At 40.9% G+C, this 57671-nt stretch carries 62 protein-coding genes and 1 riboswitch (2 of these 63 only partly in view); all 62 genes read left to right on the top strand.

Annotated features, from left to right (window positions below; genetic code table 11):
- Positions 1-250, top strand: partial view of a flagellar basal body-associated FliL family protein gene (locus tag BLR65_RS01540; protein ID WP_245692283.1) — the 3' portion only. 230 nt of this gene lie to the left of the window's left edge; the window shows 250 of its 480 coding nt (coding positions 231-480); its start codon lies beyond the left edge, outside the window; it ends in the stop codon at positions 248-250.
- A gap of 81 nt (positions 251-331) precedes the next feature.
- On the top strand, positions 332-1336 hold the full coding sequence (gene fliM / locus BLR65_RS01535; RefSeq protein WP_093791743.1) for a flagellar motor switch protein FliM: 1005 nt from the start codon (positions 332-334) through the stop codon (positions 1334-1336).
- The gene (gene fliY, locus BLR65_RS01530; RefSeq protein ID WP_093791741.1) at positions 1329-2444 is read left to right on the top strand and encodes a flagellar motor switch phosphatase FliY; all 1116 of its coding nucleotides are present in this window, start codon (positions 1329-1331) and stop codon (positions 2442-2444) included. Before fliM ends, fliY begins: the two co-directional genes overlap by 8 nt.
- A 40-nt stretch (positions 2445-2484) precedes the next feature.
- Positions 2485-2847, top strand: coding sequence for a response regulator (locus BLR65_RS01525; RefSeq protein ID WP_093791739.1), 363 nt, complete (start codon positions 2485-2487; stop codon positions 2845-2847).
- Between the two features lie 17 nt (positions 2848-2864).
- Positions 2865-3431: a flagellar biosynthetic protein FliO gene (gene fliO / locus BLR65_RS01520; RefSeq protein ID WP_093791737.1), complete on the top strand. Its 567-nt coding sequence runs from the start codon at positions 2865-2867 to the stop codon at positions 3429-3431.
- A 38-nt stretch (positions 3432-3469) separates the two neighbouring features.
- Entirely contained in the window at positions 3470-4213 is a 744-nt protein-coding gene (gene fliP / locus BLR65_RS01515; RefSeq protein WP_176772667.1) for a flagellar type III secretion system pore protein FliP, read from the top strand.
- 15 nt (positions 4214-4228) lie between these two features.
- Positions 4229-4498: a flagellar biosynthesis protein FliQ gene (gene fliQ, locus BLR65_RS01510; RefSeq protein WP_093791735.1), complete on the top strand. Its 270-nt coding sequence runs from the start codon at positions 4229-4231 to the stop codon at positions 4496-4498.
- Between the two features lie 43 nt (positions 4499-4541).
- The gene (fliR, locus tag BLR65_RS01505) at positions 4542-5327 is read left to right on the top strand and encodes a flagellar biosynthetic protein FliR (RefSeq protein ID WP_093791733.1); all 786 of its coding nucleotides are present in this window, start codon (positions 4542-4544) and stop codon (positions 5325-5327) included.
- A complete protein-coding gene (gene flhB, locus BLR65_RS01500) occupies positions 5314-6420 on the top strand; it encodes a flagellar biosynthesis protein FlhB (protein WP_211285140.1) in 1107 nt (368 codons plus the stop codon). Before fliR ends, flhB begins: the two co-directional genes overlap by 14 nt.
- 21 nt (positions 6421-6441) lie before the next feature.
- On the top strand, positions 6442-8511 hold the full coding sequence (gene flhA, locus BLR65_RS01495) for a flagellar biosynthesis protein FlhA (RefSeq protein ID WP_169716858.1): 2070 nt from the start codon (positions 6442-6444) through the stop codon (positions 8509-8511).
- A gap of 1 nt (position 8512) precedes the next feature.
- On the top strand, positions 8513-9610 hold the full coding sequence (gene flhF, locus BLR65_RS01490; protein WP_093791729.1) for a flagellar biosynthesis GTPase FlhF: 1098 nt from the start codon (positions 8513-8515) through the stop codon (positions 9608-9610).
- Between the two features lies 1 nt (position 9611).
- Positions 9612-10496 (top strand): MinD/ParA family protein, encoded by an 885-nt coding sequence (locus BLR65_RS01485; protein WP_093791727.1) that lies wholly within the window; start codon positions 9612-9614, stop codon positions 10494-10496.
- Positions 10475-11185: a flagellar brake protein gene (locus tag BLR65_RS01480; protein ID WP_342741360.1), complete on the top strand. Its 711-nt coding sequence runs from the start codon at positions 10475-10477 to the stop codon at positions 11183-11185. The genes BLR65_RS01485 and BLR65_RS01480 overlap by 22 nt, the downstream gene beginning before the upstream one ends.
- 24 nt (positions 11186-11209) lie before the next feature.
- On the top strand, positions 11210-12259 hold the full coding sequence (locus BLR65_RS01475; RefSeq protein ID WP_093791723.1) for a protein-glutamate methylesterase/protein-glutamine glutaminase: 1050 nt from the start codon (positions 11210-11212) through the stop codon (positions 12257-12259).
- A 29-nt stretch (positions 12260-12288) separates the two neighbouring features.
- A complete protein-coding gene (locus BLR65_RS01470; RefSeq protein ID WP_093791721.1) occupies positions 12289-14349 on the top strand; it encodes a chemotaxis protein CheA in 2061 nt (686 codons plus the stop codon).
- An 18-nt stretch (positions 14350-14367) separates the two neighbouring features.
- Positions 14368-14832: a chemotaxis protein CheW gene (locus tag BLR65_RS01465; RefSeq protein ID WP_093791719.1), complete on the top strand. Its 465-nt coding sequence runs from the start codon at positions 14368-14370 to the stop codon at positions 14830-14832.
- Positions 14833-14867: 35 nt separating this feature from the next.
- Complete coding sequence (locus tag BLR65_RS01460; RefSeq protein WP_093791717.1) at positions 14868-15488, top strand: chemotaxis protein CheC; 621 nt, start codon at positions 14868-14870, stop codon at positions 15486-15488.
- Positions 15488-15973, top strand: coding sequence for a chemotaxis protein CheD (locus BLR65_RS01455; protein WP_093791715.1), 486 nt, complete (start codon positions 15488-15490; stop codon positions 15971-15973). The genes BLR65_RS01460 and BLR65_RS01455 overlap by 1 nt, the downstream gene beginning before the upstream one ends.
- Positions 15974-15992: 19 nt before the next feature.
- The gene (locus tag BLR65_RS01450) at positions 15993-16316 is read left to right on the top strand and encodes a hypothetical protein (protein ID WP_093791714.1); all 324 of its coding nucleotides are present in this window, start codon (positions 15993-15995) and stop codon (positions 16314-16316) included.
- Positions 16317-16336: 20 nt separating this feature from the next.
- Positions 16337-17098: a FliA/WhiG family RNA polymerase sigma factor gene (locus BLR65_RS01445; RefSeq protein ID WP_093791712.1), complete on the top strand. Its 762-nt coding sequence runs from the start codon at positions 16337-16339 to the stop codon at positions 17096-17098.
- A 46-nt stretch (positions 17099-17144) separates the two neighbouring features.
- On the top strand, positions 17145-18767 hold the full coding sequence (locus BLR65_RS01440) for a flagellar assembly protein A (RefSeq protein WP_093791710.1): 1623 nt from the start codon (positions 17145-17147) through the stop codon (positions 18765-18767).
- A gap of 28 nt (positions 18768-18795) precedes the next feature.
- Positions 18796-19158 carry a hypothetical protein gene (locus tag BLR65_RS01435; RefSeq protein WP_176772661.1) on the top strand — a complete coding sequence of 121 codons (363 nt, stop codon included), beginning with the start codon at positions 18796-18798 and terminating at the stop codon, positions 19156-19158.
- Positions 19159-19177: 19 nt separating this feature from the next.
- Positions 19178-19759, top strand: a complete 582-nt coding sequence (locus tag BLR65_RS01430) for a DUF6115 domain-containing protein (protein WP_093791706.1) — start codon at positions 19178-19180, stop codon at positions 19757-19759.
- A 186-nt stretch (positions 19760-19945) separates the two neighbouring features.
- Positions 19946-20644: a 30S ribosomal protein S2 gene (gene rpsB / locus BLR65_RS01425; protein ID WP_093791704.1), complete on the top strand. Its 699-nt coding sequence runs from the start codon at positions 19946-19948 to the stop codon at positions 20642-20644.
- A 72-nt stretch (positions 20645-20716) separates the two neighbouring features.
- On the top strand, positions 20717-21364 hold the full coding sequence (tsf, locus tag BLR65_RS01420) for a translation elongation factor Ts (protein ID WP_093791702.1): 648 nt from the start codon (positions 20717-20719) through the stop codon (positions 21362-21364).
- A 98-nt stretch (positions 21365-21462) separates the two neighbouring features.
- On the top strand, positions 21463-22191 hold the full coding sequence (gene pyrH / locus BLR65_RS01415; protein ID WP_093791700.1) for a UMP kinase: 729 nt from the start codon (positions 21463-21465) through the stop codon (positions 22189-22191).
- Positions 22188-22748: a ribosome recycling factor gene (frr, locus tag BLR65_RS01410; RefSeq protein WP_093791698.1), complete on the top strand. Its 561-nt coding sequence runs from the start codon at positions 22188-22190 to the stop codon at positions 22746-22748. The genes pyrH and frr overlap by 4 nt, the downstream gene beginning before the upstream one ends.
- Positions 22749-22752: 4 nt before the next feature.
- The gene (locus tag BLR65_RS01405; RefSeq protein ID WP_093791696.1) at positions 22753-22953 is read left to right on the top strand and encodes a hypothetical protein; all 201 of its coding nucleotides are present in this window, start codon (positions 22753-22755) and stop codon (positions 22951-22953) included.
- Between the two features lie 3 nt (positions 22954-22956).
- The gene (locus tag BLR65_RS01400) at positions 22957-23130 is read left to right on the top strand and encodes a DUF362 domain-containing protein (RefSeq protein WP_093791694.1); all 174 of its coding nucleotides are present in this window, start codon (positions 22957-22959) and stop codon (positions 23128-23130) included.
- Between the two features lie 126 nt (positions 23131-23256).
- Positions 23257-24039 carry an undecaprenyl pyrophosphate synthase gene (locus BLR65_RS01395; protein WP_093791692.1) on the top strand — a complete coding sequence of 261 codons (783 nt, stop codon included), beginning with the start codon at positions 23257-23259 and terminating at the stop codon, positions 24037-24039.
- A gap of 18 nt (positions 24040-24057) precedes the next feature.
- The gene (locus BLR65_RS01390; protein WP_245692281.1) at positions 24058-24879 is read left to right on the top strand and encodes a phosphatidate cytidylyltransferase; all 822 of its coding nucleotides are present in this window, start codon (positions 24058-24060) and stop codon (positions 24877-24879) included.
- Between the two features lie 23 nt (positions 24880-24902).
- Positions 24903-26060 (top strand): 1-deoxy-D-xylulose-5-phosphate reductoisomerase, encoded by a 1158-nt coding sequence (locus BLR65_RS01385; protein WP_093791690.1) that lies wholly within the window; start codon positions 24903-24905, stop codon positions 26058-26060.
- Positions 26012-27109, top strand: a complete 1098-nt coding sequence (gene rseP, locus BLR65_RS01380; RefSeq protein ID WP_093791688.1) for an RIP metalloprotease RseP — start codon at positions 26012-26014, stop codon at positions 27107-27109. Before BLR65_RS01385 ends, rseP begins: the two co-directional genes overlap by 49 nt.
- A gap of 15 nt (positions 27110-27124) precedes the next feature.
- On the top strand, positions 27125-28195 hold the full coding sequence (gene ispG / locus BLR65_RS01375) for a flavodoxin-dependent (E)-4-hydroxy-3-methylbut-2-enyl-diphosphate synthase (RefSeq protein WP_093791686.1): 1071 nt from the start codon (positions 27125-27127) through the stop codon (positions 28193-28195).
- A 160-nt stretch (positions 28196-28355) separates the two neighbouring features.
- Positions 28356-29024, top strand: a complete 669-nt coding sequence (locus tag BLR65_RS01370; protein WP_093791684.1) for an MgtC/SapB family protein — start codon at positions 28356-28358, stop codon at positions 29022-29024.
- Positions 29025-29058: 34 nt separating this feature from the next.
- On the top strand, positions 29059-32751 hold the full coding sequence (locus BLR65_RS01365) for a PolC-type DNA polymerase III (RefSeq protein ID WP_093791682.1): 3693 nt from the start codon (positions 29059-29061) through the stop codon (positions 32749-32751).
- Positions 32752-32981: 230 nt separating this feature from the next.
- Complete coding sequence (locus tag BLR65_RS01360; RefSeq protein WP_093791680.1) at positions 32982-33440, top strand: ribosome maturation factor RimP; 459 nt, start codon at positions 32982-32984, stop codon at positions 33438-33440.
- Between the two features lie 29 nt (positions 33441-33469).
- Positions 33470-34549 (top strand): transcription termination factor NusA, encoded by a 1080-nt coding sequence (gene nusA, locus BLR65_RS01355; RefSeq protein ID WP_093791678.1) that lies wholly within the window; start codon positions 33470-33472, stop codon positions 34547-34549.
- Positions 34546-34809: an RNase P modulator RnpM gene (gene rnpM, locus BLR65_RS01350; protein ID WP_169716859.1), complete on the top strand. Its 264-nt coding sequence runs from the start codon at positions 34546-34548 to the stop codon at positions 34807-34809. The genes nusA and rnpM overlap by 4 nt, the downstream gene beginning before the upstream one ends.
- Positions 34806-35111, top strand: a complete 306-nt coding sequence (locus BLR65_RS01345; protein WP_093791676.1) for a L7Ae/L30e/S12e/Gadd45 family ribosomal protein — start codon at positions 34806-34808, stop codon at positions 35109-35111. Before rnpM ends, BLR65_RS01345 begins: the two co-directional genes overlap by 4 nt.
- Before the next feature lie 37 nt (positions 35112-35148).
- Positions 35149-37737 (top strand): translation initiation factor IF-2, encoded by a 2589-nt coding sequence (gene infB / locus BLR65_RS01340; RefSeq protein WP_093791674.1) that lies wholly within the window; start codon positions 35149-35151, stop codon positions 37735-37737.
- 30 nt (positions 37738-37767) lie between these two features.
- Positions 37768-38124 (top strand): 30S ribosome-binding factor RbfA, encoded by a 357-nt coding sequence (gene rbfA / locus BLR65_RS01335; RefSeq protein WP_093791672.1) that lies wholly within the window; start codon positions 37768-37770, stop codon positions 38122-38124.
- 4 nt (positions 38125-38128) lie between these two features.
- A complete protein-coding gene (locus tag BLR65_RS01330) occupies positions 38129-39091 on the top strand; it encodes a DHH family phosphoesterase (RefSeq protein WP_093791670.1) in 963 nt (320 codons plus the stop codon).
- A 6-nt stretch (positions 39092-39097) separates the two neighbouring features.
- Positions 39098-39982, top strand: a complete 885-nt coding sequence (gene truB, locus BLR65_RS01325) for a tRNA pseudouridine(55) synthase TruB (protein WP_249030679.1) — start codon at positions 39098-39100, stop codon at positions 39980-39982.
- Positions 39983-40027: 45 nt separating this feature from the next.
- On the top strand, positions 40028-40948 hold the full coding sequence (locus BLR65_RS01320; RefSeq protein ID WP_093791666.1) for a bifunctional riboflavin kinase/FAD synthetase: 921 nt from the start codon (positions 40028-40030) through the stop codon (positions 40946-40948).
- 140 nt (positions 40949-41088) lie between these two features.
- The gene (gene rpsO, locus BLR65_RS01315; protein ID WP_093791664.1) at positions 41089-41355 is read left to right on the top strand and encodes a 30S ribosomal protein S15; all 267 of its coding nucleotides are present in this window, start codon (positions 41089-41091) and stop codon (positions 41353-41355) included.
- Between the two features lie 135 nt (positions 41356-41490).
- Positions 41491-43605 (top strand): polyribonucleotide nucleotidyltransferase, encoded by a 2115-nt coding sequence (locus tag BLR65_RS01310; protein WP_093791662.1) that lies wholly within the window; start codon positions 41491-41493, stop codon positions 43603-43605.
- Between the two features lie 103 nt (positions 43606-43708).
- Positions 43709-44431 carry a polysaccharide deacetylase family protein gene (locus BLR65_RS01305; RefSeq protein WP_093791660.1) on the top strand — a complete coding sequence of 241 codons (723 nt, stop codon included), beginning with the start codon at positions 43709-43711 and terminating at the stop codon, positions 44429-44431.
- Between the two features lie 293 nt (positions 44432-44724).
- Complete coding sequence (locus BLR65_RS01300) at positions 44725-45951, top strand: glycosyl hydrolase family 18 protein (RefSeq protein WP_093791658.1); 1227 nt, start codon at positions 44725-44727, stop codon at positions 45949-45951.
- A gap of 29 nt (positions 45952-45980) precedes the next feature.
- A complete protein-coding gene (locus tag BLR65_RS01295; protein WP_093791656.1) occupies positions 45981-46859 on the top strand; it encodes an N-acetylmuramoyl-L-alanine amidase family protein in 879 nt (292 codons plus the stop codon).
- A gap of 175 nt (positions 46860-47034) precedes the next feature.
- Positions 47035-48288 carry a M16 family metallopeptidase gene (locus tag BLR65_RS01290; protein ID WP_093791654.1) on the top strand — a complete coding sequence of 418 codons (1254 nt, stop codon included), beginning with the start codon at positions 47035-47037 and terminating at the stop codon, positions 48286-48288.
- Between the two features lie 9 nt (positions 48289-48297).
- Complete coding sequence (dut, locus tag BLR65_RS01285) at positions 48298-48744, top strand: dUTP diphosphatase (protein WP_093791653.1); 447 nt, start codon at positions 48298-48300, stop codon at positions 48742-48744.
- 80 nt (positions 48745-48824) lie between these two features.
- Positions 48825-49151: a hypothetical protein gene (locus tag BLR65_RS01280; RefSeq protein WP_093791651.1), complete on the top strand. Its 327-nt coding sequence runs from the start codon at positions 48825-48827 to the stop codon at positions 49149-49151.
- A gap of 4 nt (positions 49152-49155) precedes the next feature.
- Entirely contained in the window at positions 49156-49419 is a 264-nt protein-coding gene (locus BLR65_RS01275) for a YlmC/YmxH family sporulation protein (protein WP_093791649.1), read from the top strand.
- Between the two features lie 200 nt (positions 49420-49619).
- Positions 49620-50294, top strand: coding sequence for a general stress protein (locus BLR65_RS01270; protein WP_093791647.1), 675 nt, complete (start codon positions 49620-49622; stop codon positions 50292-50294).
- A 113-nt stretch (positions 50295-50407) separates the two neighbouring features.
- A riboswitch (Lysine riboswitch) is annotated at positions 50408-50578 on the top strand.
- 119 nt (positions 50579-50697) lie between these two features.
- Positions 50698-51492 (top strand): 4-hydroxy-tetrahydrodipicolinate reductase, encoded by a 795-nt coding sequence (dapB, locus tag BLR65_RS01260; protein WP_093791643.1) that lies wholly within the window; start codon positions 50698-50700, stop codon positions 51490-51492.
- A gap of 51 nt (positions 51493-51543) precedes the next feature.
- The gene (locus BLR65_RS01255) at positions 51544-52575 is read left to right on the top strand and encodes an aspartate-semialdehyde dehydrogenase (protein ID WP_093791641.1); all 1032 of its coding nucleotides are present in this window, start codon (positions 51544-51546) and stop codon (positions 52573-52575) included.
- A 10-nt stretch (positions 52576-52585) separates the two neighbouring features.
- Complete coding sequence (dapG, locus tag BLR65_RS01250) at positions 52586-53806, top strand: aspartate kinase (protein WP_093791639.1); 1221 nt, start codon at positions 52586-52588, stop codon at positions 53804-53806.
- Positions 53807-53821: 15 nt separating this feature from the next.
- On the top strand, positions 53822-54703 hold the full coding sequence (gene dapA / locus BLR65_RS01245; RefSeq protein ID WP_093791637.1) for a 4-hydroxy-tetrahydrodipicolinate synthase: 882 nt from the start codon (positions 53822-53824) through the stop codon (positions 54701-54703).
- 277 nt (positions 54704-54980) lie between these two features.
- The gene (locus BLR65_RS01240; protein ID WP_245692315.1) at positions 54981-56597 is read left to right on the top strand and encodes a ribonuclease J; all 1617 of its coding nucleotides are present in this window, start codon (positions 54981-54983) and stop codon (positions 56595-56597) included.
- Positions 56598-56740: 143 nt separating this feature from the next.
- Positions 56741-57532 carry a ClpP family protease gene (locus BLR65_RS01235; RefSeq protein ID WP_093791633.1) on the top strand — a complete coding sequence of 264 codons (792 nt, stop codon included), beginning with the start codon at positions 56741-56743 and terminating at the stop codon, positions 57530-57532.
- A protein-coding gene (locus BLR65_RS01230) for a YlzJ-like family protein (protein ID WP_169716860.1) crosses the window boundary here: on the top strand, positions 57532-57671 show its 5' portion. 94 nt of this gene lie beyond the right edge of the window; 140 of the gene's 234 nt are visible here — the first part of the coding sequence; it begins with the start codon at positions 57532-57534; its stop codon lies beyond the right edge, outside the window. The genes BLR65_RS01235 and BLR65_RS01230 overlap by 1 nt, the downstream gene beginning before the upstream one ends.

Below are 57671 nucleotides of genomic sequence, written 5' to 3'. Positions count from 1 at the left end.
TCTTAAAATCGGTGTTATTGTAGAATTAAAACCAAGTAATAATTCACCGGCAAAAGAAGGAAAAATGCCGTCTCCTGAGGAAATAAAGATACTAGATACTGCTGTTTATGTTTTGCGCTCGCAGAAGATTGAAGATTTTGATCCAGTCAAGCAAGATCAGTTAAAAGAACTACTTAAAAATGAAATTAATAATACGCTTGGCGAAGACCGTGTTTATGATATCTATATTACTAATTTCGTTTTACAGTAGATTCGCGTAAGTAGTTTAGTAAATGTATAACATTAGTTCGCCAGGTATTATTATTTTCTCTGTGTGAAAGGAGGGGGAGGATTGGCAGGACCCGATGTTTTATCACAATCTGAAATTGATGAACTGTTGTCAGCTTTGTCAACCGGTGTTGTTACCGCCGAAGAAATAAAAACCGAAGAAAAGCAGAAAAAAATCAAAATATATGATTTCAAGCGTCCTGATAAATTTTCTAAGGATCAAATCCGTACAATTTATATGCTGCATGAGAACTTTGCCCGTATGTTTAACACATACCTGTCAGCCCATCTTCGGACCCTTATTCATATTGATGTTGCTTCTGTTGATCAACTGACATATGAAGAATTTATCCGGTCAATGCCAAACCCCAGTGTCATCAGTATTTTTCAAATGCGCCCGCTAAAAGGCAATGCAATATTAGAAATAAATCCTAATATTGTACTGGCGATTATTGATCGATTATTTGGTGGTCCGGGTTTGCCACCGGCAAAATCACGTTCATTGACCGATATTGAGGAAGTGATTATCAGAAAAGTTATTAATAAAGCCATGGAGAACATGCAGGAGGCCTGGAAACAGGTTGTGGCAATTGAGCCACGCATGGAGGCGTTAGAAACAAATCCTCAGTTTACACAAATTGTTCCCCCTAATGATATGGTCGTACTCATTACTCTGCAAGCGAAAATTGGTCAGGCAGAAGGTTTAATGAATATTTGTATTCCCTATCTGGTACTTGAACCAATCATGTCAAAATTAACAACGACTTTTTGGGTTGCTTCTGCGGCTGCGAAACAGGCTTCTACGGAAACCATGAATGTATTACAACGAAAGCTGGAGAGAACTCTTATCCCAGTTATTGTTGAACTGGGACGGGCCACTGTTACTGTCCATGAACTTTTGGAAATAGGAGTGGGCGATGTGCTGCAACTGGAGACAAAGGCAGAAGATGAATTAAGCATCCTGATTGGTAATCGAGAAAAGTTTAAATGTAAACCAGGACTTATTAGTAACAGAAATGCAGTACAAATAACTCAAGTAATTTCCCAAGGAGATGATAATGATGAGTGACGGATTCCTTTCCCAGGAAGAAATAGACGCATTGCTAAGAGGCGAACCAGTAGCAGCCTCGCCATCTCCGGCTGGGCAAGATTTATCCGATATTGAAAAAGATGCTTTGGGTGAAATTGGAAATATATCAATGGGTACGGCGGCCACAACCTTGTCTGTACTTTTAGGCCGGCGGGTATCCATTACAACACCTAAAGTTTCAATATCCACCTTAAATGAGATTAAGCGCCAATATCCGTTGCCGTATTTAGTTATTGAGGTGGGATATACGCAAGGACTTTTAGGTACTAACATCTTGGCAATACGGGAGCAAGATGCGTTAATTATTGCTGATTTGATGATGGGCGGTGATGGTACAAATCCGCCGGCAGAATTAAATGAACTGTATATGAGCGCTGTTAGTGAATCGATGAATCAGATGATGGGTTCGACGGCAACCTCAATTTCAACTATTTTTAAAAAGAAGGTGGATATTGCCCCGCCGAAGGTTAATTTGCTGGATTTTGCTGTTGATCCTGAAATTGATAGTATAGTTTCCGGTGATGATCCCTTAGTGCGCGTATCTTTTCGCATGGAAGTTGAGGATCTTATCGACAGTGAGCTGATGCAAATACTACCGCTTAGTGTTGCCAGGGAAATGGTTGAAAATTTGTTAAATGCCGTGCAGCAACCTGCAACTCCGGCAGCGCCGCCGGCCGCTCCTCCCAAACCAGCAACGCCTGCGGCATCACAGCCGGCACCTGCATATGCCCAACCGGCTTCACAGCCCAAACAACAACCAGCGCAAAATGTGGCTGTGCAGCCTGTACAATTTGCGCCGTTAAAACCGGCTGGTGTGCCCGGTTCTGATACAAATATTGGCCTCATTATGGATGTTCCGCTACAAATTACTGTAGAGCTTGGGAGGACTCGCAAATTAATTCGCGATATTCTTGAATTATCACAAGGTTCGGTCGTCGAGTTGGATAAGCTGGCCGGAGAGCCAGTGGATATTCTGGTTAATGGTAAACTAATTGCCAAGGGAGAAGTTGTAGTCATTGATGAAAACTTTGGTGTACGAATTACAGATATAATAAGTCCTTTGGAACGAGCGAGCCATCTTCAGTAGTAATTCCAAATTTTTATTTGAGATAGGAGAGATAAGTTTAATGGCCATTAAAGTTTTAGTTGTTGACGATGCCGCTTTTATGAGGATGATGATTAAAGATATTTTATCCAAAAATGGTTATGATGTAGTAGGGGAAGCAGAGAACGGTCTTAAAGCGGTGGAAAAATATCAGGAACTTAAACCAGATTTGACCACCATGGATATTACTATGCCGGAAATGGATGGAATTACTGCCGTAAAAGAAATCAAAAAGATGGATGCCAGTGCCAAAATTATTATGTGTAGTGCAATGGGGCAACAGGCCATGGTCATCGAAGCCATCCAGTCAGGTGCTCGTGATTTTATTGTTAAGCCGTTTCAGCCTGACCGTGTTTTGGAAGCTGTCCGCAAAGCCGTTGGCTAGATGGGTAATATTGATAAATGATTAATTGGCGCGTTAACGGTGGGAGTTTTATCGTTAGTGTATTATCAATGTTGTCAGGTCAGGTGCTAGCGGCAGCAGAAACAGGCGGATATTTAAAATATCAGGAGCCCCAGCCAACTTCAACATCATGGCTTGCGACAGGTGGATATATCTTATCATTACTTTTGGTCTTTTTAGTAGTACTTGGCCTTGCATACCTTACTTCGCGGTTTTTAGGGGATAGGATGTCCAGAGGTGGTGGATTTGGCAACGGTAAAATTTATGCTACGTTATCTTTGGGACCCAATCGCGCTGTGTATGTGGTAGAAATAGCGGGTAAGTATCTAATATTAGGAGTAACTGAACATAATATTACATTGCTTAACGAAATTACATCCCAAACCGATATTGAACAGTTGATGGCCAGTCAAAATGCTGTTATGCCCCCTGAGCAGTTTAGTAATGTTTTTTACCGGCAGTTAAATTTATTGAAACAAATGCAGCTAAAATTTCCACGCACTTTCACTTCAGACACTCCTCAATTTCACGAGAAGGAGAACGATATCGATATTAGGAAGAGGTAAATAGAGTGTCAGATTGGATAAAGTCAAAACAACATAATATGTTAATTTTGGCTATGCTTATAGCACTAATTGCTATTCCCAATGTAGCAGGAGCAGCGCCGCTAATACCTATCCCTAATATAAATGTTGGGATTGAACAGGCCAACAGTCCTCAGGATGTTGCCCTTAGCCTGCAAGTTTTGTTGATGTTAACGGTGCTTTCGCTTGCACCGTCTATTTTGATTATGATGACCTCATTCACACGCATTATTGTAGTTTTGTCATTTTTGCGCAGTGCTTTGGGGACGCAAAATATGCCGCCTAATCAAGTTTTAGTTGGGCTTGCGCTGTTTTTAACTTTTTATACAATGTCACCTTATATTGATCAGGTAAATAAAAATGCTTTTCAGCCTATGATGGCGGGGACAATGGATCAGCAAACAGCGCTTACTGAAGCAATGAAACCGATGCGTGAATTTATGTTTAAGCAGACTCGCGAAAATGATATAGCGTTATTTGTAAATTTGTCGGAGATGCCCAGACCTAATACGCCGGAAGACGTTCCCTCCTCAGTACTAATTCCTGCTTTTATTATTAGTGAACTTAAAACCGCTTTTCAAATTGGTTTTTTAATTTATATTCCTTTTATCGTCATTGACATGGTCGTAGCCAGTACACTTATGGCTATGGGGATGATGATGGTTCCACCGGTCATGATATCCTTACCTTTTAAAGTTTTATTATTTATACTGGTGGATGGCTGGCATTTAATAATTCGCTCATTAGTTAGTAGTTTTGGATAAAAAGGGGGAGCGTTAATGTCTGGTGATATGGCTATTCAGGTGGGAAGTAATGCATTAATGATGGTCATGCTAGTATCAGCTCCCATGCTCATTCTAGGTTTGGTCGTGGGTGTTGCGGTCAGTGTATTTCAAGCAACAACGCAAATACAAGAACAATCACTGGCTTTTATTCCTAAAATCATTGCTGTTTTTGTTGCTGTACTTATTTTTGGTCCATGGATGCTTAGCTTGATGATTGACTATACGCGGGAATTATTTATGAATTTGCCTAATATGGTGCGTTAGCGATGAGCAGGAGGCGTTTGATAAACGATAGGTGGTAAGAATAGTGGATCTTTTTACTTTATTGCAAAACCAGTTAGGCTTTTTTTTGTTGATTTTTGCGAGAATTAGTGGAATTTTTACATCAGCCCCTATTTTTGGTTCCCGCAATGTTCCGCTAATCATAAAAGCTGGATTGTCATTGATTCTTTCCTATATTTTATTACCTTTATTGATACAATCAGATCTTGCTATTCCGGATACTCTGCTTTCTTATGCGGTGAAGGTAATAGGAGAATTTTTAATCGGTTTGACACTAGGTTTTGCCTGCTCATTTATTTTTTATGGAATTCAGATGGCAGGCGCATTATTAGATACACAAATTGGTTTTGGCATTATAAACGTATTCGATCCTCAATTTGGTCAGCAAGTACCACTCATCGGCAATTTTAAATATATTTTGGCGATGATGGTGTTTTTAACCAGCAATAGTCATCATCTTTTTTTAGCAGCTATGGTTTACAGCTTTAAAACTATTCCGGTAACACAGGGATTATTTCGTCCGGAACTCTCTGAAATTATAGTGGATATGGTTGTTAATATTTTTATTATTGCACTTAAAATTAGTTTGCCAGTACTAGTCGCGTTGTTACTTACGGATGTAGCATTAGGTATTCTGGCTCGAACTATGCCTCAAATGAATATTTTCGTTGTTGGTGTGCCGGGCAAGATTATTGTCGGCATTTTTGTACTCTCTTTGGCTTTACCGGTTTATCTATTCTTTTTGGAGGTGGTTTTTAGTGAAGTCTTTCATAATATGTACCGCCTCTTGGAAAGTCTTGCACCAGGATAAGGAATCTCGCTATCGGCTAAAGAATTTTGATTTACAATTGTTTAATGGTGAAAAAACGGAAGATGCTACCCCTAAACGTAAAGAGGAAGCTCGCAAAAAGGGGCAGGTGGCCAAAAGTTCTGAAATTAGTTCGGTGTTTGTAATTTTGGCCGCTTTTTATACACTTAAACTTTTAGGAGTTAATCTATATAATGAATTAGCCAGTTATATGACGGGAATTTTTTCCGGCTTGACTGCTCAGGATTTAACTATCAATGCCGTTCAATTATTATTTATTGATACGGAACTGGTTTTAATGAAGACAATGTTGCCGATTCTGTTAGTCATTATGGTTATCTCTGTTGTTATTAATTTTATGCAAGTTGGCTTTATGTTTTCGACAGAAGTGTTAATGCCCGATTTTTCGAAGATTAATCCTCTATCTGGTTTTCAGCGATTGTTTTCGAAAAGATCACTTGTTGAGCTTGCTAAAGCACTTTTTAAGGTTGCTATTATTGGTTATTTTATTTATCGCTTTGCTGTTATTAAAACAGGCGACATTCCGCAAATAATTAATATGGATTTAATGGACGCGCTTAAATTAACCGGTTCATTGGTTATCGATTTAGCTTTTCAGATAATTGCTGTTATGCTAGTCTTAGCAGTCCTTGATTATATGTATCAATGGTGGGAACATAATGAGAGTTTGAAGATGTCTAAGGAAGAAGTAAAAGAGGAAATGAAACAAACAGAAGGTAATCCTCAAATAAAAAGTAAAATTAAAGAAAAACAACGTGCTTTGGCTATGCGGCGAATGATGCAGGAAATTCCTAAAGCGGATGTGGTTGTTACGAATCCTACCCATTTGGCTATCGCGCTTAAATATGAAAAAGAGATGGCGGCCCCGGTTGTTTTGGCTAAAGGTCAGGATTTTTTGGCTGAACGTATCAAACAAGTGGCACGGGAAAACAAAGTTGTTATTGTTGAAAATAAGCCTTTAGCTCGTGCACTCTATTCTGCGGTAGAAATTGGCGATATTATTCCAGCAGAGTTATATCAGGCGGTTGCAGAAGTTTTGGCATATGTATATCGCCTAAAAAAACGCTTGTCCTAATAAAAGGAGCGATCATACCAGATGGCTATTACTCGACAGTCCTCACTATTTATAGGCTTACAAAAGTATAGTGATATTATGATAGCAGTGGCAATCATTACCATAGTAGTGATGATGATTATACCTTTGCCGACAATGTTGCTTGATCTCTTGCTGACGACGAATATTACACTAGCTTTAATTATTGTTATGGTGGCTATCTATAATACGGAGCCATTAGATTTTTCCGTATTCCCGTCATTACTTTTAATTACTACATTATTTCGTTTAGCCCTCAACGTATCTTCGACACGTTTGATTCTGCTTGACGGTCACGCCGGCGACGTGATTGCCGCTTTTGGCAATTTTGTTGTCGGCGGCAATCCGGTTGTCGGTTTTATTGTATTTGTTATTTTGATTATTATTCAGTTTATTGTAATTACCAAAGGTGCAGAACGTGTTGCCGAAGTTGCCGCCCGTTTTACCTTAGATGCTATGCCTGGTAAGCAAATGAGTATTGACGCAGATCTTAATTCTGGACTTATTACCGACAAGGAAGCGCGTGACCGTCGTAGAAATATTCAACGCGAAGCTGATTTTTATGGTGCTATGGATGGGGCGAGTAAATTTGTTAAAGGCGATGCCATTGCCGCAATTATTATTATTATTATTAATATCGTCGGTGGTTTTGTTATCGGGATGCTGCAGCGTAACTTGGATATTTTGCAGGCGTTGCAAACGTATACCTTGTTAACTGTAGGTGAAGGATTGGTTAACCAGATACCTGCGCTATTAATTTCAACAGCGACCGGTATCGTGGTAACCCGGGCAGCATCTGAGTCTAATCTGGGGTCCGATCTTGCCAGTCAGATTATTAATAATCCCCGCGTATTTTTTATCGCTTGCGGGGTATTGCTGCTTTTAGGGTTAATTCCAGGGTTGCCAGGTCTGCCGTTTTTTGTTCTCAGCCTCATTACTGGCGGCATTGGCTATGCTCTTATTCGGACTGAACAATCAGAGGTTCAAATGGAAATGTCTCAGCAAGAGGAAAAGGAGAAAGAAGAAGTACGTAAACCGGAGAATATTGTGTCCTTATTACAGGTTGACCCTATGGAGCTTGAGATTGGTTATAGTCTTATACCGCTCGTTGATGTTAGTCAGGGGGGCGACCTGTTAGACCGGGTGGTTATGATTCGCCGGCAATGTGCTTTAGAACTGGGCCTTATTGTACCCACTATCCGCATACGTGATAATATTCAGCTTAAACCCAATATTTATGTGATAAAAATAAAAGGAATTGAAATTGCCAGAGGCGAACTAATGTTAGATCACTTTTTAGCTATGGATTCCGGTGCTGCTTTTGAATCAGTGCCAGGGGTTGAGACAGTGGAACCGGCGTTTGGCTTGCCGGCTCTTTGGATTCAGGAAAGTTACCGGGAACAAGCGGAATTGGCAGGTTATACAGTAGTGGATCCAGTGTCCGTTTTAGCGACGCACCTTACTGAAATTATCAAGAGTCATGCGGCAGAAATACTTGGTCGTCAGGAAGTACAAACTCTGGTTGATTCTGTTAAACAGAATAATGCTGCTGTTGTCGAAGAATTGACACCAAACCTTTTGTCAATTGGCGAAATACAAAAAGTGTTGGGCAATATGCTGCGTGAGAAAGTTTCGATTAGAGATTTGGTTACAATTTTTGAAACTTTGGCGGATTATGCGCAATTGACCAAAGACACTGAAATTCTAACCGAATATGTAAGACATGCACTGGCTCGTCAAATTTCCCGTCAGGTTGTGAATAACAATATTCTAACGTGTTTGACAGTCGATCCCCAATTAGAGAATACGATTATCAATTCCGTGCAGCGTACTGAGCAAGGATCCTATGTAGCTTTGGAACCTCAAAAAGTCCAGGCTGTGATTAATAGTCTCACTAATGAACTTCCTAAGCTTACTAACATGGGCTATCAGCCCGTAGTTCTTACAAACCCGGGTGCTAGGCTATATTTCCGTAAACTTACAGAACGGGTAGCCCCCAATCTAACGGTTTTATCCTATGCTGAACTGGATCCAAAAGTTGAAGTACAGGCACTAGGGATGGTGAAATTGTAATTTGAAGGTTAAATTATTTACTGCTCAAAATATGGCAGAGGCCATGGCGCAAGTTAAGCAGGATTTAGGCCGGGATGCGGTTATCCTGCATACCCGTCGCTTAAAGAAGGGGGGCATTTTGGGCTTTTTTGGCAGAGAAATGGTTGAAGTTATGGCTGCAGTTGATACGGCTCCCGTTAAGGTGGTCGAAAAGAAACCGCCTATGTCTGCCCCTATTTCTGTCGCCAATCCCAATGATACAAAGATAACTGCCCTGCAACTTGAAATGTCTACCATGCGCAGAATGCTGGAACAGATGATGGGGCAGCTTCCTGAAAAGAATAAACAATCTTCGCCGCTCATGGATGTATTGCTTAAAAATGATGTTGATCCTGCAGTAGCTGCTGATCTTATGAAAGGATTGCCTGATGAGAACTCTATGGTTGGTGATGATGCCGGAACAGCTCGTAACCTTTTAATTGATCGCATTGCCAATTGTTTAACAAAAATTAACGGCATTGATATTTTGCCATCTGGTTGCAAGGCTGTTGCACTGATTGGACCAACAGGTGTAGGAAAAACAACAACGATTGCCAAATTGGCTGCTAATTTTGCGTTAAAAGAAGGATATAAAGTTGCATTAGTTACCGCAGATACATATCGTATTGCCGCTGTTGAACAATTGAAGACTTATGCTGATATTATTGGTGTGCCACTAGAAATTGTCTATTCACCTGATGAACTTAAGACCGCATTGTTTCGCCATGAAGACAAGCATTTAGTTCTGATTGATACGGCTGGCCGCAGCCCCGGCAATCATTATCAATTAGCTGAACTGCAGGCACTACTAGCAGTTAATCCGTATATTGAAACACATCTAGTGTTGAATACCGCAACAAAATATCGTGATGCTTTAGAAATAGTCAATAAATTTTCCATTTGCTCTCCTCAAAAATTTTTATTTACCAAAGTGGATGAGGCAAGTAATTTGGGAACTATTCTAAATTTGGTATACCATTTTCCCACTTATTTGTCTTATTTAACAACAGGGCAGAGTGTGCCTGATGATATTGAGTTAATTGATTCTATTAAATTGGCAAATATGATTTTGAGGGATTAAAATGAGTGATCAAGCTGAGAAATTACGTCAAATGTCATTGCGTTCTACAGTCCCGAAAAGTCCGGTTATTAGAAAAAGTTCTGGAAGTCGGGTAATTGCAATCACCAGCGGCAAGGGCGGTGTAGGAAAAACTAATTTTACCGTTAACATGGCCCTTGCTTTAGCGGCAATGAATCAAAAAGTATTGGTGATTGATGCCGATCTGGGGATGGCTAACGTGGAAGTCCTATTGGGCTGTTCTGCTCCCTATAATATTCTTAATTTATTGGAAGATGGATTGAATATTAACGACATTGTCAGTGAGGGACCGCGCGGCATTAAATTTATGGCTGGCGGTTCGGGAATCTATCATCTTGCTAATTTAAGTGACGCCCATCTAAACCATATCGTATCTCAAATCTCCTTATTTGATAGTTGGGCCGATTTTATTTTAATTGACACTGGCGCCGGGCTTAGCCGCAATGTCCTGAATTTTGTTATGGCGGCCGATGAAGTTATTATTATCACAACACCGGAGCCAACCGCGATTACCGATGCTTATGCTATGATGAAAGCCTATGCGGGGCAAAAGGGAGTTGCACCTCTCAGACTGGTGGTTAATCGTATTTTAGATCATGATGAAGGTCAAATGGTCGTTGACAAACTGATACGTGTAGCTCAGCGATTTCTTGGTGTAGTTGCTGATAATCTCGGCTATATTTATGAGGATCGTAATATGGTTAAAGCTGTTAAAAATCAAATACCTTTGTTACTATCGTTTCCAGAAGCTATTTCATCCCGCTGTATTGACAGCATTGCCCACCAAGTACTTTACGGTAAAAAAATGCGGCAACCGTCTTGTGGTATTAAAGGATTTTTTAATAAATTTTTAGAATATATGTATTAAGGTCCTCAGACGGGGAGGGGATATATATTAGTATTAAATTAGAAGACGTTTTCAAAATTAATCAACGTATTGCAATTATTGTGCCTGAACGTGGTGGCCTCGCCCAACAATATCACAGTCGGGTAGAAGACATAACCATTGACCATATGGTTATTGCTATGCCGATGAGTAAAGCTTTTCCAGTTTTGCTACAGCGGGGTGAGGTATTTTTCGGGCGGACAGTGATTAACGGTCTGGCTTATGAGTTTACCAGTAGTTTACTTGCTAAACAAATGAACCCTTTGCCTGTATGGGTTATTGCTCTGCCTTATAATATAAAAAAAATTCAGCAACGGGCTTTTGTCAGAATTGATGCCGTGCTACCTGTTCAATTTAAAGAAATTATTAATGATGAAGTGCTTGATGAGACGGTAAGCGCTTTTACAAAAGATATTAGCGGTGGCGGCGTACAAATGGTTACCGAGCGTCGCTGGCCGATTGGGACAAGAATGTTGGTGACAATTGATTACCCGGATATTGGTCCGCTTACTATAAAAAGTGAAGTTGTCAGAGTACATCAGCCGCAGTCAGAACTCACGGTATTTTGGATAGGAATTAGATTTGCTGAAATTAACGAAAAAGACCGCAACACTATTATTCGATTTATTTTCAAGAAACAGCTTGAACAACGACGCAAAGGGTTGGAATAACTTAGGGTATTTGGTGGTGATTTTGTGATAAATGTGCTGGTGGTTGATGATTCTGTTTTTATGCGTAAGCTTATAAGTGATTTATTTACCAATGAAATTGATTTTTCTGTTATTGATACTGCCCGTAATGGCAAGGATGCATTGGATAAAGTAAAACGCCTTAAACCTGATTTGATTACGCTTGATGTTGAAATGCCCATTATGGATGGACTAAAGGCCTTAGAACTGATTATGGCGGAGTGCCCGACACCGGTAGTTATGATTAGCAGCTTGACACGGGCGGGCGCTGTGGCTACTATGCAAGCACTGGAACTGGGTGCTGTTGATTTTGTTGCCAAAACAGCGGGCCCCATTTCTAATATAGCGGAAATACGCACCGAAATACTAACCAAATGTCGGGCAGCAGTAAAGGCTAATGTGGCACAACTTGTCAAAAAACAAACTACCGGTTTGGTACAGGGATATAAACCAGTGTATTCTTCTTTAAGTGGCTTAACAGAGGAGCGTCTTATTGCCATTGGTACTTCTACGGGAGGACCACGGGCTCTGCAAGAAGTTATAACTAAACTGCCGGGGAATATTCCTTGTGGAATTGTTATTGTTCAGCATATGCCGCCGGGATTTACCAAATCTTTGGCAGAGCGCCTTAACTCATTATCATCTGTTACCGTTAAGGAAGCAGAACATAATGATATTGTGCGTTCAGGACTTGTATTGATTGCACCCGGAGATTACCACATGCTGCTTGCGAGAGAAGGTGGTAAAGTAGTAGTAAAGCTTAACCAGAATCCACCAGTTGGCGGACATAGGCCTGCTGTTGATCCATTAATGGAATCAGTCGCACATATTTTTGGCAGCAAAGCAATAGGGGTTATTTTAACTGGTATGGGCCATGATGGTGCTAAGGGAATTCAAGCTATTAAGCGCCAAAATGGTCAGACCATTGCCGAAGATCAATCTACGGCAGTTGTATTTGGAATGCCTAAATCTGCTATTGAATTAGGGGTAGTTGATAAGGTAGCGCCCATTACTGGCATAGCCGCTGAAATACTTAGAGCTTTATCCAAGCAATAAACATAAAAACGTTACGGGGGTGTAAATGAATGGATATTAATCAGTACATGGGGATGTTTTTGGAAGAATCACGCGAGCATCTTCAAACATTGAATAATTGTTTGCTTGATCTGGAAAATGATCCTGGAAGCCTGGCAGTACTTGACGAAATATTTAGAAGTGCACATACCATTAAAGGCATGTCTGCTACCATGGGATTTACTACCATTGCTGAACTGACACATGAAATGGAAAATGTTCTTGATCTACTCCGCAAAGGAACTCTCTTAGCAAATGATGACATAACTGATATTTTATTTAAGTGTGTCGACACGCTTGAACAACTTGTCGAGAATGTAGCTTCAAATTCGGATGTGACGATTGATATTAAACCACTCATTTCGAAGCTTTCAGCTATTGCCAAAGGTGAGCCTTCACCTGCGGTAGCTAAACAACCGGTGCCGCCGGTTGTGACTCAGGAAAAAGAAAATATCGATGTTGCCGCAATAAAGCTTGACGAAACAGAAATTAATGTCGTCAAAGCGGCAAAGAAGCAGGGCCTGGAGTGTTATGAAGTTCATATTAGTTTACGTGAAGGCTGTTTACTTAAATCTGCCAGAGCTTATATGGTTATGAATGCCTTAGAAGAACTTGGTGAAGTGATTAAGAGCGTGCCGGCGGTAGAAGAACTGGAAAAGGAGAATTTTGATTATAGTTTTCAAGTTCTTATTTTAACCGGTGTTGACGATGAAAAAATCGAGACTACGGTTACTAATATCTCGGAAGTCGAAAAGGTAACCGTTATTCCATCACCAATACTTCCTGATACGGCACAGGATGCGGCTAAGACTGCAACCGACACTCAACCGGCAAGTCCGGCCGCCGGTAAGCCGGAGAAAAAGATGGCGGACAAACATGAAAAGCCGGCTGCTAACGAACATAATGATAAAAAACTTAAAGGCGGTCAATCTGTAAGGGTTGACATTGATAAGTTAGACAGTTTACTGAATCTTGTTGGGGAATTAGTTATTAATAAAACTCGCTTGGAGCAAATTGGTTTAACCCACAGGCTTACTGATCTTGTTGAAACGATTGAGCAAATGGATAGAGTAACGACAGATCTGCAAACTGTAGTTATGAAAGTGCGGATGGTTCCGGTAGGGCAAGTGTTTAACCGCTTTCCCCGGATGGTTCGCGATTTGTCACGTGAACTAAATAAAGAAATTAATCTTATTATTCAAGGTGAAGAAACAGAACTTGACCGTACCGTAATTGATGAAATTGGCGATCCGCTGGTTCATCTTTTACGTAACTCTATTGATCATGGCATTGAGCATCCGGACGAGCGGCAGGCAAAAGGTAAAAACCCTGTTGGTGAAGTTCGCTTAATTGCCCGGCATGAAGGTAATAACGTTATTATTATGGTTGAAGATGACGGCAAAGGCATTAATGCCGATGTCATCAAACAAAAGGCCGTAGAAAAGGGAATGATTACACAGGCGGAAGCTGATAAGCTTGAACCAAATGAAGCGGTGCGACTTGTCTTTTTGCCTGGCTTTTCTACTGCTGAAACCGTTACGGATGTCTCTGGCCGCGGTGTAGGCATGGATGCTGTAAAGACTAAAATCGAGTCATTGGGCGGCATGGTGGATGTTGAAACTAAAATTAATGAAGGCAGCAGGTTCAAAATTCGCTTACCATTGACTTTGGCGATTATTCAGGCTCTGCTTGTGAAAGTATGCGAGGAGATTTATGCAATTCCTCTTGGTGCGATTGATAGTACGATCAACATTACTCCGCAGGATATCAAAACGATTCAAAACCAAGAAGCTATTTTACTTAGAGGACAAATTATTCCGATCGTTCGTTTGGCAAATATGCTTAATGTGCCTAATACTTGTCAACATAACCAGGAAGAGTTATTTGTTGTTATTGTTCATATGGGTGAACATCGTGCCGGTATTATTGTCGATACATTAATCGGCCAGCAAGAAATTGTAATTAAATCTATGGGAAAATTATTAGCTGGAATTAAGGTTATTGCTGGTGCTACTATATTAGGCAATGGCCAAGTAGCGCTTATTTTGGATGTTGGCGCATTAAAACAGTAGTGAAGGAGGTAGGGAAAAATGTCTGAATTAACATATTCTGGAGACGATGTTCAGCTAGTAGTATTTAAATTAGGACGCGAAGAATATGGTATCAGTATTTTACAAGTTCAAGAAATTAAGCGAATCACAGAGATTACTCGTGTACCCCATTCACCTGATTATATTAAAGGTGTAATGAATTTACGAGGTAGTGTCCTGCCAGTTATTGATTTAAAGAAAAGACTTAATCTACCTCCACAGGATTATACAGATGATACCCGCATTATTATTATAAAAGTAGAGGAAATTACTGTGGGTATGATTGTTGACGCTGTATCCGAAGTAACGACAATTAATCAAAACAGTATTGAACCTCCTCAAGCCGTAGTAGGTGGTATTGCCGCTGATTATTTAAGTGGTGTCGGTAAAATGGAAAACAGACTCTTAATATTGCTTAATGCTGATGCAATTATTGGTGTCGGGCAAGAAGTTAAAGCAAGCTAAATCATTTAGTTGCAGATATCAAAGGGGTGGCAAACTTGTCTGAGGACATATTGAAACTATCATCATTGCAGTTAGACGCATTGAGGGAAATAGGCAATGTTGGCGCTGGCAATGCGGCAACTGCGCTATCCCAAATCATCAATAATAAAATTGATATGACAGTTCCCGAAGTTTCTATTTTACCTTTAGGTGAAGTACCCGAGGTAGTAGGTGGACCTGACGCTATGGTAGCAGGTGTTTATCTGCGGGTTTTTGGACCAGCGCCTGGGAGTATTCTATTTTTACTTCCGCGTGAAAGTGCGTTTTACTTGGTTGACATGCTAATGGGCCGTAAACAAGGTGAGACTCAACTCCTTAATTCTATGGATGAATCAGCCTTAATGGAAATTGGTAATATTTTGGCAGGGGCTTACTTAAATGCACTATCTTATTTTACCAAACTGACTTTGCTGCCTTCTATTCCCGCTTTAGCTATTGATATGGCAGGGGCTATTTTAAGTGTTATTTTAATCCAACTAGGGCAAGTAGGCGATCATGCATTAGTGATAGAGACTGAATTTACTACTGACAATGATGGTGTTAAAGGTCACTTTTTCCTTATTCCTGATCCCGGATCCCTCAGTACAATCTTGGCGGCAATTGGGGTGAAGGAATAATGGCTGAACTAATAAAAGTAGGAATGGCAGATTACAAAGTTGGTCGTAATCCGGCCAGCTTAATTAGTTATGGACTAGGCTCTTGCGTTGGCATTGCTATGTTTGATTCGGTCGCCAAGGTAGGTGGCTTAGCTCATATTATGCTGCCTGATAGTACTCAAGCCCGTTCTGCGGATAATGTAGCTAAATTTGCTGATACGGCGCTGCCGGCTATGCTTAATGAGATAATTAAACTAGGTGCCGTTAAATCACGGATTACTGCGAAGATTGCCGGTGGAGCACAAATGTTTACATTTACTAATACCACTGACATTATGCGGGTAGGCGAACGCAACGCCGAAGCTGTACGTTTGGTGCTAAAAAAATTGGAAGTCAGGTTACTCGCTGAAGATACGGGCGGCAATTACGGCCGCACAGTTGAGTTAAAACTTGATACTGGCATTTTTCGCGTAAAAACTATTGATAAAGGCGAAAAAGAACTTTAATTTATTTGGGGGAAGGGCTATGGTACTAAAGTTGCGAATTAGTTTAGGTATGGCGTTTATCGCTAGTTGTTTGACATTGTTAGTGAGTGCGCTTAATAGTATTACATTATCGGCTATGGCATATCGTACGTTAGTATCGTTAGTTCTTTTTGCAGTATTTGGGTATACATGCGGTCAATTTGCTGAACAGTTTTTGCAAAAAAAATTGGATGAAATTAAACCTGAAGACACAAATGTTGATATTGCCAGTAGCGATGATGAAAACGGGGACGAGACACCAGCCGAAAAGTTTGAACCCCTGAATCCTGAAAATTTGGAGAATATGACACTAACGCAAAAGTGAGGATGGAGGGGTAAGCGCCTATGGAGGGTAATAATGCTGAACAGAAGGCTGCTAACACACTCAAGCTTTGGCGTGAGTATAGTAACAATCGAAGCTTAGAGATTCGGGATGCTCTTATTGAAAACTATCTTCCCTTAGTAAAACTAGTAGCAGGCCGAGTTGCCGTTAGTCTTCCTCAGCATGTAGATAAAGATGATTTAATTAGCAATGGCTTTTTTGGACTTATTGAAGCAATTGAACGTTATGATTGTGATAGAGGAGTTAAATTTGAAACTTATGCAGTAGTAAGAATTCGAGGATCTATTCTGGATTCTCTTAGGGCTCAGGACTGGATTCCTGCCACAATTCGGCAAAAAGCGCGCCAATATGAACAAACTGTGGCTAAATTAGAACATACGCTAGGACGTTCAGTAAAAGACGAAGAAATAGCAGCCGCAATGAAAATTCCTCTAAACGAACTTTATGCTCTTATCAATCACTTAAATGCCAGTACTCTCATTCCACTCGAAGAGTTTGCCAGAACAGAGACAGCTTCGCAGCATACGCCTAACCCATCCCAACACATTGAAGAGCAAGAAGTTAAAGATATGTTAGCTAAGAGCATTGATAAACTACCAGAGAAAGAGCGCTTTGTAGTTAGTTTGTATTATTATGAGGGGCTAACTTTAAAAGAGATCAGTCTAATTTTAAAATTATCTGAGGCCCGCATCTCACAGTTACATACCAAAGCTATTTTCCGGTTGCGTGGTGCATTATCAAGATTAAAATCAAGTTTCGTTTAATGAAACTTGTCAGGCATTAGTTAAGTGCTAGTGATGGGGGATATGTATGAGTGATTCTACACGTTTTTTAGAACAGACAAGTGATAAAATCGGTTCACTTGATGGATATTTTAACATTACGACAGATGAAAATGGTATTTATGTAACTGTTTACCCGCCGCAAGGGGATGGGCAGCCGGTAAAGGTCCCGCAAATAGTGGATTCTTTAGCGGGGCAGGGAGTCAACAAAGCTGATAATGTTTTACTCATGAGTATTGTAAAAGAAGCATTAGGTACTCCTGTCAAAGTAGCCGATAAACCGGTTGAAACAGAACCAGACATTCAAATTTTAGTGTCACGTGACCGAATGGAAGCTACCCTTCAGGTGAACGCTCCCAAGGGTTGTCGGCCCATTTCCCTGGATGAGGTTATGAATAAAATTAAGGATGCCGGTATCGTGTATGGGATTGATGGCAAGGCAGTGGAAGCTGCATTGGCAAGGCCTGGCAGCACTGTTGTTTGTGCTAAAGGTTTGTCACCCGTTAATGGCAGTAACGCTACTATTACCTATTTTATAGATTTAGAGAGTAAGGGGCGTCCGGTTGAATTAGAAGACGGACGGGTTGATTTTAAAAATCTTAATATGTTTATTACTGTTCAGCAAGATCAGTTGCTGGCGGAAAAAGTGCCTGCTACCAGCGGTACGGCAGGAATAGACATTTTAGGCAATGAAGTTCCGGCCAAACCTGGTAAGGACATCATGCTGCCGAAAGGCAAAAATGTTTATATTACTGACGGGTTAAAAGTTTCTGCAAGTCAAGCAGGTCAACTTCTTGTTGTGAACAATAAGGTTAATGTTATTCAACTTATTGAGGTTAAGGGTGACGTAGATTTATCTACAGGTAATATTGAGTTTGTTGGCAGTGTAATTGTCAAAGGATCAATCCAAACCGGTTTTTCTGTTAAGGCTGAAGGTGATGTGGAGATTGCCGGTAATGTTAGCGGCGGCATTGTTGAGGGAAAAAATGTTATTGTACGTATGGGCATCCAGGGAATGAACAAAGGATATATAAAAGCGAGCGAAACAGTTGTTGCTAAGTACATTGAAAATGCGACTGTGCAAGCAGGAAAAGATGTTATTGTCAGTGATGTTATCTTGCATAGTAAAGTTAGTGCAGGTAAAAGAGTAGTTGTTGAAGAACGGCGTGGACTCATAGTTGGTGGGCTAATATCTGCCGGCGAAGAAATCAAGGCAAAAACAATCGGTACATATTCGGCTACGAATACAGATATAGAAGTAGGCGTAAATCCGGCACTACGGGAAGAATATCAGAAATTACGCAAGGAAATAAAAAAGTATGAGTTTAATCTGGAACAAACACAGAAAGCCCTAAATCTATTACGAGCTATGGATCAGAGTACAATGCCTAAAGATAAGTATGAAATGTTGCTGAAACTTACGAAAGCGCAATTTCATTTAATCGGTCAGACTGAAACGATGCGAAACAGGCTGGCGGAGATTGAAATTGCGTTGGAAGAAATGCGTTATGGACATATTAAGGTGTCTGATACTGTTTATCCTGGCGTCAAATTGGTTGTAGGAACATTAGTGAAGCCAGTTCGGGATCCTGTTAAATTTGCAAGCTTTTATGCTGAGGACGGAGAAATTAAAACAGGCTCTTTTAAATAGTAATACTACCAATCAGCTAATTCTATGATTGGGTGTGATAGATATGAGTATCAGGTCAATTGATATGCAGGTGCTTATCCCGAAAGCCACTGAGGTTGGAAAACAACAAAATAATCTTACTCAACAAAGTATCACCCAGCAGCAACAGTTTGCTGAGCAAATGCAGAAAATGGCAGAGGTGCGCCAGCATCAGGTTCAGGAAATCGTGAAAAGCAAAGATGGAAGAATTGAGCGGGATACAACTAAAGATAGGAATAGTAGGAACCAGCACCATAATAATGGGGAAAATGCTTCTAAAACTGCAAAAGAATCACTTGAGACCGAAAGTATAGAAAATCTGACTGTGAGCCAGGACCCTATACGTGGACGTATAGTTGACATAAAAACATAACACAATTGAGGTGATAGTTTTGCTTACCGGCGTTATAGTTTCCTTACTTGCTTTGGCACTTATAGTATTTTTAATCATATACAAAAAAGAAATGATTGTGAAGATGTTTACCTTAAATATGTCTTCGTCTGCGAATGAATTTACTCAGCAACTAGAACAAACAGCCGATGTTATTATCAAGCGCCTCGAAGATGAAGCTGGTCAGTTAGAATTTTTGCTTGAAGAGGCTGAATCAAAAATTGGCATGCTTAGCCAACAGGTTGAGCATGCCAATAAAATTATTAAACATTTGACAGAATTAGAAAACCAAAGAATTGAGCAACAATATGATTCACATTCAGACACTGCTGTAATTGATAATATATCAGTAAAAAATGTTTCAGATGATGTTTATCCCGATCCAACTCAGACGGACAACGAGTTGTCGACTCATTCTGATAATAATGATAATAAATTTTCCAGTCAGGAACCTATTAACATGGAAAAACACCAGCTTATTCTCGCTATGGCCGATCAAGGCTATAACGTTACTGAAATTGCAAAAGCTGTGGGGATGGGTAAGGGTGAGGTTATGTTGTTATTACAATTGAATAAAAAGTAGTGTAATTGGCATAATATAAGTAAAAAATATGAAAGATATAATAGAATTTGACTTGTTATCTGTTGGAAGTTATGCTATACTACTTTTCGGTGTTATCACACACGCAATCTAATTTTGCCACTGTGCCAAAATGGTGACGGCAAAAGATGCGGGTTGCGGCGGTAATTTAACAGGAGGTGTATTTTTGTGTCGGTTATTTCGATGAAACAACTTCTGGAGGCTGGTGTTCACTTTGGTCACCAAACCAGAAGATGGAACCCTAAAATGGCTCCATACATTTTTACGGAGCGTAATGGAATTTACATTATTGACCTACAAAAAACAGTAAAAAAAGTGGAAGAAGCGTATAATTTTGTACGTGACTTGGCTGCTCAGGGACAGACAATGTTATTTGTAGGTACTAAAAAACAGGCTCAAGAGGCTGTAAAAGAAGAAGCGACCAGATGCGATATGTTCTATGTTAATGAAAGATGGCTTGGTGGTATGCTGACTAATTTCCAGACCATTCAGAAACGCATTAACAGATTGCGTGAACTTGAAGATATGGAAGCTAAAGGAATGTTTGAGGTACTGCCTAAGAAAGAAGTCATTACCTTGCGTCATGAAATGGAACGGCTGCAAAAATTTCTTGGCGGTATAAAAAATATGCACAAGCTGCCGGGGGCGCTCTTTATTATCGATCCACGTAAAGAACGTATTGCCGTGGCGGAAGCTCGCAAATTAAGTATTCCTATTGTAGGGATTGTTGACACGAACTGCGATCCTGATGAAATTGATTATGTTATTCCCGGTAATGATGATGCTATTCGCGCTGTTAAGTTGCTTACCGCAAAAGTTGCCGACGCTGTCATGGAAGGTCGTCAAGGCGAACAAATGGCAGAATAGACTATTATGTGGACATTAAAGGTAAGGGGCTTACGACCCTCTTACCTTTAATAATAGTTAGGAGGATTTTGAATGATAACTGCTGGAATGGTGAAAGAACTGCGGGAACGTACCGGTGCCGGTATGATGGATTGCAAAAAAGCTTTAACTGAATCTAACGGAGATATGGAAAAAGCGGTCGATTATCTACGTGAAAAAGGTTTGGCTGCTGCAGCAAAAAAAGCTAGTCGAATTGCATCCGAGGGACTCGTTGAATCATACATACATGGTGGAGGACGTATTGGAGTTCTTCTGGAAGTAAACTGTGAAACAGATTTTGTTGCCAAAACAGATGATTTTAAGTCATTAGTGCGTGATATAGCCATGCAAATTGCTGCTGCGAATCCTAGTTATGTTTCACGTGAAGAAGTACCGGAAGAAATACTAAATCACGAAAGAGAGATTCTGCGTGCCCAAGCTCTTAACGAAGGTAAGCCAGCTAATATTGTGGAAAAAATGATTGAGGGACGTTTGAAAAAATTTTATCAGGAAGCTTGCTTATTAGAGCAAACATTTATTAAAGACCCTGATAAAACGATCACTCAACTAATTACTGAGCGTATTGCCAAAATTGGTGAAAATATCTCAATTCGCCGCTTTACCAGATATCAACTAGGCGAAGGTCTTGAGAAAAAAGCCAATGATTTTGCGGCTGAGGTTATGGCTGCTGTTAGTAAATAAGAGAACACTTAGTGTTCTCTTTTTGCTAAAAAATATTTTGTGAAATAAAGGATTTATTCGCTATTTGTAGAAATACAATCCTAAAGGAGGTTTCCCTATTGGTCCCTGGAAAATATAAGCGCGTTATCTTAAAGTTAAGTGGCGAGGCATTAGCTGGCAATAAAGGGTATGGTATCGATCCAGTTGTTGTTGATTCTATTGCGAGAGAAATTAAAGAAGTCAAAGCTCATAATCTGGATGTTGCCATTGTTGTTGGTGGTGGAAATATTTGGCGTGGTCTAGCTGGCAGTGCGAAAGGAATGGATCGGGCTACTGCAGATTATATGGGGATGTTAGCAACCGTAATGAATGCGCTTGCATTGCAAGATGCACTTGAGCATTGCGGTGTTGACTCTAGAGTACAAACTGCTATTAATATGCAACAAGTTGCCGAACCTTACATCCGTCGCCGGGCTATACGCCACATGGAAAAAGGACGCGTAGTTATTTTTGCCGCTGGTACGGGGAATCCTTATTTTTCAACAGATACAACGGCTGCATTACGGGCTGCTGAAATTGAGGCTGATGCAATTTTAATGGCAAAAAAGAATACTGACGGTGTATACGATTCTGATCCACGTCATAATCCTGATGCCAAAAAATTCAAGGAACTTGAGTATATTGAAGTATTGCAGCGCGGTTTGGGAGTTATGGACTCGACGGCTACTTCATTGTGCATGGATAATAAAATTCCAATCGTAGTATTTAGTATCGATGAGCCGGGTAATATTTTGCAAGCGGCTTTAGGCAAAGATATAGGAACTATTGTTGGGGGAGAGAAGAAATGACAGTTAAAGAAATTTATTCCGCCCATGAAGACAAAATGAAAAAGGCTTTAGAAGTCTTACGGAAAGAGTATGGTAGTCTTCGTGCAGGCAGGGCAACTCCTTCTCTTTTAGAAAAGGTTATGGTTGATTATTATGGTTCACCAACACCTGTTAACCAAGTAGCTAATGTTTCAGTCCCTGAACCAAGGATGATTGTTATTCAACCTTGGGAAAAGACGATGTTGAACGCCATTGATAAGGCAATTCAAAAATCGGATTTAGGGTTAATGCCTAATAATGACGGTGTAGTTATTCGTTTGACTATTCCGCAGCTTACGCAGGAACGCCGATCAGAAATCGTTAAAGTTATACATAAAAAGGCCGAAGAGTGCAGAGTTGCCATTCGTAATCTTCGCCGTGATGCGAACGAGACAATTAAAAAAGTTGAGAAAGAAAAGACAGTTTCCGAAGATGAGGCAAAAAAAGCACAAGAGGATGTTCAGAAATTAACAGATAAATATATTAAAGAAGTAGATCAAATTATGGCAGTGAAAGAAAAAGAAATAATGGAAGTGTAATAGTGTGAATACAGTTGCGCAACCATTGTCAGCAGTGATTGATAAATTGGAACGATCAAATTTAAAATATTCTGTTATCATTACTAAACCCACGCGAAATGTGTTTCCGCTGGAAGATAAATACTATGTTATTAGGCAGCAATTAGATGCTGATGGTATTTTGAATTTAATAGCTGCTGCTAAAATGGGAAAGGAGGTGTTTTAAGTAATGGCTTACAAAATTACAGATGAATGTGTTGCTTGTGGTTCTTGCGCAGCTACCTGCCCGGTTAGTGCTATTCAGGAAGGTGAACCCACTTACAGCATTAATGCTGATGAGTGTGTTGAGTGTGGCGCTTGTGCCGCAGCTTGCCCGACGGGTGCAATTGTGGCTCCGGAATAATTTAAATCCCCCTCGCAAGAGGGGGTTTAAATTTGATATGTAGATTAGATTTTTATTGGCTAACATTTCATAATTTCGGGGATAATTTTGATGATAACTATGCTACAGTTTTCGGAGGGGCTTAGTGTGTGGAAAAGATGGTTTGGCAATGGAACTACTAGGGAACAAGCTGATTATACAGATATAGATACAACAAGACTTCCCGGTCATGTGGCAATTATTATGGATGGCAATGGAAGATGGGCGCAAAAAAAAGGCCTTCCGCGAACTTTTGGACACCGGGCGGGCGCAGAAACCCTTCGAGAAATTGTTAAAACTGCTTCAGAAATTGGTATTAAAGTCCTTACTGCTTACGCCTTTTCTACTGAAAATTGGCGTCGCCCGGCAGACGAGGTTAGTTTGTTGATGAGTCTGTTAGCTGATTATCTTGATAATGAAACTGCTGAATTACATCAAAATAATGTGCGGATCAGATTTATTGGCAAAACTGATGAATTGGCATCGATTCTGCAAGAAAAAATTGAAAAAGCTCAGGCGCAGACTGCTCAAAATACTGGACTAGTATTAAATTTAGCCGTAAATTACGGTGGACGGGCAGAATTAACGCGCGCTGTTAAAATAATTGCTGAAAAAGCAGCAAAATACGAGTTAAAAATAGATGACATTAATGAAACTACAATTGAAAAGTACTTATATACGGCAAATCTTCCGGCACTTGACTTATTAATTAGGCCGAGTGGTGATTTTCGAATTAGTAACTTTTTATTATGGCAAGTTGCTTATACGGAGTTTTGGTTTACTGACCTTAATTGGCCGGATTTTAAGCCGGAAAATTTTTTGCAGGCTATCCGTGATTATCAACAGAGAGAACGCAGATTTGGTGGAATAAAAAATACAAAAAAACGGTAGGTGCCTATTTTGCTTGGTATGCGAATTTTAACAGCAGCTATTGGCATACCGATAGCCATAGTTGTCATTAATTATGGCTTTTGGTTGTTTGCTATAACGGTAATTTTACTAGCGCTTGTTGCCTGGCATGAATTCTTTAAAATGATGCAGGCCAAAGATATAAAAATTCAGTATAGCGTTGGCCTTGTTGGTATTTTACTAACATTGAGTTGTGCGTGGTTGGGAAATGCGCAAGAGCTGCTCATGGTTTTGATGTTGATATTATTAGTAGGCTTATCGCAAGCGATTATCAGCCATGACAAATTTGGAGTTACGGAAACAGCCTTTACAATCTTCGGGACAATATACATTAGTTTGCCTTTTTCCCATTTAATACTTTTAAGGTTTACTGATCAAGCGGATTACATTTTTACGGTGTTTGGCGGCTTACCGGCAGGTGCCGCTTATCTTTGGTTAGCTTTTGTTGGCACATGGGCAAGTGATACATTGGCTTATTTTGCGGGCTCTATATTTGGGCGTCACAAATTATGTCCTGCCATTAGTCCGGGAAAAACTTATGAAGGGGCTTTAGGTGGATTAATCGGCAGTATTGCCGGTGTTGCTTTGATGGGATGGCAACTGCTTGGATTACCTTTGGGACACATGGCGATTCTTGGCTTACTAATAGGGGTTTTCGCTCCTTTAGGCGATCTTGCGGAATCTGTATTGAAAAGATTTACCGGCGTGAAGGATTCAGGCAATATCTTACCAGGCCATGGCGGAATACTTGACCGCTTTGACGCTGTTATGTTTTCTGTACCGGTTGTTTATTACTATATTAAAGCATTTTTTGTTGTTTAGAACCCACAGATTGGAGAAGCTATATGAAGTATATTGCAATTTTAGGAAGTACCGGCTCAATTGGTACGCAAGCTTTAGATGTAGTTGCTGCTAATACGGACCGCTATAAGATCACTGCTTTAGCTGCCTATCAAAATGACCAATTACTCAAAGAGCAAATTGAATATTTTAAGCCTGAGATTGCAGTCATCATTGATAAAACTGCAGCTGACCGCTTGATAAATACATATCATGGTAAAACCAGGATTTTAACAGGTGAGGATGGACTAATTGAAGCTGCAACCTTTTCTCAGACAGATACGGTTTTGACATCACTGGTTGGCTTTGCCGGACTGAAACCAACTGTTGCTGCTATTGAGGCTAAAAAAAATATTGCTCTTGCTAATAAGGAAACTTTAGTAGCTGCCGGCGAAATCATTATGGCCTTGGCCCAAAAATATAATGTGAGTATTTCTCCTGTTGACAGTGAACATAGTGCTATTTTTCAATGCCTAAATGGGGAGGATAAGAACCAAATTGCCCGGATAATTTTAACGGCGTCCGGTGGGCCATTTTTTGGATATTCTTTAGATAACTTGAAAAAGGTTACGATTGAGCAATGTCTAAAGCATCCCAACTGGACTATGGGGCGCAAGATCACTGTTGATTCAGCAACATTAGCCAATAAAGGATTGGAAGTCATTGAGGCTAAATGGTTATTTAACGTAGATCTTGACAATATTCATGTTTGCGTTCATCCTCAAAGTATTATTCATTCTATGGTCGAATTTATGGATGGTAGTGTTATGGCTCAATTAGGAATGCCTGATATGCGTCTGCCTATACAATACGCATTATCTCATCCTGAACGACTCTCGTCACAATTTCCCCGCTTGGACTTTACCGCCTTGTCCGCACTCACTTTTGCCCAACCTGATATGGAATGCTTTTCAGCACTAAAGTTAGCATATAGTGCCGGAAAGAGGGGCGGGACCATGCCCTGTGTTTTTAATGCGGCTAATGAAGTCGCTGTTTACGCATTTCTGAATGGTGAGATAAGCTTTCTTGATATCGCTCAGGTAATACGTTATACTATGAAACAACATACCTGTGTTACCGTTCCTAATTTAGAGCAGATTTATTTGGCTGATGAATGGGCTCGGCGGTCTGCACACCTGGCAGTAAAAGATTTACGAAAATAGTAAAGGTTGGTGAAAAATTGTCTACTGTTATTGCAACTATTTTTGTTTTCGGTTTACTCATTCTATTTCATGAGTTAGGCCACTTTATTACTGCTAAAAGTGTAGGTATGAGAGTGGATGAATTTGCTATTGGCTTTGGACCGAAATTGATAAGTAAAAAAATTGGTGAAACGGACTACTCTATCCGCATTATACCATTAGGTGGTTTTAATAAAATTGCCGGCATGGATCCCGGGGAGGAACAAGATGAGCGATCCTTTAGTGCTAAGCCTATCTGGGCTAGAATGTTGGTGATTATAGCCGGATCAGCCATGAATTTTGTCTTACCGATAATTTTATTGTTTATTGTCTTTGTGAGCGCAGGAATTGATACTCCTTCCAATCAACCTATAATCGGGAATGTTTTTCCTGATAAACCCGCCGCTGTAGCTGGTTTACTGCCTGGCGACAGGATAACAGCAGTAAATGGCAAATCAATAGATTCTTGGCGACAATTTGTTAGTGTTATTCAGGTTAATGCAGGTACTAAGTTGACAATAACTTTTGCGCGGGGTGCCGAAACTGGTAAAACATCGGTGCTTACTCCTGAGTATGAGGAAAAAGGTAAAAGGGGAATTATTGGTGTAACCCCACAGATTGATAAATATCAACCAGGGATACTGGAATCTGCCAGTTTGGCCGTAAAACAAACAATTACTGTGGCCCAAGTGATGCTGGTTGGTATCGGTGAAATGGTTACCGGTAAAACGGCAGCTGATGTCGCCGGACCAATCGGTGTTGCCCAAATGGCAGGGGAAGTTGCCCAGCTTGGTATTATTCCCTTGCTGCAATTTGCTGCTTTTTTGAGTATAAATTTGGGTCTAATTAATCTTTTGCCTGTGCCGGTACTAGATGGCGGGCATGTTGTCACCTTAGCTGTGGAAGGTATCAGAGGAAAACCGCTTAGCAACAGCCAAATGCAGTTTATACAAATGATTGGTTTTGCTTTGCTCATGCTGCTATTTGTTGTCGCTACTTTTAAAGATATAGCGCGATTAAAATTGTTTTAAGCTGGTGATAAAGAAATGCTGCGTAAGAAAACACGAGCAGTGCAAATTGGCAAACTATTTGTTGGCGGCAGTGCTCCCATTGCAGTTCAATCTATGACCAATACCCGTACAGACAATATTGATGATACGGTGGCACAAATTAAACGACTTACCGATGCCGGCTGTGATATCGTCCGTGTCGCCGTACCGGATATGGCGGCTGCTCAGGCCATCGAACAAATAAAAAAAGCAATTGAAGTGCCGCTAATTGCCGATATTCATTTTGATTACCGTTTAGCTATTGCCGCTATGGAACGTGGTGTTGACGGCCTCAGATTAAATCCGGGGAATATTGGTGAGGCCGATCATGTGACAGCCGTTGTTAAAGAAGCGAAAAAACGCCAAATACCTATTCGAATAGGGGTTAACGCCGGATCACTTAGCAAAGAAATTCTTGCCAAGCATGGTGGACACCCGACACCCGAGGCTATGGTTGAAAGTGCTCTACATCATATTGCTATATTGGAAAGCCACAATTTCCATGAAATTAAAATATCGCTAAAAGCGCATGATGTTCCCCTTACTGTGAGGGCTTATCAGCTAATGTCAGAAGCTGTAGATTATCCGTTGCATTTAGGCATTACCGAAGCCGGAACAATTCGCACAGGTGTCATAAAGTCGGCGGTAGGTATTGGAGCATTATTAGCCCAGGGAATTGGCGATACAATCCGTGTATCATTAACTGGGGACCCGGTAGAAGAAGTCCATGTTGCTAATGAAATTCTAAAATCCCTAGGGTTACGTAGATTTGGACCTACACTTGTATCCTGTCCTACCTGTGGGCGTTGCCGAATTAACTTGATTGATGTTGCTGAGACGGTAGAGGCCAAGCTTAGATCCATGAAAACTCCTATTACCGTAGCAGTAATGGGCTGCGTTGTGAACGGACCGGGAGAAGCCAAAGATGCTGATGTCGGTATTGCCGGCGGTAAAAATGAAGGTTTATTATTCAGCAAAGGCGAGATTATTCGTAAAGTACCGGAAAATGAGCTTGTGAGTGCCCTTTTTGCGGAAATTGATAAAATTAATAAAGCGACAAACAAGTAAAAGTTTGTTTGTCCAAACTTATGCGTCACACAAGAAAGATACTTATCGATAATAAAGCACTTTAATAAGCCAAAATGCTGCTGCTGAAACCGTAAGCTGATTTAAGGCGTGATACTTGCGATCACGTCTTTTTGGCTATAATGTATCGAGGGGTGAGAATATGCCGCCAATTAGTGAAACCGATATTGTTTTGCGACTGGTGATTTCCTGTATTCTTGGAGGGTTAATCGGCTTTGAGCGAGAGAACTTAGAGCGCCCAGCGGGATTGCGTACTCACATTTTAGTTTGTGTTGGTTCGGCTTTGATCATGCTTGTATCAATTTATGGATTTGCTAATTATGAAACTGTTAATAAGGATCCTGGACGGATTGCGGCGCAGGTAGTCAGCGGCATTGGTTTTTTAGGTGCCGGTACCATTTTGCGCGAAGGTTTGACAGTAACAGGGCTTACTACGGCAGCTAGTTTGTGGGTTGTGGCAGGGATTGGCTTAGCAATTGGCAGCGGTTTATTTTTTGTAGGTATTGCCGGTACCGCTCTGGTATTCTTAACATTAGTGCTATTTGGACAAATGGAGCGGCGCCATTGGAATAGATACCGTAATAGAATTAAGATTGTCGTGCGGGATCAACCAGGGCAGCTTGGGAGAATCGCCTTATTTTTTGGCCAACATAATATCAGTATTAAGAATGTAACCATGCACCATATACTTGAACAAAAAGTGATAAACCTTGAGTTTGTCTTAATAATGCCGGCAGACACAGATATGATAAAGATATTCGCAGAACTGACCGAAATTGATGGTGTGCTTTCCATTGATAAGTCGTGGTAAAATAATGGTGAGCTGTTATGATGGGAGAGGTTCGATGTCTAGTTATTGTATTATACCGGAAAACTGTCAGGGCTTTTTTCAATTTGTAGATCAATTACCGGTCGACAAGGTTAGCCGGGAATTACTGAGAACAACGCAAGTAAGTAAGGTTGAAGTCAATCCGTTAGTTAAGAAATGGATTATCTATGTTATTGCTGCCAAACCGATTCCTGAACAGGCAATTAATATTGCAGCAGAATATCTTTGCCGACGATGCGGTTTAACTAAGGTTGTTTTTAATCAACAAATTAAAGAGTTACAGCAATATTTGACCAGCAACTGGCCGGAGTTTGTTGAACAGATTGCAGATGGTCATTATGCTACGAAGCATTTGCTGTTACATGCTGCGTGGACATATGATGAAAAAACACTTACCATTGAAACCGTTGGGGGATTGTCAACAGCTATCCTGGAAGAGCGTGGCATAGAACGGCAAATAAAGACCTATATTCTCCGTGAATTTGGCTGTATTTGCGAAGTAAAATTCTTAAGTTCAAAAATCGAAGAACTACCTGAATGTGATGATGCTTTTTTAACGCCTGAATATAAAGAAGCGCTTACAGAAACGGTTGCTGTACAGGATAAAATACAGGATAAACCGAAAGTTAACGATAATCCAATTATATTTGGACGCAATATTCGGGGAGCAACTGATGCGGTTCAGCCGCTAAACACTATTCAGGAAGAAGCACGCAATATAATAGTGACCGGTGAGATTACTAACCATGAATTAAAAGAATTAAAATCAGGAAGGTTTTTGCTAACCTACGACCTTGTTGATTCCACTGACGGTATAAGCGGTAAAGCCTTTTTTGATAATAAAGAGCAGTTTGATAAAGCCGCCGGCAATATAAAAAACGGTATGCAAGTATTCGTTAAAGGTACAGTTCAATATGATCGATTTGCTAATGAATTAGTTCTATTTACAGATAGTATGTGTCGGGCAGCAAAAAAAGACGAACGACAAGATAATGCTCCTGTTCGTCGAATCGAATTACACGCTCATACCCGTATGAGTGCGCTTGATGCTGTTGTTTCTGCAAAAAAATTGATAAAGACGGCTGCTAAATGGGGGCATCCTGCTATTGCGATTACCGACCATGGAGTCGTGCAGGCGTTTCCTGAAGCTTTTGAGGAAGCGACTAGCGCTGGTATCAAAGTAATATACGGCATGGAAGGCTACTTGTTTGATGATGACATTAATCAGGCTCGACATATTATCATTTTGGCTCAAAATAATGTTGGCCTTCGTAACTTGTACCGCTTGGTTTCCATATCGCATCTTAGATATCTACACCGCACGCCGCGGATACCGCGTGTGATACTAAATGACTACCGTGAGGGATTATTATTGGGTTCGGCGTGCGAAGCCGGGGAATTGATTCATGCCATGGTTAATGGTGCTAGTGAGGAAGAATTAATTGCGATTGCTAATTATTACGACTATTTAGAAATTCAACCTATCGGCAATAATGAGTTTTTGCTGCGCAAGGGTAAGGTTGCAGATGAAGAAGGTTTGCGGGATATCAATCGAAAAGTTTGTGAGCTTGGGGGAAAGCTAGGTAAGCCGGTTGCAGCTACCTGTGATGTACATTTCTTGAATCCGGAAGATGAGATATATCGTCGAATTCTTATGGCTGGTCAAGGTTATGATGATGCCGATAAACAACCGCCGCTCTTTCTTAGGACAACTGAGGAAATGCTGGCTGAGTTTAGCTACCTTGGAGCTGAGAAAGCCTATGAGGTTGTCGTAGAAACTCCCAAATGTATCAATGATTTGATAGAAAACATCAAACCTATTCCTGAGGAATTGTATTCGCCGCAGATTCCCGGCGCAGAGGAAGAAATTAAATCTATGGCATATCAAAGAGCTGAGCAACTCTACGGTTCGCCTTTACCGGAAATTGTTTCTAAACGCCTGGAGAATGAACTCAATTCGATTATTAATCATGGTTTTGCCGTGTTATATTTTATAGCCCATAAGCTTGTAAAAAAATCGATGGATGATGGATATCTGGTCGGATCCAGGGGATCGGTAGGATCTTCTTTTGTTGCTACGATGACAGGAATTACCGAAGTTAATCCGTTGCCGCCACATTGGCGTTGCAAAAAATGTTGCTACAGTGAATTTATAACAGACGGGAGCTACGGTGGGGGTTTTGATCTGCCAGATAAAAGTTGCCCTAATTGTCACATAAAAATGGAAAAAAACGGCCACGATATTCCTTTTGCCGTATTTATGGGTTTTCATGGTGATAAAGTACCTGATATTGATCTTAACTTTTCCGGTGACTATCAGCCGGTTGCTCATAAATATACTGAAGAATTGTTTGGCCGCGATAATGTGTTCAGAGCGGGAACCATTGCTACTATTGCCGAAAAAACAGCTTATGGTTTTGTAAAAAATTATTTAAATGACAAAGGTTGTAATGCCCGTAATGCGCATATTAACAGCCTTTTAGCAGGATGTACGGGTGTAAAGCGTACTACCGGTCAGCATCCTGGTGGTATTATGGTTGTGCCTAGAGACATGGATGTACATCATTTTACACCAATTCAATATCCGGCAGATGATAAGAATTCGTCCACAATTACAACTCATTTTGATTATCACTCCATTAGTAGCCGTTTGGTAAAACTTGACATTCTAGGACATGACGACCCGACCGTAATTAGAATGCTGGAAGATTTGACGCATATTGATGCGAAAACAATTCCTTTGGATGATGCCGCGACGATGAGTTTATTTTCATCAACCGAGGCGCTCAACCTTACGCCGGAAGATCTCAATAGTACAGTTGCCACATTTGGGATTCCAGAGTTCGGAACTAAGTTTGTCAGGCAAATGCTTGAGGACACTAAACCTAAAACCTTTAGCGAACTGGTCCGAATCAGTGGCTTTTCTCATGGAACAGACGTATGGCTAAATAATGCCCAGGATCTTATCAGGAGTGGAACAGCAAAGCTTTCCGAGGCTATTTCTGCCCGCGATGATATCATGCTCTTTCTTATTCATAAGGGCGTTGATCCGCAAGTTGCTTTTAAAATTATGGAATGTGTACGTAAAGGCAAAGGTGTTAAACCGGACGATGTTGAAAAAATGCGGGCTAAAAATGTTCCAGAATGGTATATTGAGTCCTGCCAGAAAATCAAATATATGTTTCCTAAGGCTCATGCTGTAGCTTATGTTATGATGGCTTTCCGGATAGCGTACTGCAAAGTGCATTACCCACTCGCATTTTATGCCGCCTATTTTACTGTAAGAGCTACTGATTTTGACGCAGATATGATTGTAAAAGGAGATAAAGTAATTAAAGATGAACTTACCTTATTAGAGGAAAAAGGAAATACACTTTCTGTAAAAGAAAAGAGTATCCAGACAATTTTAGAAATGGCACATGAGCTGTACTTACGAGGTTTTGTTTTTCATAAGGTGGATTTATATAAATCTGATGCGGAAAAATTTCAGATTGTTGATAATGGACTTTTACCTCCGCTGGGCTCCTTACAAGGGGTAGGTGTGTCCGCCGCTCGCAACATTGTGACGGCCCGTCAGGAAAAGAGCTTTTCCTCAATAGAAGATTTACGTAATCGCAGCAGAGTATCGAAAACTGTTATAGAAATTCTTAAAAATCATGGCTGCCTGGATGGGATGGATGATACCGATCAAATTAGATTGTTTGCCTAAAAAAATTACAAGAAATTGTTGGTTGTAACATTACCATTTTAATGGTATAATAGATGAGTGTATAAAGGGGATTTGATTTTTTAAGAGTGGGTATTAAGCACCCACTCTTTCATCGTATTTCAGCACTAGTCAGTCTTACCATAATTAGGTATGAGGGTTAGAATATTAGGAAACAATAAGAAGTAAGAGGATTCGGCTTATAAAGTCCCTGTTGGAGGTGTTAATCTATTGTGTCGCAAGAAAAAATAGAAGCAGTTGTCGAAACTATTGTTTCAGAAATTATTGCCAAAAGTGATCTCGAGCTGGTTGATGTGGAATATACTAAGGAGCGGGACTGGTATCTAAGAGTGTTTATTGACAAAGAGACAGGCATCGAGATTGATGATTGTCAGTGGGTAAGTGAACAGCTTGAAGCCAAGCTGGACGAAGCCAACTTAATAAAAGATCATTACTATCTGGAGGTGTCTTCGCCAGGTCTTGACCGTCCGCTTAGAAAGGAACGTGATTTTATTCGTCATGCAGGTGATAAGGTTGAGGTAAAATCTTATGAGCCAATCGACGGTCAAAAATTAATTGTGGGAAATCTGATTGGTTTGGTCGATGGAAATATTCAGCTTGATATTGATGGGCAAACTGTATGTATTCCAAGGGAAAAGACTGCACAGATCAGACTTCACATAGAATTCTAGCATGGAAAATTGAATAAGGGGGGAATTTTATGAATGCAGAATTTATGCAGGCATTTGAACAGTTAGGAAGAGAAAAGGGAATTGCACCTGAAGTCCTGTTCGATGCAATTGAAGCGGCTTTAATTTCAGCGTATAAGCGTAATTTTGGCTCAGCCCAGAATGTAAGGGTATCTTTGGATAGATCTACCGGAGAAATCCATGTTTATGCTCGAAAAAATGTCGTGGATGAGGTCAATGATGCTCGTTTGGAATTGTCACTTAGCGAAGCCAAAGCGATTGATCCACGGTACGAACTGGAGGATATCGTTGAACTGGAAGTAACTCCGAAAAATTTTGGGAGAATTGCCGCTCAAACTGCCAAACAAGTTGTTGTTCAACGTATTCGGGAAGCTGAGCGGGGTATGATTTATGAGGAATTTTCCAATCGGGAAAGCGATATTGTAACAGGAATTGTACAACGTATTGAACAAAAAAATGTCTACATTGATTTGGGGAAGGCAGAGGCCATTTTGGCTCCTTCTGAACAAATCCCCGACGAAGTTTATAAACATAATGATAGACTAAAAACATACATAGTTGAAGTAAAAAAGACTACCAAAGGGCCGCAGATACTGGTATCTAGAACGCATCCCGGTCTTTTAAAACGGTTATTTGAATTAGAAGTACCAGAAATTCACGATGGTGTTGTGGAGTTAAAATCAGTAGCGCGTGAACCTGGCCTACGGTCTAAGATTGCGGTCTACTCGCGCGATGAAACCGTTGATCCAGTGGGAGCCTGCGTCGGTCATAAAGGTATGCGGGTACAAACTATTGTTAATGAACTCAAAGGTGAAAAAATTGATATTGTTAAATGGAATACCGATCCAGCAAAATATATTGCCAACGCATTAAGTCCCGCCAGGGTAATATCGGTAGAAATTCAGGAAACAGAGAAAATGTCAAGAGTGGTTGTGCCAGATTATCAGCTTTCGCTGGCAATCGGCAAAGAAGGGCAAAACGCAAGGCTTGCGGCAAAACTTACTGGTTGGAAGATTGATATTAAAAGCGAATCACAAGCTGCACAAGCAGCGAAGCTTTCTGTGGATTCGGCTCAGGAGGAATTGGTGTGAAGCCAAAAAAAATTCCTCTGAGAATGTGTGTTGGCTGTCAGGAAATGAAAATTAAGAAAGAATTGCTGAGAATTGTTCGGACGCCAGAGGGAGAAATTATTTTGGATCCTACAGGCAAGAAAGCCGGACGGGGTGCCTATATGTGCCGTAATGAACAGTGCTTGGCAAAAGCGTTTAAAGAAAAACGGCTGGAAAAAGCGCTGAAACATCAAATTGGCGAGGATGTTTATAATGCGCTTAGATCTGGAATTGCAGAATGAATGAACAAAAACTTATGTCACTTTTGGGATTGGCTCAAAAGGCCGGTAAGATAGTTTCAGGTGAATTTGGCGTACAGGGTGCTATTAAATCGGGAAAAGCTAAGTTGCTTATTATTGCTATAGACGCCTCTGATAGTACCCAAAAAGAATACCAACATCTGGCAAAATCAAGGAATATAGCTATGTTCTGTGCTTTATCTAAAGAGCAATTGGGGGGCGCTATCGGCAAAGCGCTAAGAGCGGTTGTTGCGGTAACTGATGAGGGTTTCACCAAACCTATTGTTACGATACTAAAAGCATAGTTCTACCTATGAGAGAGAAGAAAATGGGGGTGGATCAATGTCCAAATATAGAGTATATGAATTAGCCAAGGAATATAATACAACCAGTAAGGTTATTATAGATATTTTGGGCCGACATAACATTGTTGCTAAAAATCATATGAGTAGTGTGGATGAAGATGCGAAGGTAGCTGTCGAGAGAACGTTTGCTAGGAAGACCGGAACAACAGTACCACCGGCAACGGTACAGCCTGTTCAATCTGCCAGAACAGAACAACGAGAAACGGCGCAAGCCACAAAAGAAATAAAAACTTCTAGCCATGAACCTAATCGGCAACATAGCAGCCACCGGCAGCCACCTGCCAGTAACCGTCCAGTTAATAGCAATCAACAAACATTCAGTAATCGTTCCGGCAATAATCAACAGCAACAGGCCAATAATCGTCTAGGTAGTAGTCATCAGCAACAACATTCCGGAAACCGTTCTAATCAACAACAACAGTTTCATGACCATTCAGGAAATGATCGTCAGCAACATCAAATCAATCATCGTCCAGGCAACAATAATCAGCAGCAACAATTTAGCAATCGTCCTGGAAATAACACTCATCAGCCCAAAGCTAATAATCGTCAGGGCGTCAATCAGCAGCGACCACAAGCCGCGGCGCAACAGGCTAATACGCAACAACGTCATCCGCAAAACCGCCCTGTTGGTACGAGTGAAACAAGAATGCAAGGCCAGCAGAACCAAAATAACATTCGACGTTCCGCTAATAACTTTTCACGTAATAATGGCGGCCCAGGGCATGGCAATAAAAATAATGGGCAGCGGTCTAATCAGCATAAGCATCAACAAGCAGGTAAAAACCAGGCTAGCCATGTTAAAACTGAGATGCCAAAACCGAAGAGTATTAGAATTGGTGAATCCATTACTGTTAAAGATCTTGCCGGCAAAATGGGGCGGGAAGTTAGTGAAATTATCAAAAAACTGATGATGCTGGGCACCATGGCAAGTATTAATCAAGAGGTTGATTTTGACACTGCCACCATTTTAGGAGGAGAGTTTGGCGTTGCCGTAGAAGCCATCCCCCCTGAGGAAGATCCGACTGAAATCCCGGAAATTGAAGATGATGAAAGGGATTTAGTTTACCGTCCGCCGGTTGTTACCGTTATGGGTCATGTTGATCATGGCAAAACTTCACTGTTAGACTCTATTCGTCAGACACATGTTACGTCCCAAGAAGCCGGTGGGATTACACAACATATTGGTGCATATCAGGTTATGTGCCAAGGAAAGAAAATTGTTTTTCTCGATACACCTGGTCATGAAGCCTTTACCGCTATGCGGGCACGCGGTGCCCAAGTTACCGATATTGCCATTTTGGTAGTAGCTGCTGATGATGGTGTTATGCCTCAGACGATTGAAGCAATTAATCATGCAAAATCGGCAGGAGTGCCAATTATTGTTGCTATTAATAAAATTGACCGTCCAGGAGCAAACCCTGATAGAGTTAAGCAGCAGTTGGCGGAACACCAACTCATACCTGAGGATTGGGGCGGCGAGACTATTATGGTACCGGTGTCTGCTCATCAAAAAACGGGCATCAGCGACCTCTTAGAAATGATTCTATTAGTTGCCGAGATGCTTGATCTCAAAGCCAATCCAAACCGTCTTGCTTATGGAACAATTATTGAGGCCAAGCTTGATAAAGGACGGGGGCCGGTAGCAACTATCCTGGTCCAAAAAGGTACACTAAGAATTGGTGATACAATTATTGCCGGTACAGCATATGGTAAAGTACGGGCAATGACGAATGACCGTGGTGAAAAGATCAAAAAGGCTGAACCTTCTACGCCGGTAGAAGTACTTGGATTGGCCGATGTTCCTGAAGCAGGTGATATTTTAGTAGCTGTAGATGAACGTACGGCGAGAGTTGTAGCAGAAAAGCGTGTAGCCAAGAAACGCAGCGAGGAAATTAAACAATCGCAAAAAGTCTCTCTTGATGATTTATTTAAACAAATTCAAGAAGGTAATTTAAAAGATCTTAATATCGTTATTAAAGCAGATGTCCAAGGCTCGATTGAAGCTTTGCGGCAATCGTTGTTAAACATCAAAAATAAAGAAGTTAGAGTAAGCATTGTTCATGCCGGTGTTGGTGCGATCAACGAATCTGATGTAATGTTGGCAGCGGCTTCCAATGCACTGATTATTGGCTTTAATGTCCGGCCTGATGGCAATGCCCGCAAAGCTGCTGAAAGTGAAAAAATTGATATTAGGCTCTACCGGGTTATTTATGATGCTATTAATGATGTGGAAGCTGCAATAACCGGAATGCTGGCACCTGAGTTTAAAGAGGTAATCTTAGGACGTGTAGAGGTGCGGCAGGTAATTTCTATTCCGAAAGCAGTTGTTGCCGGTTCCTATGTAGTTGAAGGAAAAATTACAAGTACTTCACAAGTGCGATTAATTCGTGATGGTATTGTGGTTCATGAAGGCAAGCTTGAATCACTTCGCCGGTTCAAAGATGATGTGAAGGAAGTTTCACAAGGCTACGAATGTGGTATAACCATCGAGAAATTTCGTGATATTAAAGAAGGCGACACTATTGAGGCATTTACCATGGAAGAGGTCGCCCCAAAGGCTTAAAGGCATGTTGAGATAGTGGAGGAATTATGAATGGGACAACTGCGGGTAGAAAAGGTGCAGGAATTCATTAAACAAGAAATTAGTAAGATAATTCTTACTGAACTTAAAGATCCGCGCATTGGCTTTGTGACAGTGACCAGGGTAGAGGCTACGGGTGACCTACGCAGTGCTAAAGTATATATCAGTCTAATGGGAAATGACAATCAAAAAGCAGAAACTTGGGCAGGATTAACGAAGGCCTTAGGGTATGTGCGGGCGGAAATTGGCAAACGAATTAGAATGAGATTTACACCGGAATTATCGCTTCACCTTGACGAGACCTTGGAATATAGTGCCCGGATCCAGGAACTTATTCAAAAAATTAAGCAGGAAGAAGGCAATCAATAGCAATATGGAAGTATCTATTGAGCACAGCGCTAAGCTGTTACATGAGGCTAATCATATTGTGCTTACCGCACATATCCATCCTGACGGGGATGCGTTGGGGTCATTGCTTGCACTTTATGCTTACTTAGTAACTCAGGGCAAAACGGTTACTATGTTGCTTGATGATGATGTTCCCAGAAGTTTCAAATTTCTTTCTGCTTGGGAAAAAATCGAAAAACCGGAAAATGTACTACCAGACGTTGATTTGCTGGTCGTTCTTGATGCCAGTGATTTAGAGCGGATTGGCAGAGTTAAGGAAGTTGTTAAAGCACCGATTCTCAATATTGATCACCACATATCCAATCTTAAATTTGCTGAGTATTGGTATATAGATAGTCAAGTTGCGGCAACAGGAGAATTAATTTTTAGACTCCTTAAAGCAGCTACTGCTACCATCACCAGCAGTATGGCTACAGCGTTGTTTGTAGCGATAGCTACTGACTGCGGCTTTTTTCGTTATGCCAATACCTCGGCAGAAACTCTTAAAATTGCTTCAGAATTAGTCACATTAGGTGCTAAACCTCATATTATTTCGGAGTATCTTGATACAAAACCGCGGGCTGTAATCGAAGTATTGCCCAAAGTGCTGGAGACACTTGAAATAATTGATTGTGGTCAGGATCGGCAAATTGCATCCTTGACATTGTGTCAAAAGATTTTGACTGATTTTAAGGATGATACAGAAGGTTTTATTAACTACCCTCGCAACATTGAAGGTGTTGAAATTGCCATTATGTTTAAAGAAATCGATAATTGTAGTGTAAGAGTAAGTTTTCGTTCAAAAACAGTAGATGTCAGTCAGCTTGCGCTTGCCTTTGGCGGAGGCGGCCATGCGCGGGCAGCGGGCTGTACGGTGACTAAACCACTTGCTAAAGCAAAACAACTGGTTATTGCAGCAGCGAAGCAGCAATTAGCTAATAGTTTTTAGGAGCTAATGATGCAAACTGGCATAATAAATGTACTTAAGCCTCCTGGCATGACATCTCATGATGTAGTGTCATTTGTTCGGCGTTTATATAAAATTAAGAGAGTTGGGCATGCCGGGACTTTGGATCCGGCAGCAGCAGGGGTATTGCCGGTTTTTATTGGCAATGCAACCAGACTTATTGAATATTTTGCCGATGCGGATAAAAGTTACCGGGCCGAGCTTACTTATGGATTTGAAACAGATACTGGCGATGACACTGGGAACGTTATCAATAACTGCTCGTATATTCGACCGCAACGAAGTGAGATAGAAACTGTACTGGCTTCGTTTATCGGAGTGAATGAGCAAATACCGCCGATGTACTCAGCTATTAAAGTCGGTGGTAAGAAATTGTATGAACTGGCAAGAAAAGGTGAAATTATTGAACGAAAACCACGTAAGATTATTATTGATGCGATTACGCTTGTAACCGAACATGAAAACGGTATGGTTTTTGATGTAACCTGTTCCAAGGGAACTTATATCCGAACATTGTGTTCTGATATTGGCAAGAGGTTAAATTGTTTAGCGGTAATGAGTTTTTTGGTTAGGACCAGGGTAGGAGAGTTTCAGCTAGAACAGGCGTTAACTCTGGAAGAAATCGTCGCTAATAAGGAACTGGCTGTGCAGAAGGCTGATGCTAGTCTAAAACATTTTCCCGCAGTAATTTTAGCTGAGCACGAGTCGAAAGCTGTTAAGAATGGACGTAGTATCTGTTGTAATTGTAGCGATTCTGGTTTAGTTAAAATGTATGACTGGCAGAAAAACTTTATTGGTATCGGTCAAAAAACATGTCAGTTGACAGGCAATGCCATACTCAGTCCGGTGAAAATATTATCTACGGAGCCATAACGTTATAGATAATATAGGCGTTAATGAGGGAGAAACAGAAAAAGTATGAAAGTCTTTACCCAGATAGAAAACATTAAGAATTATCACTCCGTCTATATGGCTTTAGGTACTTTTGACGGCGTTCATATTGGACATCAGGCGATAATCAGACGTACTCTGCAACAGGCAAAAAAGGAAAATGTTACCAGTGCGGTTTTTACGTTCAGTAATCATCCTCTTTGCGTACTGGACGCAGAACGCTGTCCGTCGCTTATTACAACAAATCAGGATAAAGTCGCTTTAATCTCCGAGTTGGGGATTGATATATTATTCAATGTTCCTTTTTGTACAGAACTTTTGCAGCTAAGTCCTGAAAAATTTATTGAAAAACTGGTTACGAACATTAATCTTCGTCATATTATTATTGGCACTAACTTTACCTATGGATATCGTGGAACCGGAACACCGCGACTTTTAACGGCTGCCGGTGAAAAATACGGTTTTACAGTTGATGTGGTAGATATGGTGACTGTGGAGAGAGTTATTGTCAGCAGTACCGCTATCAGGCAACTGGTTACAGACGGTGCTGTTAAACAGGCTGCAATTTTGCTTGGACGACCATTAACTATTACTGGTAAGGTTATTAGAGGAGACCAAAGAGGACGAAAATTGGGTTTTCCCACGGCTAATATGGAGATTAGACAGGGGTTTTTGGTTCCGGCTGACGGGGTTTATGCTGTTCACGCTTATAGGCAAGATGGTGTAAAATTAAATGGAGTTGCCAATGTTGGCAATAATCCTACTTTTACACGGCAAACCCAACGGATCGAAGTACATATATTGGATTTTGACAAGAGTATTTATGGTCAGGAGTTAAGGATAGAGTTTATTGATAGAATTCGGGGAGAAATTGCTTTTAGCGATATTGAGCAGCTTAAAAAACAGATGCAGTCCGATATTGAATTATGTAGAAAGCAGTATTTTTAATCATTCTTTATTTACATGTTTTTGGTTTTATGATAGAATAAATTTTAGTGAGAAAATCACATTATTAACCATAGCGAGGATAATCGAGTCTCCGGCGATATCTTGGCTAATGGGGATAGACAAAAAAGGAGGTGAACCACGTGTTGACACCCGAAAGCAAGCAAAAGCTCATTGAAAAATTCCGTGTACATGTAAATGATACTGGGTCTCCTGAAGTTCAGATTGCAATTCTTACTGAACGTATTAATTATTTAACTGAACATTTAAGAGAACACAAAAAAGATCATCATTCCCGTCGCGGTCTATTAAAAATGGTCGGTCAGCGCAGAGGTCTCTTAAATTATCTGCGTGAAAGCGATATTGAACGGTACCGTTCGATTCTAGAAAAACTTAACTTGCGTAAGTAATAAAAAAGCGGATTTTCCGCTTTTTTATTTATTTGCTCGGTTAAATAAAAATAAAAAAGGGAATAATAAGAAAAATGTCGAACAGTTAATCTTTGCTAAAAGAAAAGGGGTTTATACAGAGGAGGAAAACAAAATATGGAAAAATTCCAAATGGAACTAGGTGGCCGGACTCTGGTCATAGAATCCGGCAAGATGGCAAAACAGGCCAGTGGTGCGGTATTAGTGCGCTATGGCGATACCGCTGTACTGGTAACGGCAACTCAATCGGCCGAACCAAGACAGGGAATTGATTTTTTCCCTTTAACGGTTGATTATGAAGAACGTTTATATTCAGTAGGCAAAATTCCCGGTGGTTTTATTAAGCGGGAAGGACGGCCGAGCGAATCCGCTATTTTAGCTGGTCGCCTAATTGATCGGCCTATTCGGCCGCTATTTGCCGATGGACTGCGCAATGATGTGCATGTAGTAGCTACAGTAATGTCGGTAGATCAAAATAATCCACCTGATATTCCGGCGATGATTGGTGCATCTTGTGCTTTGGGTATTTCTGACATCGTATTTGACGGGCCTATTGGCGGCGTCCGCGTAGGCTTGCTGAATAATCAGTTTGTTCTAAACCCTACGGTCGAGCAACAGGAAAAAAGCGATCTTAATTTAACCGTAGCAGGCACCAAAGATGCTATTTTAATGGTTGAAGCGGGAGCAAATGAACTGCCTGAAGATACCATGCTTGAAGCTATTTTATTTGGTCATGAAGTTATTAAAGAGATTGTGGCGTTCCAGGAAAATATTATTGCTCAAATTGGTAAAACCAAAAGGGAAAAACCGCTTTATGAAGTTCCGGCTGAGATTGCTACCGCTATCCGTGAATACATAACGGAAAAGTTAAAAGTGGCTGTGGCTAATTCAGATAAACTGGCTCGCGAAGAAAATATCAAGCAGGTTAAAGTGGAGGCGACTGAGCACTTTTTAACTATATATCCTGAAAATGAAAAAGATATTAACTATATGTTCCAAAAAATTCTCAAAGAAATTGTGCGGAAAATGATTACTATTGATAAAATTCGTCCTGACGGCCGTCAAATCGAAGAGGTACGACCAATCACTTGCGAAGTGGGGTTATTAGCAAGGACTCATGGCTCGGGGCTATTTACGCGTGGTCAAACGCAAGTATTTACTATCACTACCTTAGGGGCTATTGGTGATGAACAAATCCTTGATGGCCTTGGGGTTGAGGAGTCCAAGCGCTATATGCATCATTATAATTTTCCTTCATTTAGCGTGGGAGAAACCAAACCTTCGCGGGGTCCCGGACGGCGGGAAATTGGTCATGGCGCTTTGGCGGAGAGAGCACTACTACCTGTTATTCCCTCCGAAAGTGAGTTTCCCTATACAATTCGCTTAGTATCAGAAGTTTTGGAGTCCAATGGCTCAACTTCTATGGGAAGTGTTTGCGGCAGTACATTATCTTTAATGGATGCAGGCGTTCCCATTAAGGCTCCGGTGTCCGGGGTTGCTATGGGGTTAGTTAAGGAAGGCGATCATTATACAATCTTAACTGATATTCAAGGCATGGAAGATGCACTGGGTGACATGGATTTTAAAGTGGCTGGTACAACGAAAGGTGTAACCGCAATGCAGATGGATATGAAAATATCCGGGATTACCAAGGAGATTTTCCAAGATGCGTTGGCACAGGCCAAACGCGGTCGTATGCATATTTTAGGAAAGATGCTTGAGGCTATTAAAGAACCGCGTAAAGAACTTTCACCTTTTGCCCCGCGTATTATTACCATGGAAATCGATCCAGATAAAATTAGAGACGTTATTGGGCCAGGCGGCAAGACAATTAAAAAAATTATCGAGGAAACAGGTGTTACCATCGACATCGAAGATGATGGTAAGGTTTTCATTGCCGCTGTTGACGTTGAGGCTGGACAAAAAGCAGTAAACATCATTGAAACTTTGGTGCGCAACGTGGAAGTAGGTGGCGTTTATACCGGTAAAGTTACCCGCTTAATGAATTTTGGCGCATTTGTGGAAATTCTTCCTGGTAAGGAAGGTCTTGTACACATTTCACAGTTAGCGCGCGAACGGGTGGGAAAAGTAGAAGATGTTGTTAAGGTTGGCGACGAAATTGTGGTAAAAGTAACTGAGATTGACCGTCAAGGACGTATTAATCTGTCACGTAAGGAATTATTAAAGGCAGAACCAAGAGAAAACCGTCCGGAAGGAGCCGAGAGTAAGTAGCGATAAGAGGACTTGGCATAGCCAAGTCTTTTAATTTTTCTCATAAAATAGTACTCTGTATAATACACTGTATTACTGTAGTAGCTGGCAGGAGTTGATCAAAATGCAGTGCAAAGTGGTAATTGTGAGAAAAATTCGTTCATGGTACATGTATTTTGCTGTTGGTGTTTTTATGACAGTTGCCATGTTATCAGGCAACCTGCAACCCCTTTTAATTTCTACACAGCTAGCTCCTATACCACCGCCGGTGTTCCAGGGAAATGCAGCTAAGCCGCAAATTGCTTTAGCTTGTAATGTATTTTGGGGAGAAGAATACCTTCCCGATATGCTGAAAACACTTGCCGAAAACAATATTCATATTACATTTTTTATCGGTGGCAGCTGGGGTAAGAAATATCCTGAAATACTCAAGGATTTGGCTAGTAGGGGACACGAACTGGGAAACCATAGCTATAGTCACCCTCACCCCAATAATTTGAGTAAAGAAAAAAATAAAGAACAAATAATAAAAACAGAGGAACTTGTGGCCGATGTCACCGGGATAAAAACCAATTTATATGCGCCGCCGTATGGCGAGTATAATAATACGGTCTTATTAGCTGCGCAAGAACTTGAGTATACCACAATTATGTGGAGTATTGATACAATTGACTGGAAACGTCCGCCGCCTGATGTTATTAAAGAACGTGTGTTAAAAAAACTCCATAATGGAGCAATTATTTTGATGCATCCAACGGCACCAACAGCGCAGGCATTACCAGGCCTTATTACCGAGATTCAAAAACGAGGTTATACTATAACGACAGTATCTGATATATTACAGTAGCATAATTAGGCAGGCTATAGCCTGCTTTTTTTATTGCTTAATTGCGCGAAATATGATAGTATAATGTTTACATAAGTAGGTGATTGTTTGTTATTCATCTGCTTATGGAGTGAGATTGGGATAGGGAAGCTGACTTTTGTTTACCAATGGTTGGTATTAGTCATTTTTTATCCAGCTAGAAACAAGGTAACTTTTCTGGATAAAATGCTATACCCTGGAGGACTAAGTAACTTCGCCTATGTCTTAAGACTTGGCATAAACCAAGTCTTGTTATGCTGAATGGAGGGTGATATATGATTAAGTATAAAAATTATGTTTCCTGGTTTGTCATGATGGCTTTCATGATAACCATTATGCTGCCAGTTACGCCGGCATATGCTTTTTCAGTTTCTGATTTATTTCAGGCTACTGATCTTAATAGCTCGAAAGCAGAGAATGACATGAGTACAGGTAAAGGAATTCTAGATGTTTTTCTTGGCCTGTTACTGGGTAAATTGCTGGGCAGTACGGGTAACACTTTAACACAGGCGGGAATTACAGACAATTCTGGCAGTGATGGTCAGTCTTCAAAAGAATTTGTGGGTTTTTACGCCGAGTGGTGGGGGACAGACACCGCTTCGTTCGATTCCATGATTAATAATGCCAATGTAATTAAGACAATTGCGCCTTTTTGGGCTACATTACAAGCTGATGGTACGGTGACTGACCGAGGCGGTAATGATCACGCAACCGTGGTTAGTACTGCTCAGCAAAAGAACATGACAGTGTTACTTCTTATTAATAATGCTAAACAGGATGGTGCGGTGCCGCCGGTTCATACCGTCCTCTCCAGTCCGGCGTTGAGGACCAAAGCCATTGATAATTTTGAAGCATATATAAAAAAGTATAACCTCGACGGGATCAATGTTGATTTTGAAATGGTACCTGCTGAGGACCGCGATAATTTGACGGCGTTTATGAAAGAACTATCTGAACGTCTTAAGCCACAAGGATATATTGTCTCCATTGATGTTTTTCCCAAGCAAAATGAAGACAATGACGTAGCCGCCGCCTATGATTATGCTGCACTAGCGAAATATGCCGATAAGATCATGATTATGACTTACGATAATCACGGCGTATGGAGTGGTCCAGGTCCGATTGCGGATATTCGCTGGGTAGAGAATAATCTAAAATATGCTTTGCGGTTTATCCCGAAAAACAAATTATATCTGGGTATTGCAGCGTATGGTTATGACTGGTCAGCCCAAGGAACACAGTCTTTAGACTTTAAATCCATTACGGATCTATCTAAGCGCTATGGACAAGCTGTGCAATGGGATGATATGTCTAAATCACCGTACTTTAGCTATACGGCAGCAGACGGTGTGGCACATACCGTGTGGTTTGAGAATAGCGAAAGTATTAAGTTTAAACTATCCCTGATTACTAAATACGATATTGCCGGTGCAGCCATGTGGAAACTTGGCGAAGAAGACCCCAAGGTTTGGTCGGTCTTACGTGATACGTTCCATAAATAAAATAATAACCAAACATTGGGAGGTATGTTGTGTATAGCAAAAAAATAATGACAGTTATCATGCTGTTGGTTTTGGTATTTAATGTGATAGGCACTGTACAGGTAAGCCATGCGGCTGCTTTAGATAATGTTGTTGATACATTGGCAGCCTCCACTGTTTCATCCGCAGATGGCGGCTCAGATGTATTCAGCAAATTATTCAGCCTCTTATTTGATAAAATACTCGGACCCATACTGAATATTTTTGGTGGTGGTAAAGCAGCGACCACTTTACCGGACAGCCCGGTAAAGGTAACTCCGCTTCCTCCGCGGGACGGGAGCGGAAGTATTGTAGATAGTAGTGCCTTACGCGGTAAGGTCGTTGTTATTGATCCGGGGCATGGTGGCAGTAATCCAGGAGCTGTAGCGAATAATACCAGGGAAACCGATAATAATTTGGCAGTAAGTCTTAAGTTGCGGGACAAGCTGACTGCCGCTGGAGCCAAAGTAATTATGACAAGACAAAGTGACCGCACAGTTGCCCCTGAAGGTAGCTCATTAGGTCAAGAGCTGGCGGCAAGGGTGAATATTGCCGAAACAAATAATGCGGATATTTTTGTTAGTATCCACTCTAATTCTAACCCAGATCCATCAATATACGGTACGATGACATTTTATCCTAGTGGTAAATCATCTAAATTGGCACTTGAAGTCCAAGACAATATTATAAAAGAGACAGGTGCAGTCGATAAAGGAACTTCGGCAGCGACTTTCTATGTATTGCGTAATACCTCAATGCCTAGTATCTTAGTCGAAATGGGGTTTGTGAGCAATGCCAGCGAGGCCGGCAAGTTACAAGACGACAACTACCGTAATAAAATCGCCCAGGGGATTTTTGCCGGAATTGCAAAATACTTTAATAATAATTGATAAATTCTATTTTGACAGAGATAATCGCTATTGCGAAGATCTCTGTTTTTTTCTCTGGCAAGTTTAGGTATAATAAGGAATATACTATGCTAGCAAATTGGTTTAAATAGGCAGCAGTAAGCTAAATTGGGTAAAGTAGTAATGGATTATTTTGGTTTTATGAAAAGGAGATTTTATGTATAAAAAATCAGTATTGCCTAATGGCATTCGCATCGTGTCAGAAACTATTCCTTATGTTAAATCGATTTCTATGGGAGTCTGGATTGCAACTGGGTCAAGGTTTGAAGAAGAATATAATCATGGAGTGTCTCACTTTATTGAGCATCTAATGTTTAAAGGAACCACCCGGCGTTCGGCCAAAGAGATAGCAGAGACTGTTGACGCAGTTGGCGGACAGTTAAATGCTTTTACAGCTAAAGAATGTACTTGCTATTATCTGAAAATTTTAGATACCCACGCTGATTTAGCCATGGATATTCTGAGTGATATGTTGTTGGCATCTAAATTTGCCGAAGAAGATATTGAACGCGAGCGTCAGGTTGTGCTTGAAGAAGTACATATGTACGAGGATTCACCGGATGAATTGGTCCACGATATTTATCTTGATTCTGTATGGCCGGTTCATCCACTAGGCCGGAACATTTTAGGAACAACCGATTCAATAGAACGGTTTAATCGAGAATTAGTTCTTAAGTATTTTCAGGATTTTTATACCCCGGATAATATGGTCATTGCTGCCGCCGGCAATATAACACATGAAGATTTGGTAAGCTTAGCAGAGCGTTATTTTGGTAAGTTTAAAGGCAAAAAAAGGAATATAGACATAACAACTCCGGCTTTTGTTCCCGCCAGAACAACTATAAACAAAGATTCTGAACAAGTGAACGTATGTTTGGGAACGTTAAGCGTATCCCAGGACAACCCCCAAATATATCCTGTTTATATTTTTAATAATATTTTAGGCGGTGGCATAAGCTCGCGACTTTTTCAGGCTATTCGCGAAGAACGCGGCTTAGCTTATTCCATTTATTCTTATCAGAATAATTATAAGGACGCAGGCCTGCTTACCATTTATGCCGGTACCCGGCCTGGAAACATCAATCAAGTTTTGGATCTTATTATAGAAAACTTGAGAGAATTTAAAATTAAAGGGATAAATGAGCAGGAAATGATTAAATCCAAGGAGCAAATAAAGGGAAGTTTATTGCTTGGCTTAGAAAGTTCAAGCAGCCGCATGTCGCGTATGGGAAAATTGGAAGTTACTTTAGGAAAATTCATTACTTTAGATGAAGTGGTAAAAAAAATTGATAATGTGACATTAGCGGATATTAATGAGATAATTGACCAAATGCTTGTTGCTGAAAAATTATGTTTTACCGCTCTAGGTCCTGTTGATTCATTAAACCTTAATACCAAATTTTATATTTAAAAGGAGAATATTATGATCAGGGGTTTTGAAGTAGTTAGTCAGTATAAAGATTGCGATATCATTTTACCTATTCGTAAAACAGCAGCAAGCGCCGGGTATGATCTGGCCACTGCTCACGATAGTACCTTGCTTCCGGGAAGGGTTACCGTACTCCATACAGGGATCAAAGCCTATATGCAACATGACGAATATTTAGGAATTTATATTCGATCGGGACTGGCCATTAAATATTGCTTAAGCCTGATTAATGGCCAGGGAATTATTGATGCTGACTATTACAACAATATGGAAAACGAAGGCCATATTATGATTGCTATTTTCAATCATGGGACTGAAGCTGTTGAACTTAAAAAAGGCACTAGAGTGGCACAGGGAATATTTTATAAATATTTAAAAGCAGATAACGATTGTGCAGCAGAGGTTCGTTCAGGCGGCTTCGGAAGCACCGGTCAATAGATTGGCGAACAACAAAATTTTTCATAACCAATACCCACTTGCCATATATATTGATAGGGGCAATGAAGGGGGGCTACTGAGTGTATACCTGGATGATATTAGTACTGATTATTTTAGCGATTTTAGGGTCTCTTTGGCTGCGTGTCTGCTGCTTGCGTGCTAATTTTGACAGTGCGGCTCCGCAAATTGAGCCCAAACCATCACCATTTTCAAATGCTGTACAGGATTTAGTATCTACTGCCGGCGGGGTATATCTTTCTTTAGTTATGATCGTTTCTTTTTTAAAGATTGAATTACCTGAGCGCATAGTCATAACTACGATATCCTTCGATCCGTTGGCCATGACCGCTATTGTTGTGGCGATTATTCAACCGGTCTTTAGTAAAATATTTGATGGCAGTAGGTGAAAATATGCGAATAAGTGAAATGACTGGCAAAGAAGTTATCAATTTGGGAGATGGTGCTCGTCTGGGCATAGTAAGTGAATGTGATCTCACTTTTGATAGTCATTCAGGCGTTATTGGGGGCTTGCTATTACCGAAACGAAAAACAATATTTAACTTTTTGGGGGAAAGCCAGATAACAACAATACCTTGGCAGGCGATCAAACGAATCGGGGATGAAGTCGTTATTGTTGATCTAAATAATGCTTATGAACGCATGTATTCCAGGTGAAAATATATATTCCGCAGTAAAGAATTGTAGACTCAGGTAGGTGGTGCATTGACAACGCTCCACCGCTGGCGCTTGACTTCCGCTTTTGCCAACACACCACCTACCTGCAAAACTTTAATGCGTTGTATATAGAATAAAATATTTGGTACTGGTCAACCTAACATTAAACTGAACATAGATTAATGTTAGGGAGGAAAATCATGGAAAATACAAACAATTTTACAAATGGCAAACAAGAAATACCTAATCAAATAACTCCAACCACTAGTCAGGCAGGAAATGCTTTGGTCAACCCCTATACAAACTCGCAGACGCAGACCACAACATCCCAAACACAGGCTGCAAATTTAGCTCAAGCCCAGCCAGGAAAAGCACAAGCAGGAAATCAGGAAATTAAAAATGTAATTGGTGTGTTTAATTCTCATGAACATGCAGAACAGGCAGTAAATGCGCTAAGGTCGCAAGGGTTTACCACAGAAGAAATTAATATTGTCTCGAAGAATAATAAGCAAAACCAAAACCGGGAAAATGACTACTATGAAGATGACATTACAGATGGAGCTCTTACGGGAGGTACCTTGGGAGGTATTGGTGGGTTACTTCTGGGTGCCGGTGCTTTAGCTATTCCGGGTGTAGGGCCCGTATTAGCGGCAGGACCAATTGCTGCCGCTTTAGGCGGAGCGGTAGCAGGCGGCATCGCCGGTGGCCTTGTTGATTGGGGCATTCCGGCTGAAGCAGGAAGACGTTATGAACGAGAAGTAGCACAAGGAGGAATTCTGGCGATAATCCGTTCAGATGCCGCGAAATCTAATCAAGCGGCTCAAATCTTAAGACAAAACGGCGCCAAGGACGTTGAAGTTCATGCGTTAACCTAATTTAAGATTTTTGCATTTGCTGATAAGTAAAATACAGTTTTTTAATATTTATTGACAATACTGGAACCTTTAGTATAAAATGTGTATAAAATGAATAAGCAACATCCTGTAAAGGATGAAGTAGAGGTGCGGGAATCAAAAGTACTTTCAGGGAGAGTGGCGTCATTGAACTGGAAGGAAAGGGGCTACCGCCGAAGTAAGAAAGACGGCCAAATCTTCTTACTGGTCTTATATCAAATAGATTTAAGACTGTCACCATTACTTGGTGGAGCGCTATCTCATCTGGTCAGGGACGGTATATACACATATATTTTCCTATGGTCAGAAAAATGCTGTCTAGCAGTTGGGGAGAAAAAGCGCTCACCAGCTGCTTTTTTTATATTAAATAGGGGGTGGATAGCGCTTGATTAGAGTGATAGTGTGTGGCGCATATGGAAAAATGGGACGGGAAGTTTTACGGGCCGTTCACAATGATCCGCATTTAAGCATAGTGGGAGCAGTAGATATTAATTCCGATTTTGCTGATGTAGGAGATATTATTGGTGCAGGAAAAACAGGGGTAACTGTCGGTAATGATTTACTTACTGTTATCAATGAAACCAAACCACAAGTTATGGTCGATTTTACCAACCCACAATCAGTTCTAAATAACATTAGATCCGCAATTAAAAATGGAGTTTGCCCAGTTGTAGGCACAACCGGCTTAACTGAACCGGCCATTAGTGAAATTCGCGAATTGTGTGCATCTACTAAAGTCAATGCAATTATATCCCCAAATTTTTCTATTGGTGCCATTTTGATGATGAAATTAGCGCAAGAAGCTGCCAAGTATTTGCCGCATGTAGAAATTATTGAGCTGCATCATGATCAGAAGCTGGACGCTCCCTCGGGGACGGCTCTTAGAACTGCGGAATTAATTGCCGGTGTACGGGGTGAGATGCAACAAGGGCACCCGGATGAAAAAGAAAAATTGACGGGTGCTCGTGGAGGAAATTTGTCTGGAATTCGGCTGCACAGTGTTCGTTTACCTGGTTATGTAGCTCATCAGGAAGTGATTTTCGGCGGATTAGGACAAACGCTGACTATTCGTCATGATTCAGTATCTAGAGAGTCTTTTATGCCCGGGGTAGTACTGGCTTGTAAAAAAGTATTGACTGTTGACGGACTTATTTTTGGTCTTGAGCATATAATGGACTAAAATTCTGCAAAGTAAAAGTAACGATTGCAAAGTTGGCGAGGAGTGGTTGAAATGAAAAAATACAGTGTAGCAATTTTAGGGGCAACGGGGGCCGTTGGACAGGAATTTTTGAAACTTATTGAAGAGCGTAATTTTCCGTTTGATAAATTAAAGTTGTTGGCGTCTGGACGGTCGGCCGGCAAAACGATTGATTTTATGGGTAAAAGCTACATAGTAGAGGAAGCAACACCTGACTCATTTAATGACGTTCAAATTGCACTGTTTGCTGGCGGTTCGATAAGTAAAACATTAGCCCCTGAGGCTGCTAAGCGGGGAGCAATTGTTATCGATAACTCCAGCGCATTTCGTATGGACCCGGAAGTGCCTTTAGTTGTGCCGGAAGTTAATCCGGAAGCTATTAAAAATCATAAAGGGATTATTGCTAACCCTAATTGCTCTACAATTATTATGGTAATGGCATTAAAACCTATTTATGATGCGGTAAAAATAAAGCGGATTGTTGTTTCTACTTTTCAGGCCGTGTCGGGAGCCGGCAAAGAGGCTATTGATGAGTTAACAGAGCAAGTTAAAGCTAGTGTAGAAAATCGTCCTATAGAGGCAAATATATTACCAAGTGCCAGCATGCCCAAACATTATCAGATCGCGTTTAACCTTTTACCACATATTGACGTGTTTGTTGAAGATGATTATACCAAAGAAGAAATGAAAATGGTCCATGAAACGCATAAAATTCTTAATGACTATACCATCGGCATTACTGCGACAACAGTAAGAGTGCCGGTATATCGCAGCCACTCCGAATCAATAAATATAGAAATGAATGATTCACTGTCACCGACCGAGGCGAAACAATTGTTAGCAAATTTTCCCGGAGTTATTGTACAAGATGATCCAACTGAAATGCTTTATCCTATGCCGCTTTATACTTCTGATCGTAATGAAGTCTTTGTTGGACGAATTCGTTTAGATAAAACTGTACCCTATGGCCTTAATATGTGGGTGGTCGGTGATCAAATTCGAAAAGGAGCAGCTCTTAATGCTGTGCAAATTGCTGAATACATGATTGAGCATAATTTAATTTGAGGTGTAAAAAATGCGAATAATTGTCCAGAAGTTCGGGGGCACATCTGTGGCATCACCCGAAGTGCGGGAACTTGCACTGCGTAAAATTGAGAAGGTGCGGGAGCAAGGATTTAGCCCGGTAGTTGTAGTATCGGCAATGGGACGACAGGGGGCTCCTTACGCTACAGATACACTTATTGGTATTGCGCGATCCGCGTACAAGGGTATCGCAGCGCGTGAACTTGATCAGATTATGTATTGTGGTGAAATGATTTCTGCGGTAGTAATGGCCGGTACATTGCAGGCTGCCGGTATGGACGCAATTATGTTAACGGGAGGACACGCTGGTATTATTACTGATGCAAATTATACTGACGCGCGCATAGTAAAATGCGATCCAACGAGATTAATCCATCTTTTAAGACAGGGAAAAGTCCCTGTTGTCTGTGGATTTCAGGGTATGACCGGTGATAACGAGTTTACTACTTTAGGGCGCGGCGGCAGCGATACAAGTGCGGCAGCCTTAGGGGCGGCACTCAATGCTGAATTGGTTGAAATATATACAGATGTTGATGGAATTATGACTGCTGATCCAAGAATTGTTGAAAATGCGAAAATTCTTGATTGCATCAGTTATGGTGAAGTATGTCAACTGGCTCACCAGGGGGCCAAGGTGATTCACCCGCGTGCAGTTGAAATCGCCATGCAAAAAAATATTCCGTTGGTAGTAAAATCAACGTTTTCAGAAGCTCCAGGCACCCTCATTACCAATATCGCCAAAGAAGATACCGATGGAACAGCGGTAATTGATCGAGTCGCCACAGGCGTGACCTATTTAAATAACATTGTTCAAATTAAAGTTCATCTTGATGATGCCATGGGAACTGATGCCAGTTTTAAGGTATTTAAAACGATGGCTGACAGTGGTATTAGTGTTGATTTAATTAATGTTCATCCAGGGCAAATCATGTTTACGATTAACGCCGACCATGCGGAGAAAGCTTCAATAAGGCTTAAACGTTTGGGTTATGAGATTGAAGTATTGGAAAATTGTGCGAAAGTATCTGTGGTTGGCGGCGGTATGAGGGAGGTACCGGGAGTAATGGCAAGCTTTATTGAAGCTTTGTCTCGTAATAGAATTGCCATTCTGCAAACAGTCGACTCTCATACATCTATTTCTGTACTGGTACCGCAAAGCGATGTAGAAACTGCAGTAAAATCCCTTCATGAGAAGTTTGGCTTATCAAATTAGTAAGGGGAGAGTTTAATGAAAAAATTCGGGCGAGTTTTAACCGCAATGGTAACCCCATTTAATGCTGACTATAGTGTAAATTATAGTGAAGCGGCTAAATTGGCAGATTATCTTGTCAATAACGGATCTGACGGGTTGGTTGTAGCAGGCAGTACCGGTGAAGCGGCTACGTTAACAACGGATGAAAAGCTTAGTTTGTTCAAAGTTGTGTTGGAAGCCGTAGGTGATAAAGCTACCGTCATTGCCGGCACTGGTTCAAATGATACCAGAGCTTCTATAAAATTAACCCAGGAAGCAGAAAAAATTGGCGTGCATGGTGCTATGCTTGTCGGCCCTTATTACAATAAACCACCGCAAGAAGGTTATTACCAGCATTTTAAATCCATTGCAAACTCAACTGATCTCCCACTCATTGTCTACAATGTCCCAGGGCGGACAGCTTCTAATATTTTACCTTCAACAATTGCACGTTTAGCTGAAATTGATAATATTGTCGCGGTTAAAGAGGCAAGTGGAAATTTAGACCAGGTTTCTGAGATTATCCGTACAACTCCTGCTGAATTTTTAGTATATAGCGGCGATGATGGGTTAACCTTGCCGATTTTGTCAGTGGGTGGCTCAGGAGTTATCAGTGTAGCAGCTCATGTAGTTGGCAAACGAATGCAGGAGATGGTTACCGCCTTTTTTGCCGGTGATATGAATAAAGCGCAAACTTTACATCTTGAACTTATGCCGTTTTTTAAAGTTATTTTTATTACGACGAATCCAATACCAATCAAAGAAGCAGTAAATATTATCGGCATACATGCTGGTCCTACAAGACTGCCTTTAATACCTCCCACAGATCAAGAAACAGAACAACTAAAAAAGGTCATGCAATCGATAGGTATTATATAGATAGAATTAGCCGGTAGCGGTTGCTGCCGGTTTTTTATTTGTATGCTTAGCTAATATTTGCATATAATATTGCCGAGCGAGCTTTACCACTTGTTGTCAGCGGATGTTAAATAGGTTATAATTATTCACAAGTGGACAGGACGGCCGGTTTTTTATTTTGTGTGTTAATGAACGGGCGGTTTACAACTTAAGCGGAATGAAAGTTTTTAAAATTCTGGAGGTGTATGTTTTTTTGGCAAGACAACCAAACAAAGTACAAATAATTCCCCTGGGCGGGATGGGGGAAATCGGTAAGAATATGACAGTTATTCGATACGATGATGAGATTATCGTGATCGATTCAGGCTTGATGTTTCCTGAGGATGATATGCTGGGGATTGATCTGGTTATCCCCGATATTACCTATCTGTTGGACAACCGTGATTTAGTTAAGGCTATTGTGCTAACCCATGGTCACGAGGACCATATCGGGGCATTGCCTTATGTACTAAAACAACTTGATGTACCTGTATACGGGACTCGCTTAACATTGGGAATTTTGGAGGGCCGTTTAAAGGAAAATGGCGTTTCTGCAAAGTTACATTCGGTTAAACCTGGTGATCAAGTTCAATTAGGCAGTTTCAAGATAGGCTTTATTCGGGTAAGTCATAGTATTGCTGATTCGGTAGCATTATCTATAAAAACGCCGGTGGGGGTAATTGTTCATACCGGTGATTTTAAGCTTGACCAAACTCCTGTTGATGGCAAAGTTACTGATTTTCATAAATTTGCCGAACTCGGTGACCAGGGAGTCCTGGTACTTTTGGCCGATAGCACCAATGCTGAGCGTCCGGGTTATACGCAGAGTGAAAAATCAGTTGGCATCACGTTTGATGAGACGTTCCGCAACGCCCGGGAACGGATTATTATTGCATCTTTTTCTTCCAATATTCACCGAATCCAGCAAGCCGTTGCTACCGCCTGCAAATATCGACGCAAGGTGGCTATACTCGGCCGCAGCATGGTTAATGTCGTCAATATTGCTTTGGAGTTAGGTTACTTGAATGTACCGGAAGGTGTGCTAATTGATGTTGATGAAATCAATAACTATCCAGCATCAGGTATCGTTATCTTAACAACGGGTAGTCAAGGCGAACCTATGTCAGCACTAACCAGAATGGCGATGTCGGATCATAAGAAGGTTGAAATTGTTCCTGGCGATACAGTGATTATCTCAGCTACGCCAATTCCTGGTAATGAAAAATTGGTTTCACGCACGATTGACTATCTTTTTCGACAAGGTGCGGAAGTTGTATATGAATCCACTTCCGGTATTCATGTATCCGGGCACGCCAGCCAGGAAGAACTAAAATTAATGCATAATCTTATACGACCGAAGTTTTTTATACCCGTCCATGGAGAATATCGTCATCTCATTAAACATTCTCAACTGGCACAAACATTAGGTATGCCGAAAGAAAATATTTTTATTGCTGAAAATGGCCAAACCATAGAATTTACTTCTGAAACCGGCGCGATTACAGGTAAGGTTACTTCCGGCAATGTATTGGTAGATGGTCTTGGTGTTGGTGATGTAGGAAATATTGTACTCAGGGATCGCCGTCAACTTTCGCAGGATGGAATATTAATCGTTGTGGTAACCATGGATAAACAGCGTGGTCAGGTAGCCGCGGGCCCGGACATTGTTTCGCGTGGTTTTGTCTATGTTCGTGAATCGGAGCAACTTATGGATGAAGCCAAAGAACGGGTTAAGCAGGCTCTGGAAAAATGCGAACTTAATGGTGTTACCGAATGGGCGGCTATTAAATCCAATGTTCGGGATACATTAGGAAAATACTTATACGAACGTACACGCCGTAGACCAATGATTTTACCAATAATTATGGAAGTATAATAAATAAGCCTTGTGCTGTTTGCGGATCATCCGCTTAACAGACCAGGGCTATTTATTTAATTCGCTATCAGTATGAAATTCTTGTCAGTGTCAATACTATCTATGATAAAATGAGTAGTTAATGAGCTGGAGGGATATTTTGTATGATAGTAAATGATAATCCGGTAATTGCTCCTCCGGGTACTAATCCTGAAGATCCGCATGCCAATCCGTCACCTGTTGAAAATCCGAAAAAAAGCCGCCAAGCCAAAAAAGTGGGGACAACTGAAACTATCCAAGAATTAGGTTCTACCGAAGTACCAACTGCAAAAACCAATATTCATGTGATGACAATTATTGGTCAAATTGAAGGCCACATGGTGTTGCCTCCCCAAAATAAAACAACAAAATATGAGCATGTGATGCCGCAGCTTGTGGCAATTGAGCAGGCGAATGATATTGACGGTCTATTATTAGTATTAAATACTGTCGGCGGGGATGTTGAAGCCGGTTTAGCCATTGCTGAGATGATCGCTAGTATGTCAAAACCGACTGTATCGATAGTATTAGGCGGTGGCCACAGTATTGGGGCACCGATTGCTGTATCAGCAACTTATTCGTTTATTGTTGAAAGTGCTACTATGACAATTCATCCCATTCGACTTACCGGTTTGGTAATTGGCGCTCCCAGTTCATTTGACTACCTTGAAAAGATGCAGGAGCGAGTCAATAAATTTGTCGTAAGCCATTCTAATATCAGTGAAAAGAAGTGGAAGGAACTTTTATACAAAACCGGCGAGTTATCCCGGGATATTGGCACTTCCGTAGGCGGGCGTGATGCGGTAAGATACGGGTTAATTGACGAAATCGGCGGTGTCTCACAGGCACTGAATAAGTTGCAGGAACTGATTGAAGCCTATAAAGCACATAAAGAAAATAAGGGGCTGAAGCAATAGTGATTCTCTGGACAATCGTACCGGAAGATATAATATTTGCAGGTAAAAATCAACCCGTTATTCCTTGCGAAGAAATTGAGTATTTAGGCCAGAAAGTGTTGGCGGAAAAAATATCACATAATGAATTTCGCGTAGTTCG

This window comes from Sporomusa acidovorans (genome assembly GCF_900101845.1).
Lineage (GTDB): Bacteria > Bacillota > Negativicutes > Sporomusales > Sporomusaceae > Sporomusa > Sporomusa acidovorans.
This window is presented reverse-complemented; position numbering and strand designations above follow the sequence as displayed.

What these genes read in the sequence shown, in the direction of transcription:
- fliY (WP_093791741.1), top strand. Translation starts at nt 1,329, where the DNA reads ATGAGTGACGGATTCCTTTCCCAGGAAGAAATAGACGCATTGCTAAGA.
- BLR65_RS01525 (WP_093791739.1), top strand. Translation starts at nt 2,485, where the DNA reads ATGGCCATTAAAGTTTTAGTTGTTGACGATGCCGCTTTTATGAGGATG.
- fliO (WP_093791737.1), top strand. Translation starts at nt 2,865, where the DNA reads ATGATTAATTGGCGCGTTAACGGTGGGAGTTTTATCGTTAGTGTATTA.
- fliP (WP_176772667.1), top strand. Translation starts at nt 3,470, where the DNA reads ATGTTAATTTTGGCTATGCTTATAGCACTAATTGCTATTCCCAATGTA.
- fliQ (WP_093791735.1), top strand. Translation starts at nt 4,229, where the DNA reads ATGTCTGGTGATATGGCTATTCAGGTGGGAAGTAATGCATTAATGATG.
- flhA (WP_169716858.1), top strand. Translation starts at nt 6,442, where the DNA reads ATGGCTATTACTCGACAGTCCTCACTATTTATAGGCTTACAAAAGTAT.
- BLR65_RS01485 (WP_093791727.1), top strand. Translation starts at nt 9,612, where the DNA reads ATGAGTGATCAAGCTGAGAAATTACGTCAAATGTCATTGCGTTCTACA.
- BLR65_RS01470 (WP_093791721.1), top strand. Translation starts at nt 12,289, where the DNA reads ATGGATATTAATCAGTACATGGGGATGTTTTTGGAAGAATCACGCGAG.
- BLR65_RS01465 (WP_093791719.1), top strand. Translation starts at nt 14,368, where the DNA reads ATGTCTGAATTAACATATTCTGGAGACGATGTTCAGCTAGTAGTATTT.
- BLR65_RS01455 (WP_093791715.1), top strand. Translation starts at nt 15,488, where the DNA reads ATGGCTGAACTAATAAAAGTAGGAATGGCAGATTACAAAGTTGGTCGT.
- BLR65_RS01450 (WP_093791714.1), top strand. Translation starts at nt 15,993, where the DNA reads ATGGTACTAAAGTTGCGAATTAGTTTAGGTATGGCGTTTATCGCTAGT.
- BLR65_RS01445 (WP_093791712.1), top strand. Translation starts at nt 16,337, where the DNA reads ATGGAGGGTAATAATGCTGAACAGAAGGCTGCTAACACACTCAAGCTT.
- BLR65_RS01440 (WP_093791710.1), top strand. Translation starts at nt 17,145, where the DNA reads ATGAGTGATTCTACACGTTTTTTAGAACAGACAAGTGATAAAATCGGT.
- tsf (WP_093791702.1), top strand. Translation starts at nt 20,717, where the DNA reads ATGATAACTGCTGGAATGGTGAAAGAACTGCGGGAACGTACCGGTGCC.
- frr (WP_093791698.1), top strand. Translation starts at nt 22,188, where the DNA reads ATGACAGTTAAAGAAATTTATTCCGCCCATGAAGACAAAATGAAAAAG.
- BLR65_RS01400 (WP_093791694.1), top strand. Translation starts at nt 22,957, where the DNA reads ATGGCTTACAAAATTACAGATGAATGTGTTGCTTGTGGTTCTTGCGCA.
- BLR65_RS01390 (WP_245692281.1), top strand. Translation starts at nt 24,058, where the DNA reads ATGCGAATTTTAACAGCAGCTATTGGCATACCGATAGCCATAGTTGTC.
- BLR65_RS01385 (WP_093791690.1), top strand. Translation starts at nt 24,903, where the DNA reads ATGAAGTATATTGCAATTTTAGGAAGTACCGGCTCAATTGGTACGCAA.
- rseP (WP_093791688.1), top strand. Translation starts at nt 26,012, where the DNA reads ATGGGCTCGGCGGTCTGCACACCTGGCAGTAAAAGATTTACGAAAATA.
- ispG (WP_093791686.1), top strand. Translation starts at nt 27,125, where the DNA reads ATGCTGCGTAAGAAAACACGAGCAGTGCAAATTGGCAAACTATTTGTT.
- BLR65_RS01370 (WP_093791684.1), top strand. Translation starts at nt 28,356, where the DNA reads ATGCCGCCAATTAGTGAAACCGATATTGTTTTGCGACTGGTGATTTCC.
- BLR65_RS01365 (WP_093791682.1), top strand. Translation starts at nt 29,059, where the DNA reads ATGTCTAGTTATTGTATTATACCGGAAAACTGTCAGGGCTTTTTTCAA.
- nusA (WP_093791678.1), top strand. Translation starts at nt 33,470, where the DNA reads ATGAATGCAGAATTTATGCAGGCATTTGAACAGTTAGGAAGAGAAAAG.
- BLR65_RS01345 (WP_093791676.1), top strand. Translation starts at nt 34,806, where the DNA reads ATGAATGAACAAAAACTTATGTCACTTTTGGGATTGGCTCAAAAGGCC.
- infB (WP_093791674.1), top strand. Translation starts at nt 35,149, where the DNA reads ATGTCCAAATATAGAGTATATGAATTAGCCAAGGAATATAATACAACC.
- rbfA (WP_093791672.1), top strand. Translation starts at nt 37,768, where the DNA reads ATGGGACAACTGCGGGTAGAAAAGGTGCAGGAATTCATTAAACAAGAA.
- BLR65_RS01330 (WP_093791670.1), top strand. Translation starts at nt 38,129, where the DNA reads ATGGAAGTATCTATTGAGCACAGCGCTAAGCTGTTACATGAGGCTAAT.
- truB (WP_249030679.1), top strand. Translation starts at nt 39,098, where the DNA reads ATGATGCAAACTGGCATAATAAATGTACTTAAGCCTCCTGGCATGACA.
- BLR65_RS01320 (WP_093791666.1), top strand. Translation starts at nt 40,028, where the DNA reads ATGAAAGTCTTTACCCAGATAGAAAACATTAAGAATTATCACTCCGTC.
- BLR65_RS01310 (WP_093791662.1), top strand. Translation starts at nt 41,491, where the DNA reads ATGGAAAAATTCCAAATGGAACTAGGTGGCCGGACTCTGGTCATAGAA.
- BLR65_RS01305 (WP_093791660.1), top strand. Translation starts at nt 43,709, where the DNA reads ATGCAGTGCAAAGTGGTAATTGTGAGAAAAATTCGTTCATGGTACATG.
- BLR65_RS01300 (WP_093791658.1), top strand. Translation starts at nt 44,725, where the DNA reads ATGATTAAGTATAAAAATTATGTTTCCTGGTTTGTCATGATGGCTTTC.
- BLR65_RS01290 (WP_093791654.1), top strand. Translation starts at nt 47,035, where the DNA reads ATGTATAAAAAATCAGTATTGCCTAATGGCATTCGCATCGTGTCAGAA.
- BLR65_RS01275 (WP_093791649.1), top strand. Translation starts at nt 49,156, where the DNA reads ATGCGAATAAGTGAAATGACTGGCAAAGAAGTTATCAATTTGGGAGAT.
- BLR65_RS01270 (WP_093791647.1), top strand. Translation starts at nt 49,620, where the DNA reads ATGGAAAATACAAACAATTTTACAAATGGCAAACAAGAAATACCTAAT.
- BLR65_RS01255 (WP_093791641.1), top strand. Translation starts at nt 51,544, where the DNA reads ATGAAAAAATACAGTGTAGCAATTTTAGGGGCAACGGGGGCCGTTGGA.
- dapG (WP_093791639.1), top strand. Translation starts at nt 52,586, where the DNA reads ATGCGAATAATTGTCCAGAAGTTCGGGGGCACATCTGTGGCATCACCC.
- dapA (WP_093791637.1), top strand. Translation starts at nt 53,822, where the DNA reads ATGAAAAAATTCGGGCGAGTTTTAACCGCAATGGTAACCCCATTTAAT.
- BLR65_RS01240 (WP_245692315.1), top strand. Translation starts at nt 54,981, where the DNA reads ATGGGGGAAATCGGTAAGAATATGACAGTTATTCGATACGATGATGAG.
- BLR65_RS01235 (WP_093791633.1), top strand. Translation starts at nt 56,741, where the DNA reads ATGATAGTAAATGATAATCCGGTAATTGCTCCTCCGGGTACTAATCCT.